This is a genomic window from Pseudoalteromonas sp. MelDa3, from assembly GCF_002863625.1.
Classification (GTDB): Bacteria; Pseudomonadota; Gammaproteobacteria; order Enterobacterales; family Alteromonadaceae; genus Pseudoalteromonas; species Pseudoalteromonas arctica.
Map to the genome: position 1 here is coordinate 1 of NZ_PJBR01000016.1, position 46828 is coordinate 46828.

A 46828-nucleotide genomic window follows, 5' to 3' on the forward strand; every position below is an offset into this window, starting at 1 on the left:
TATGCGTGTTATGCAGATGTTTTCTTTAATTTCTGCGATAGATCTTGTTTCAGAATCAATAACCCAACTACACCGAGTGTTTATAAACCCAAAGACTTTACCTTTCTCTGGTGAAAAAGAATGTTTTATAAATCGTTTATTTGACGAGGATGATAACAGTTATTTCAAATCGATAAGAGCCTCATTTGGCGCGCATCCAGTAAACTTAAATCATACAGATTGTAAAAGATTTGCTAGTTGGCCTTACGATAACCACATGGAGAATGGTGAACTTACTGTTAATTTATATAGTAATAAAGTGGGTGAGAGTGATTTAGTTATGGTTCTTAACTCTAACGAGCTGTTTTGCTTTCTTCTTAGGAGGTATGACTATCTAGATGTTTTATCTCAAGCAATAACAAAATTATTTAACGATTTTAAGCTGAATTTAACTAGGCAACCTATAGAGGCTAAATCATCCAATTTAGAACAGTTATATATTTTAAAAAACGAGTCTGAGATAAGGTTAAACAATGATTATTATAATGATGTTATTGATAATTTAATTATGGTTTACGAAGCAGAACCTTTAGAGACAAATCTAGAAATTAAAGCTACCAATTATAGAAAGTCACTAGAGCCATTAATTGATGAAATAAAAATAAACCTTCAATTAATGAATATTATAGATTTAGATAATGATGGGCTTCTTGAACCCAAGTCAGATCTCAGTCGAAAGCTAAGTTATGAGTTAGGGAAGTTTTACAGTTGGCTGCATGAGAATCGCTATGATCCATTAGCTAATTATTACTTAAAAAGATTTAATAAAGAAACAGACTACATGTATGACTTTAAGATAGAAGATCCAGTTAATACGTTATTTATTAAGACAAAAGTAATGCTACTTGATTGAGAGTTTATTGCCATAAACAAAAAAGCCCTAAGCCAAAGGGCTTAGAGCTTTCTATATACAATTAAAGTTTAGCTAAAACACTTAACTTCAAAGTATCGTTGGGTTTCGTTTCACTCAACCCAACCTACGTGTCACTCATCAATTGAGCGTAGTAGGGCGTTGATGCCTACTTTTTCACGTGTTTGCTTATCTACTTTTTTCACGATAATTGCAGCGTAAAGGCTGTGAGTACCATCTTTTGACGGTAGTGCGCCTGGTACAACTACGGCACCTGCTGGTACGCGGCCGTAGTGAATTTCACCAGTTTCTCGGTCATAAATACGGGTGCTTTGGCTGATGTAAACACCCATTGAAATAACAGCGCCTTCTTCAACTATTACACCTTCCACAATTTCAGAACGTGCGCCAATAAAGCAGTTGTCTTCAATGATGGTTGGGTTAGCTTGTAGAGGCTCTAAAACACCGCCTATGCCTACGCCACCTGATAAATGTACGTTCTTACCAATTTGTGCACACGAGCCTACAGTTGCCCATGTATCAACCATGGTGCCGTCGTCAACATATGCGCCAATGTTTACGTACGATGGCATAAGTACTACGTTTTTACCTACAAAGCTGCCTTTACGTGCTACAGCGTTAGGCACTACGCGCATACCACCTTGTTGAAATTGCTCTGGCGTGTAGTCGCTAAATTTAAGTGGTACTTTGTCATAAAACTGGTTTACACCGTCGTTCATTGGTTGGTTGTCGCGAATACGAAACGACAGTAATACTGCTTTTTTAAGCCACTGGTGTACAACCCATTCACCAGATATTTTTTCAGCAACGCGTGCTGCGCCGCTATCAAGTAAATCAAGTGCGTCAATAATGGCTTGCTTTACGTCGCTTGATACTGTGCTTGGGCTAATGCTATCGCGGTTGTCCCATGCGTTTTCGATCATCGTTTTTAAATCTGACATGTGTGTCCTCTATTCTGTTTCGGCGTTGAATTTTTTACGTAATGCCTGATGAATTTTTGCTTGCTCTTCATCAGTCAGCGCTTGGTATTCGTTATTAGATACGACAAAGAAATCCTCGGCACGTTCACCTACCGTTGTAATACGGGCAGCGTGAATGTGTAGTAAATGCGCTTGGAAAACTTCGGCTATTTTGGTTAGTAAACCTTGTATATCGACGGCTTGAATTTCTATTAAGCTACGGTCTTTGCGTGCATGTGGGCGCAACACAATTTTAGGTTTAATATTAAAATCTTTAAAGCGTTGAGAGCGGCTCTTTTTAAAGCGAATCTTTTTACGCGGATCGCTTAGTGCTTGCTCAAGCCCACGTTTAATTGATTGCGCTCGACCACTTGCAATAGGGTCGCCACTTACTTCAAGTATTACAAAGCTAAACAAGACGTAACCGTCTTTTGTGGTCAGTACTTGCGCATGTTGTATTTGCGCTTTTTTAGAGCCAATCACACTTACTAATCGGGCAAACAGTGGGCCAGAGTAGGGGCTGTATACAAATACTTGTGTGCCACCATGCATAGCTTTGTTAGATACAACAACACTTGGCTGGCTTAAGTCTGTGCTAGTTAATAAATGCTCACTTTGCCATGATATTTGTTGTTCGCTAAAGGCGGTAAAGTAGTTGGCTTTAAAGCGGCTCCAAATTAAATCAATTTTTTCCTCTTGATAACCCAGATTTATTAAGCGTTGTTTAGCTTGGTGCTTTTTGTCGCGAATTTGGTCGCGTTGGTCCATTGGGTTTTCGAGCCCTAGGCGCAAAGCGCGCTGCGTGTGTAAGTATAGCTCACGCAGTAGGGTGTTTTTCCAATCGTTCCATAAGTTGTCGTTGGTTGCACGTATGTCGGCAACGGTTAAACAATATAAGTAGTCGAGTTGGCGCTCTGTTTTAACGCGTGTAGCGAAGTCTTTTATTACAGCAGGATCGTTAATGTCTTTACGCTGTGCGGTAACCGACATAAGTAAATGGTTACTTACAAGCCATGCAACGAGCTTTGCATCCACCGATGAAAAACCATGTAATTTAGCAAATGCTATTGCGTCAACAGCGCCAAGTTCTGAGTGGTCGCCACCTCGGCCTTTAGCAATGTCGTGAAATATACCGGCTAAATAAAGTAGCTCTGGTTTGTCCATTCGAGTGACTATTTCACTACAAATAGGAAACTCGCTAATGCCTGTTTTATCAAAATATTCGTAAATGTTTTTGATTAATTTGTGAGTGTGCTCATCTACGGTGTACGCGTGAAACAAATCAAACTGCATTTGCCCAAATATATTACGCCACTGCGGTAAGTAGGCGGCAAGCATGCCGTGCTTGTGCATGAGCGTAAATGCGCGGCCCATGCCGTTAGGATGTTTAACTAAGCGTAAAAAGGCTTCGCGACAGGCTGCGTAATCTTGCAAATCGCCCAATAAACGACGGCGCACTTGGCGAATAGTACGAATAGTACTTGGGTAAATATGCGTTATTGCTGGGTTATCGGCTATGTGCTCAAACAATACAAAGAGTTGGTCGCGTCTAAAAAATACCGACGGATCTTTTACGCGTATTTGATGACCTACTTGCTCAAAGTTTCTGTCGAGTTCTATTGCTGCCACAGCACTACTTTCGGGCATTATACTTTGTTCAAAGTATGAAAGTAGCATTTGGTTAAGTTCGCGCACGCGGCTCATTATTCTAAATAAGCGTTTCATCATACGCTCAACAGAGGCTTTACCGTCGCTACCAAAACCTAAAATTTCGGCGGCTTGCGGTTGATGATCAAACAATAAGCGGTTTTCAGCTCGACCTGCAGCTAAATGCAGTGCAAAGCGAATGTTCCATAGGTTTTCTAGGCACTCAGAAAGCTCTTGAAACTCTTCGTGAGTTAAGTATCCGTGGCTTATTAACTCTTGCAGGGTTTCGGTTCTAAAATGCTTTTTTGCCACCCAAATAATGGTTTGTAAGTCGCGCAGACCACCGGGGTTTTCTTTAATGTTTGGCTCAAGATTATACGCGGTGCCGTGGCACTTTCTGTGGCGTAAGTTTTGTTCTTGAACTTTGGCAGTAAAAAATTCACCTGAGCGCCATACTGGCGTTTCAAGAATATGCATTTTGAGTTTTTCAAACTCAATGTGGTTACCAAAAATAAGGCGGCTTTCGAGCAAGCTGGTGGCAAAAGTAACGTCTTCACGTTTTTGCTCAATGGCTTGTTCTATCGTACGCACGCTGTGACCAATCTCTAAGTTGAGATCCCATAGCATGGTGACAAACTGGCCTATTTTTTCGCATATTTCTTCGCTTGGCGGTTTAGTTACAAGCAATAAAAAGTCGATGTCGGAGTAGGGATGTAGCTCACCACGTCCGTATCCGCCTACCGCTATTAATGCTAAATCAGGTTCGCGCGCTAAGTCGTAAACATGAAAAAGCTTAATGAGTAGGCGGTCAATAAACTCAGCCCGGGCATTAATTAAATTCCCAACCGGTTGTTTAGAAAATTCGTTATGTAACCATTTATAAAAATAGCTAGAACAATCGCGATAATCACTAAGTTGCTCTGCATCGCTAAGCAACTTTTTTACTTTGTTGGGTAATGCCACGTGGGCTGGCTCCTTGTTGAACCTTTCACACGGATAAGAATTTTCTTATCAAGTGTTTCGGTTTTATTAGTGTTCTATGATCCGCTCGATAGTATCATCTGATCGTAGCGTTAAAATTTCAACACCATTTTCAGTCACTAATAAAGTATGTTCCCACTGTGCAGACAAACTACGGTCGCGTGTTACTACTGTCCAATCATCTTTAAGAAGTTTGCATTGGCGTTTACCCGCATTAACCATAGGTTCAATAGTTAAACACATACCTGCTTTTAAGGCTTCGCCAGTACCGGCTTTACCGTAATGCATTATTTGTGGTTCTTCATGAAATCCTGCGCCGATACCGTGGCCGCAATATTCACGTACAATTGAGTAGTTAAAGCTCTCTGCATATTTTTGAATTGCTGAGCCAATATCACCCAAGCGCACACCTGGTTTTACCATTTTAATAGCAAGGTATAAGCTTTCTTGTGTTACTTCTGCAAGACGCTTAGCTTGAATGTTTGGTGTACCAACGTGGAACATTTTAGATGTGTCGCCGTGGTAACCATCTTTGATGACAGTTACGTCGATATTTACACTGTCGCCTTCTTTTAATGCTTTGTCATTTGGAATTCCGTGACAAATAACATGATTAACTGACGTACAAACTGATTTTGGAAAGCCATGATAATTTAACGGAGCAGGGATTGCTTGTTGCACATTAACAATATAATCATGACAAAGTGTATTTAGCTCATCGGTGGTAACACCTGGCACTACATGAGGGCCGATCATTTCAAGTACATCGGCCGCTAAGCGCCCAGCTACGCGCATTTTCTCTATTTCTTCAGGGGTCTTGATAATAGCGCTCATTGAGGCTCCAAAGTTGAGTTTTTAACATTTATCGTCGAACAAATTTTGCACGCGATGTTGAGTATTTAATTTTAATATGGTATAAAGCGCGCCGTCTTTTTACAAATAAATTCTTAAATGATTTTTTGTATTTAAGGCAAACACAATTTTATTTTAACACACACACGTATCGTCACATACACTTGGGTGCATTTGAAGTTTAATTACTTCGGTGTTGGTGCTATGGGATATGTGGAGGCCTAACCCTAAACAACTATAGAGGATCTATAAAATGGCAAACGTTTCAATGCGCGATATGCTTCAAGCTGGTGTTCACTTTGGTCACCAAGCACGTTACTGGAACCCTAAGATGAAGCCTTTCATCTTCGGCACACGTAACCGTGTACATATCATCAACCTTGAGCAAACTGTACCAATGTTCAACGACGCACTTAAGTTTTTATCAAGTGCTGCAGCAAACAAAGGTAAAGTTCTTTTCGTTGGTACTAAGCGCGCAGCAAGCGACGCAGTTAAATCAGCTGCTTTAGAAAGCGACCAGTTCTTCGTAAATCACCGTTGGTTAGGTGGTATGTTGACTAACTGGAAAACTGTACGTCAATCAATCAAGCGTCTTAAAGACCTTGAAGCACAAAGCCAAGACGGAACTTTCGAGAAATTAACTAAGAAAGAAACGTTAACGCTTAACCGCGAAATGGAAAAGCTTGAAAAGAGCCTTGGTGGTATCAAAAACATGGGCGGTCTTCCAGACGCGCTTTTCGTTATCGATGCTGACCACGAGCACATTGCTATCCGTGAAGCAAACAACCTAGGTATTCCAGTTGTTGCAATCGTAGATACTAACTCTAACCCAGACGGTGTTGATTACATCGTACCTGGTAACGATGATGCTATCCGTGCTGTAAGCCTTTACACTAGCGCTGTTGCAGCTGCTATTACTGAAGGTCGCGAGAATAACATCGTTGCTCAAGCTGAGAAAGACGATTTCGTTGAAGCTGAGTAATTAGCTGTCATCAAGTCTTCATCTTTTTAAGGTGAAGACTTGCTATTCTTGTCGAGCGGGTAACCCGCTTATCTAACCTGATTTCAGATTTGAGGATTTACTAATGGCTGTAACTACTGCCCTAGTTAAAGAATTACGCGAGCGCACAGGCGCTGGCATGATGGATTGTAAAAAAGCGTTAACTGAGACTGATGGCGACATCGAGTTAGCGATTGAAAACATGCGTAAAAGTGGCGCTGCTAAAGCTGCTAAAAAAGCAGGTAACATTGCTGCTGAAGGTACTATCATCATCAAGCAAAACGCGGGTGTTGCAGTACTAGTAGAAGTTAACTGTCAAACAGATTTCGTTGCAAAAGACGTAAGCTTCTTAGCATTTGCTAACAAAGTTGCTGACGCTGCAATTGCTGACACTATCTCTATCGAAGACTTACAAGCTAAGTTTGAAGAAGACCGTGTTGAGCTAGTGACTAAAATTGGCGAAAACATCAATGTACGTCGTTTACAGTACGTAACTGGTGAAAACCTAGTTGAGTACCGTCATGGCGATCGTATCGGTGTTGTTGTTGCGGGTGTTGCTGACGAAGAAACACTTAAGCACGTTGCAATGCACGTTGCTGCATCTAGCCCTGAATACTTAACACCTTCAGATGTACCAGCCGATGTTGTTGCTAAAGAAAAGCAAGTACAAATCGAAATCGCGATGAATGAAGGCAAGCCTGCTGAAATCGCTGAGAAGATGGTTGTTGGCCGCATGAAAAAATTCACTGGTGAGGTTTCTCTTACTGGTCAAGCTTTCATCATGGAGCCTAAGAAAACTGTTGGCGATATTCTTAAAGAGAAAAACGCAACAGTTACTAGCTTCGTACGTGTAGAAGTTGGTGAAGGTATCGAGAAGAAAGAAGAAGATTTTGCTGCTGAAGTTGCTGCTCAAATTGCTGCTGCTAAAGCTAAGTAAGATTACTATTTGTGAAGGATAATGAAATTAGATGCAATTAAAGTACTATTTGGTTTTGCTTCGCAGCTAGAAATTCTTTAAAATAACCGCGCTTTTATGTTTAACATAAGCGCGGTTATTTTTTATCCATAATTCAATAAAAGTTGGCCCCAATACTATGACTATCAATCGCAAACCTATTTTTAGACGTGTTCTTCTCAAATTAAGTGGTGAAGCTTTAATGGGAGACGAAGGCTTCGGCATCGATCCTAAAGTTTTAGACCGTATGGCACAAGAAATTAAAGAGCTAGTAGAGCTCGACGTAGAAGTGGGTTTAGTTATTGGTGGAGGTAATTTTTTACGCGGTGGATCACTTGCAGAAGCAGGTATGAATCGCGTAGTAGGCGATCACATGGGTATGCTTGCAACGGTTATGAACGGCCTTGCAATGCGTGATGCGCTACACCGTGCATTTGTAAATTGTCGTCTTATGTCGGCTATTCCGCTTAATGGTGTATGTGACGCTTATAACTGGGCTGAAGCAATTAGTTTATTGAAAACTGGTCGCGTAGTCATTTTTGCAGCGGGTACTGGTAACCCATTTTTTACTACCGATTCTGCAGCATGTTTACGCGGTATCGAAATTGAAGCGGATACAGTAATTAAAGCGACTAAGGTTGATGGCGTATACAGTGATGACCCTGTTAAAAACCCAGATGCGACGCTTTATACCCACTTAAGCTACAATGAAATCATTGAAAAAGAATTAAAAGTTATGGATTTAGCGGCATTTACTCTAGCCCGCGATCACAATATGCCATTGAGCGTATTTAACATGAATAAATCAGGCGCGCTAAAACGCGTAATTATGGGTGAAGAAGAAGGTACACTTATTTCTTCACAAGCCTCAGATGAAATAATCAAATAATTAGGATTAAACCGTGATTAACGATATTCAAAAAGACGCGCAAGCGCGCATGCAAAAAAGTGTAACTGCACTAGGTAGCCAATTATCTAAAATTCGTACTGGCCGTGCACATCCTGCAATCCTAGATGGCATTATGGTGTCGTACTACGGTGCTCCAACGCCTTTAAACCAAGTTGCTAACGTAACAATTGAAGATTCTCGTACACTTGCTATTGGTGTATTTGATAAGTCTTTAGCGCAAGCTGTTGAAAAAGCAATTATGGCGTCTGACTTAGGTTTAAACCCTATGTCGGCAGGTACTGTTATTCGCGTACCACTTCCTCCACTTACAGAAGAGCGTCGTAAAGATCTAATCAAAATTGTACGTGGCGAAGTTGAAGGCGGTCGTGTTGCTATTCGTAACATTCGTCGTGATGCTAATGGCGATGTAAAGGGTTTATTAAAAGATAAAGACATATCTGAAGATGAAGCGCGTCAATCAGATGATGCGATTCAAAAGCTTACTGATAAGTTTATTAAAGAAATGGATACTTTATTAGCTGCCAAAGAAACAGAATTGATGGAAATCTAAGCAACTAAAATTATTAGTTTTGAAACGCCGTCTAGGGTATACTAGGCGGCGTTTTTTTATGGAATACTCGATATTTATGGTTCTAGATGCTGACACAATTTCACAGCAATGTTTACCCAAACATGTTGCTATCATCATGGATGGGAACGGACGTTGGGCGCAAGCTAGAAATAGACCTCGTGTGTATGGGCATAAAAAAGGCGTAGACGCAGTTCGTCAATCTGTTCAGTTTTGTACTAAATTAGGGATACAATCGTTAACCTTATTTGCTTTTAGTAGTGAAAACTGGCGCCGCCCTGAAGACGAAGTAAACACTTTAATGGAGCTTTTCTTATTTGTTTTAACAAAGGAAGTTAAAAAGCTTCATAAAAACAATGTAAAACTGACCATTATTGGAGACTTATCACGATTTTCTGAAGGATTACGTAGCAAGGTAGACGCTGCGCATAAGCTGACTGAAAATAACACCGGGTTGCGTTTAAATGTTGCAGCTAATTACGGTGGTCGTTGGGATGTTGCCAATGCGGCAAAACAACTTGCTTTGCAAGTTGCGCAGGGCACACTAAACGCAGAAGATATTACAGAAGAGCGCTTAGCACAGCATATGAGCATGGCAGATCAGGCTGAACCTGATTTACTTATTCGCACTGGTGGCGATGTTCGTATTAGTAATTTTTTACTATGGCAAGTTGCTTATGCAGAACTTTACTTTACCGAGACACTTTGGCCAGATTTTAATGAAGCAGCATTTGCTGAGGCCATTGCGTGTTACGTTGCCAGAGAGCGACGTTTTGGTTGTACGGGCGAACAAATAAAACAATTACTCGCTCAAACCTAAATAGAATAAGGGTCACATTTTGTTAAAACAACGAATTTTAACCTCTCTAGTGCTAGCTCCATTAGCATTGGCTTTGGTTTTTTATACACCGCTTACGTTATTTAGTTACTTTGCTGGTGCAATTGTATTATTAGGCGCATGGGAATGGTCTGCATTTATGGGCCTTTGCGACAAGCTTAAACGTGCTGCCTTTGTTGTGTTTATTGGCGCTTTACTTGCCTTGCTTAATTTACATTGGCCTATTGAATCATTATGGGAAAATGGCAAGCTAGTCGGTGATGCAAATTACGTATTTACGCTTTCGTTTGCTTGGTGGATTGTTGCTAGCTATTTAATTTGGCGCTACCCAGAAATGGCTAAAGCGTGGAATGAAGGCCTAGTTATGCGCGGCATTGCGGGGCTACTCACGCTTGTACCGCTATGGCTTGCACTAAATACACTACGTAGCGCGCAATATGCTGAATCAACTCATTTTGGTTCGGTGCTTATTTTAGTGGTACTTGGTATTGTATGGAGCGCAGATGTGGGTGCTTACTTTACGGGTAAAAGTTTTGGTAAACATAAGTTAATGCCTAAAGTAAGCCCTAATAAAACAATTGAAGGGTTAGCAGGCGGTGTAGTCGCTTCTATTATTTTTGTATTAGCATTTTGTCACTTTACCGATGTTGATTTAGTTGTATGGCCTGTGTACGCGATAATGACAGCATTTATTGCGTTGTTTTCTGCGGTAGGTGATTTACTGGAAAGCATGTTTAAACGTGAAGCTGGTTTAAAAGATAGCGGTCGATGTTTACCAGGGCACGGCGGTATTTTAGATAGAATTGACAGCTTAACGGCTGCTGCTCCAATGTTTGTTATGTGCTATGCGTGGACTCTTAGTTTATGAGCCAAAAGCAATTGCTGGTTATTTTAGGCGCAACAGGCTCAATTGGTTTAAGTACACTTGATGTTGTGTCGGGCAATAAAGAGTTATTTGATGTTTTTGTTTTGGCTGCAGGACAAAATGCAAAGAAAATGGCAGAGTTGTGTATTGAACATGAACCGCTTTATGCGATTATGGCTAACCAGCAGGCCGCAGAGCAGTTATCTGCGTATTTAGCTAATACTCAGTGCCAAACTCTTGTTATGCACGGTGAGCAAGCAATGAGTGACTTATGTGCTCATCCTGATGTTGACATTGTAATGTCGGCAATTGTAGGTGCAGCTGGTTTACTACCCACATTAAGTGCTGTTGAAGCGGGTAAAAAAGTACTACTAGCTAATAAAGAATCTTTAGTTATGTCAGGTCAGTTGTTTATTGATAAAGTTAAACAACATAAAGCCACTTTGCTGCCAATAGATAGTGAGCATAATGCAATTTTTCAATGCCTACCTTCTTCGTTACAAAATGCCAAAGGCGATCAAAAACTACAGCAACATGGCGTAAGTAAAATTTTGCTTACCGGCTCTGGTGGCCCGTTTTTAACGCGTGATATAAATACGTTAAAAGATGTAACCGTAAGTGAAGCCGTTGCACACCCTAACTGGTCGATGGGTCAAAAAATATCAGTAGATTCCGCAACTATGATGAACAAAGGCTTAGAGTTTATTGAAGCTAAGTGGTTATTCAATTGTGATGCGAGTGATATTGATGTAGTTATTCATCCGCAAAGTATTATTCATTCAATGGTGCAGTACCACGATGGTTCTATTTTAGCGCAAATGGGTAACCCCGATATGCGCACGCCAATTGCCCATGCACTTGCGTATCCTGAGCGAATTAATGCGGGTGTTAAACCGTTAAACTTCTCTGACATTTGTGATTTTTCGTTTACTAAACCTGATTTTTCTCGTTATCCAAATTTACAATTAGCAATTGATGCGTGTAGTGCAGGGCAGGGCGCGACAACAACGGTTAACGCAGCAAATGAAATAGCTGTGGGCGCATTCTTAAACGGTAAAATTGGTTTTACCGATATATACAAAATAAATGCACAGACGCTAGAAGCTGCAACTTACACCAATGTGCAAAGCCTAGATGAAATTTTAGAGTGTGATAAATTAGCGCGTATTAGCGCTTCAGAATTTATAACAAAAGTGGCGCATTAATATGTTTGATTTTTTTTGGAATCTTGGCTCATTTATTTTAGCGCTTGGTATTTTAGTGGCCATACATGAATATGGCCATTTTTGGGTTGCACGAAAAATGGGCGTCAAAGTGCTGCGTTTTTCAATTGGTTTTGGTAAGCCACTGTTAAAATGGCATGACAAATATAATACCGAATACGTGATTGCCGCCATTCCATTAGGCGGATATGTAAAAATGCTTGATGAGCGAGTTGATGACGTACCAGCAAATCAACGACACTTGTCGTTTAACTCTAAATCTGTACAAGCGCGGATTGCTATTGTTGCTGCGGGACCAATGGCTAACTTTCTGTTTGCCATTTTTGCTCTTGCGGTGATGTATATGGTAGGAGTGCAATCGGTTAAGCCAGTTGTTGGCAGCATAACCGAAGGCAGTCGCGCAGAGCAGGCGGGCATTATGCCTTCTCAACATATTATAAAAATTGGTGATGATGACATAACGACATGGCAAGATGTCACGTTTGCGCTTATGTCTAACTTAGGCGAAGAAAGCGTTGAAGTTATTGTTCGTGATAAAAACCTTCAACCACGCGTTAAAACGCTTAATTTAGAGGGTTGGAAGCTTGACCAGCGAGACGTACCACCATTAAGTTCGTTAGGTATTGTGCCATTTAGACCTCAAGCAACTTTAACAATTGCCGCCGTAACTAAAGACTCAGCCGCAGAACACGCTAATTTACAAGTTAACGACACAATTCTGGCTGTAAACGGTGAAACAATAAGCAATTGGCAGCAATTAGTTAATCTTATTACGCAATCAGCTAACAAATCTTTACAATTTAGTGTAAAAAGACAAGATACTATACAAGCCATTACAGTTACCCCTAAAGGGCGCATTGATAATAACGGTATTGAGCAAGGCTTTTTAGGTGTTGCTCCTGTTGTACAGCAATGGCCTGATGGCTATGTAGAGACAAGACATTACGGCCCGCTCGATAGTATTGTGCGAGGCACAAAAGAAACGTGGCGCTTAATTACACTCAGTTTTGACATGATTGGTAATTTAATTACAGGCCAGGTTTCGGTTAAAAATTTAAGTGGCCCTGTGGGCATTGCAGTAGGCGCTGGAACTAGCGTAAGCTATGGGTTAGTGGCCTTTTTAAGCTTTTTAGCCTTAATAAGCGTTAACTTGGGTGTATTTAATTTATTACCCTTACCAGTGCTTGATGGCGGACACTTAATGTATTACATAATTGAACTTTTTCGTAAAAAGCCGGTCTCTGAAAAGACACAAGAGTTTGGTTTTAAAGTGGGTGCCTTGTTACTCATTTTTCTAACATGTTTCGCTTTGTTCAATGATGTATCGCGTTTGTAGTTACAGCGTGGCAAATTACTAATTAGAACACGATTGTAAAGCACCACTAGTAAGGTGTTATGCGGTAATACAGTTGTAAAGGATAAAGATAATAAAATGGCTATAAAAAAACATTTGGCAATAACAAGTTTATTGGGTGCAAGTTTTGCAGCCCTAGGCCAAAACTCCTTTATTGTTGAAGACCTGAAAGTTGAAGGTTTGCAGCGCGTAGCACTTGGTGCAGCGCTAACACATATTCCTATTAACGTAGGCGATAATGTTGATGACTATACGATTTCAAAAACAATAAAGTCACTTTATCGTTCTGGGCACTTTGATAACATAAAAGCACTTCGTGATGGCAACAACGTTATTTTTAAAGTAACGGAACGTCCTACCATCAGCTTTATTGAGTTTGAAGGCAATAAAGACATTAAAGACGAGCAGCTTAATGAGTCTCTTGATCAGCAAGATATTCGCCAAGGTGAACCACTTGATAAAACCGTTATCGATAGTATCGAAAAAGGCTTAGTTGAGTTTTTCCACAGCATTGGTAAATACAACGCTAAAGTAGATATCAGTATTACTAAGCTGCCACGTAACCGCGTTAAACTTAAGTTAGAGTTTGATGAAGGTGATGCTGCTTCTATCCGCCAAATTAACTTAGTGGGTAATGAACTTTTTTCTAATGAAGAGCTTCTTAAACTTGCTGAATCGCAGCAAGATTTACCTTGGTGGCAGTTTATGGGTAGCGACCGTTACCAAAAGCAAACCATTGAAGGCGATTTAGAAAAAATTCGTAGTTATTATTTAGACCGTGGTTACCTACGTTTTAATATCGACTCAACGCAAGTTTCAGTGAGCCCTGAACGTGAATCAGTTTACGTTACAGCTAACTTAACTGAAGGCGTAAAATATAAAGTTAAAGGTTTTGACTTTATTGGTGACTTGCTTGGCCGTGAAGACTTAATTAAAAGTGTTATCCCACTTAGAGCGGGTGAGCTTTATAACGGTTCTGTAGTTACTTCATCTGAAGAGTTTATTAAAAGCTACTTAGCACGTTTTGGTTACGCTAATGCTGAAGTGCGTACAATTCCAGAAATTGACGACGAAAAGCAAGAAGTACAATTAACACTATCGGTTAATCCAGGTAAGCGTGTATACGTTCGTCGTATTATTGTTGGTGGTAACCAAAATACGGCAGATGAAGTACTTCGTCGTGAAATGACACAACTTGAAGGCGCATGGTTATCTAATCAAAACCTTGAGCGTTCAAAACTGCAAATTCAACGTCTACCTTACATGGAAACTGTTGATTTTAACGTAGTGCCTGTACCCGGTGTGGATGACCAAGTAGATGTAGACTTTACTGTAAAAGAGCAATCTGCAGGTAGCTTTAATGCTGGTCTTGCTTATGGTTCTTACTTAGGTCTGCAGTTTAATATTGGTGTAACAGAGTCTAACTTTTTAGGCACAGGTAACCAAATTGGTTTAAACCTTAATACGTCTACAGGTTCTGAAAGCTTAAGCTTATCGTACACAGACCCATACTTTACGCCAGATGGTGTATCGCAAGGCAGTAGCATCTTTTACAGAAACTACGATGCAAGTAAATTCAGTCTTGTTGAATATAAATCGAAAAGTTATGGTTTAGGCACAAATATTGGTTTTCCAATTGATGCTGTAAATCGTGTTAACTTTGGCGCCCGTTGGATTAAAGAAGAGCTTTCGGATATTGCAGAGTACGAGCAAACGCGTGTACTTCGTGAAACATTCTTAGATCCAGATAACCCAGATGCAGGCTTTGACTTTACTAAGTATGAGCTGAGTGTTGGCTGGTCGCGTATCACCGTTAACCGTGGTTTATTCCCAACAGCGGGTTCGCGTCAAACTCTAAACTTAACAGCAACAACGCCTAACTCAGATCTTCAGTACTTTAAACTGAATTACGATTCGCGTTTTTACTGGCCTATATCAAATGACCACCGTTGGGTATTCTCGACGCGTGCAGCACTTGGTTATGGTAACGGTTATGGTTCTACAAACGGGTATGAGCAAACACTTCCATTCCAAGAGTACTTCCGTATAACTGAAATGGAACTACGTGGTTTTGACCGTAATACAATATTACCACGTGCTGTGTCGCGTATACCTTCGTCTATTCCGGGTACGCCAGGTGCAGACGGCACTACAACGGGTAATATTGGTGGTGCATCAGAATTTGATATTCTAGTGCCACAAGGTCGTATTGGTGGTAATGCTAAAGCAGTGGCAGGTATGGAGCTAATTGTTCCTACACCATTCTTAGATGAAGAAAATACCAGCTCTGTACGTACTAGCTTCTTTGTTGATGCTGCAAACGTATGGGATACTGAGTTTAACGTAGACCGCTATCAAAACTTAGGCGTTGATGAACGTGCTAAATTAGATGACTATTCAGACCCAATGCGTTTTAGGGTTTCAACCGGTCTTTCATTACAATGGATCTCTCCAATGGGTCCAATGCTGATCAGTTTTGCGTATCCATTGCAAAAAGAAGAAGATGACGATACGAAAACCATCAGCTTTAACATTAGTAACACTTTCTAAAGGAGTTTTTTGTGAAAAAATTATTTAAATCAACAGCTGTAGCAGTTTTAGCAACGTTAATGATGGGTACTTCTGTGAATGCATTTGCACACAAAGTAGGTATTGTTGATATGCAGGAAATCTACAAGCAAATTCCTCAAATGGCTAAAATTGAACAGTCTTTACAAACTGAGTTTGCTGAACGTCGTCAAGAGCTTGAAAAGTTACAAGGCGATATTCGTTTTGAAGCTGAAAAATTTAAACGTGAAAGTACAACTATGAGCCAAGCTCAAAAAGATACTCTGCGTGAAAAAATTCAAGGCATGCAAAAAAATCTTGCTGAACAAGGTCGCCCTTTAGAGCAAGAGATTAAAGCGCGTCAAAACCAAGAGCTTGCTAAAGTTCAAGGTGTAATCATCAAAACAATTGAAGAGATTGCTAAAGACGGCGACTTCGACGAAGTTAAAGTAAAAGACACTACTATTTACTTTAACCCTAAAGAAGTGACTGATCTTTCATCTAAAGTTGTAGCCGCTGTTAGTAAGAAATAATCACTCTATGCAAAATTATACGCTTTCGCAAATTGCGGAACTTCTAGGCGCCGAACTTCAGGGTGATGGCGCTTTAGAAATAAAAAAAATAGCGACACTTGCAAATGCCCATTCTGGGCATATTGCATTTTTAGCGAACTCAAAATATCGATCGCAACTTGAAACTACCCAAGCGAGTGCTGTAATAGTAAGCCAAGCCGATGCAGAGTACTTTTGTGGCAGCAAAATTATTGTTGCTAATCCGTATGTAAGTTACGCAAAATTAGCGCAATTTATGGATACAACACCACGCTCAGCCTCGACGGGTATTCATCCAAGTGCAACTGTTCATTCAACAGCGATTGTTAGTGATAGCGCCGCTATTGGTGCTAACGCAGTCATTGAAGCTCATGCAGTGATAGGTGACAACGCGCAAATTGGTCCGAACAGTTTTATCGGGGAACGTGTTAAAATAGGTTCTGGCACTAAGCTTTGGCCTAGTGTGACTATTTATCACGATGTTGAAATTGGTTCAGATTGTTTGTTTCAAGCAAATAGTGTTGTAGGTAGTGATGGGTTTGGCTATGCAAATGAGCGCGGGCAGTGGGTTAAAATACCTCAGCTTGGTTCAGTGATCATAGGCAACAAAGTTGAAATTGGTGCAAGTACGACAATTGATCGTGGTGCACTGGACAATACCATCATTCATAGCAATGTTATTATAGATAATCAGTGTCAAATAGCGCACAACGTTGAAGTTAATTCAGGCACCGCAATTGCGGGCTGCACTGTTCTTGCAGGAAGCGTTACCATTGGCAAGAACTGTCAAATTGGTGGCATGGTTGCAATTAATGGTCACATGTCTGTATGTGATGGTGTTATAATTACCGGCATGAGTATGGTGACAAAATCAATCACCGAACCAGGTATTTACTCATCTGGTATGCCCCATACAACAAACAAAGAATGGCGTAAATCAATAGCTCACTTGCGTAACCTTTCAGACATGAAATCTCGTCTTAAAGCGCTTGAAGCATTGGCTAAGTCATAACGTTGAACACTAATAAGGATGCTATTTTGGCAAACGAATTAAATAGCCTTGATATTCAAGAAATTTTAAGTTTATTACCGCACCGTTACCCGATGCTATTAATTGATCGTGTTATTGATTTTACACCTGGCAAGTCTTTACATGCTATTAAAAATGTTTCTATAAATGAACCGGTTTTTACTGGGCACTTTCCAAATCAGCCAATTTTTCCTGGTGTGCTAATATTAGAATCAATGGCGCAAGCAACGGGTTTATTAGGTTTTAAAACAGTAGAAAACCGTAGCGAAAACGAATTGTATTTGTTTGCTGCTGTTGATAACGCACGTTTTAAACAACCTGTAATTCCTGGTGATACAATGCATCTTCATGTTGAGTTTTTAAAAGAACGTCGCAACATTTGGAAGTTTGCTGCAGAAGCTAGAGTCGACGGCAAAATAGTGTGTAGTGCCGAAATTATGTGTGCGAGAAGAGAGTTTTAATAGTGATCCATTCTACAGCAATAATCGAACCTGGCGCTAAACTAGGCAACAATGTCTCAGTTGGTCCGTATAGTTATATTGGCAATGATGTTGTTATCGGTGATAACTGTATTATTGAGTCTCACGTTGTTGTTAAAGGGCCGTCAACTATTGGCTCTGGCAATCATATTTTTCAGTTCGCGTCTGTGGGTGAAGCCTGCCAAGACAAAAAATACAACAACGAGCCAACCACTTTAATCATGGGTGATAACAACGTTATCCGTGAATGTGCCACTATTCACCGTGGTACGATTCAAGACCAAGGTGTTACTAAAATTGGTAGTAATAATTTGTTTATGGCTTATACACACGTTGCACATGACGCGGTAATTGGCGATAACGTAATTTTTGCTAACAACGCAAGTGTGGCCGGCCATGTACATGTAGGCGATTGGGTTATCCTTGGTGGTAATTCGGGTGTTCATCAGTTTTGTAAAATTGGTGCCCATGCCTTTATTGGTATGTATTCAGGTGTTAACAAAGATGTACCACCATTTGTTACTACCATTGGTATGCCTGCAGGTCCTGCAGCTATCAATAAAGAAGGCATGAAGCGTCGTGGTTTCGAAAGTGATGAAATTATGGCTGTACGCCGTGCATACAAAGCATTTTATCGTAAAAGCCTAGGTGCTGAAGAAGCTATTGAGTCGCTTAGTGAAGATGCCGCAAAGTATCCTGCTGTGAAATTGATGGTCGACTTTGTTAAAAACTCAGAGCGCGGCATCGTAAGATAATTCGCGGGTTTGCTTTAAGCATTAAAAAAACCACCCTAGATGATAAATCGAAGGTGGTTTTTTATTGCCCTGCTTTAAGCTAATTCAGTTAATACTCAGGGTAATTGAGTTAATATGCGGGTAATTTATATAATAAAAGCCGTCCTATGCGTTTACCTAAGTTAGTAGTCACTCTTTTTATTACTTCAGTTTTAGCCGCTTGTAGTAGCCAGCCTATTGTTAAATCATCTGCTGGAGAAATCACTCAAGTTGGGAAAGCATCTTTTTATGCTGATAAATACCACGGAAGAACAACCGCCAACGGAGAGCGCTTTAGCCAACAAGCCGCCACGGCAGCCCATTTAGAATTCGATTTTGGTACTACGGTGGTTGTTACCAATCTAGCTAATAACAAATCAGTCACGGTAAGAATCAACGATAGAGGCCCGTATGTGCGAGGTCGTATTATTGATTTATCAAAAAGTATGTTTAAAAAGATAGCCGACCCAAAAGTCGGCGTTATCGACGTGTCTATAAAGGTTTTAAAACCGGGTAGTTAGCGCAACATAAGCAGGATAAGCCCCACTGAGTTCTTTATGAGAGCCTTGTGCGACTACTTTACCGCCTTCCAACCATACAACATTATCCATTTGAGCAAGTAGAGCGGGATCGTGCGTAATTGTGAGCACGCTCGCGTTATTCATAACATGCATTATTGCTTGCATTACCCCTTGCTTAGACTGATTATCAAGACCTTCTGTTGGTTCATCAAGAACTAAAATAGCCGGGTTTTTAAGTAATGCTTGTGCAATAGCTATACGTCTAGACTGACCTTGCGACACATTACGCCCGCCAGTGCCTAATCGTGTTTTTAAACCTTCTTTTAGCTCATTAAACCACGGGCTTAATTGCGCTAACGAGAGCGCTTCAATCATTTGCTCTTTAGTTGCATTTGGCGCGGCATAACGTAAATTTTCACTCAGTGTGCCATCAAAAATATGGTGTTGCTGGGCTAATATATTTATCACACTTGCGCGTATATCATTATTTAACGAATGTAAGTTAACAACGCTATTTTGATTATTTAGCGTTATGCTGCCTTGTTGTAAAGGCCATAAACCAGTCAGTAAATTTACAAGCGTTGTTTTACCGCTGCCGCTTCTACCTACAATCGCTACTTTTTGCTGGGGCATTAACTCAAAACTGATATTAGTAAGCGCTGTTTGCTCACCATATTGGTAGCTAATATTGTTAAGTGCTAACGTGTGGTTTTGCGCGCTAAAGCTTTTATCAACGTCTACATGTGCATCTTTAGCTTGTGAGTTAGCGGCTTTATCTTCAAGTGTAAACAACCGCTCTGCTGCTTTTAATACACTAGGAAGCTCTATAAACGCATTGGGTAGTAGCAATACGCTTTCAAAGCTTGCCAGTACAAATAAACTTAACATAGCAAGTTCTACATTTACCATACTGTTGGTGTAAACCAGTGGGACAATGGTTACTATGCTAGCAAGCATCGCTAATTGAACAACCAACAAGCTTAACCCATCTGAGTTTGCTAGTGCTTTGTGGCGAATAAATAATTGCTGATTGTACTGCTCGCTTAATTCGTCGCACTTATTAAGTTGCTGCGAACGGGCTTGATAAATACTAAGCTCTCTAAGGCCTGTGAGTGTATCTGAAAGCTCAGAGCGAAGTTGTGCACTAAGTTGTGTTTCTTTATGGCTGTTTTTAGTGAGCTTTGCGCTGAGTAGGGCAGGTATAACCACACCTATAAGTATAATGCCAGTAAAGCAAATAAGGGCGACGTTGCCATTATAGGCCGACATAAACAGCATGATGATTGGCACACTTAAAAGAGCGACCAGCATAGGAAGCAAAACGTTTAAATAAAACTTGTCGAGTGCGTCTACATCGTTTTGTAATCGGTTAACTAGATCAGCGCTGCGGCTCATTGCTAAATCAACATTGTTAAGCTTACTTAACGTTGCAAAGACATTGGTACGTATTTCACTTAGTAATAAAAACGTGGCGTTATGAGTAACTAGGCGTTCGCCATAGCGCGATGCAGTTCGTACAATTGCTAAAAAACGAATCGTGCCTGCTGGAGTAAAGTAGTTCATTTGCACGCCCGCAAGACCTGCAGCTGCCATTGATGCTAAAAACCAGCCAGAAATAGCCAACAAGCCCACATTAGCTAATACCGTAATCGTTGCTAAAAATGTACCCAATAGCATCGCTTTATAATGAGGAGCACAAAGCTTTAATAAGCGAATAAAATTATGCATGCGCAACCCCTTGTTTGGCCGTTTTTAATAAATCAGCAAATGCACCATTTTGCGCTGCAAGTGTTTCAAAGTGACCTTGCTCAGCTATTTTCCCATCGTGCATAACAATGATATTGCTGGCATGTTTAACGGTATTTAGTCGATGAGCAATGACTAATACTAAGTTATTTTTAGCATATTCATTAATAGCATCTTGAATAAGCTGCTCTGTTTGGCTATCAAGGTGCGCTGTAGGCTCATCAAGCACTAAAACTGGTGCTTGTTTTATGAATGCACGTGCGAGTGCGATACGTTGCTTTTGCCCGCCAGAAAGTCCTTCCCCTTGCTCACCTATCAGTGTGTTAAAACCATCGGGTAGGGTATTTATAAATTCAAGCACACCAGCTTGCTTTGCTGCATGTTCAAGCTCTTGCTGTGTGGCAGTTGGTTTGGCCAATTTAATGTTGGCAGCAATGGTGTCGTAAAACAGCGTCGCTTTTTGTGGTATCCATGCAATGTTATTTTGCAGGTAAGTAATATCGGTTGTGCTTAAACTCTGATCATTAATAGATAGGTGGTTTATCACCTCAGGGTGAAACCCTAATAAGCAATCAAACAACGTACTTTTACCTGAGCCACTACTGCCCACAACTGCAATTAAGCCTTTATTTGGCAGTGTTAAATTTATATTTTTAATCCCTTCGTTACTATCTGGGTATATAAAATTAAGGTCGGTAATACTTATGGAGTTAATTGTATTTAAAGTTAAATTTTTTTCAGGCGTGCTTGTAGTCGCTGACGCATTTTCGTCACTTGGCAGTGGTGCATTTAAAATCGCAACCATATCGGCAGCGGCACTAATGCCTTGTAAGCGTGCATGGTAATGGCTACCTAGCTGGCGCAGTGGTAAATAAAATTCAGGCGCTAAAAGTAGCACCACAAAGCCAGTAGCAAAATCAAGAGTGCCAAAAAACAGTCTAAAACCAATAATTACTGCGACTAATGCCACGCTAATGGTGGCTAAAAACTCAAGTGCAAATGATGATAAAAACGCGATCTTTAAAACATCGAGTGTAGCGTGTCTAAAATCATCTGAAATTTTAGCTATTTGTTTAAGCTCGGTACGTGTTGCATTAAATAGCTTGAGTTGAGTTAAACCTTGTACGCGGTCAAAAAAGTAATTGCCCAGTACAGCAAGTTGCTTCCAGCGTTTTTGGTTTAAAGCTTCGGCTTTTGAGCCTACCAAAATCATGAAAAAAGGAATGAGCGGGGCGGTTAATAAAAATATCAACCCAGCTTTATAATCTGTCGGAAAAATAACAACCAATATTGCCAGCGGAATAAGCGCGCTGTAAGCAGCACCGGGTAGGTATTTAGCATAATAGTCGTGGAGTGCTTCTACGCCATTATGTAGGGTATTTAATGTAGCGCCTTGGCCGTGTTGTTCTATATAGCTTGGGCCAAGTAAGCTGAGCTTATTTAGAAGTGTTTGGCGCATAGCCGATTTTATTTTAAGTGCAGCATATGCACTCAAGCGTTCGCTTAATGCTAAAAACACCGCGCGCAATAAAATAATGCCTGCTAAGGGCCATAATAAATGAGTAACTTGGGCTAAATTATTACCTTCAAACATAACGTTGTGAATAGTTTGCGCAAGTAAATAAGCACCTGCAATCATCAGTAATGCGTTAAAAGTACCCAGTGCAATGCTTAACTTTAACCACACTGCAGCGGGTTTACTTTGACGCTTTAAAAAAGCGCGCAGTGATTGCTGCTGCGCGCGATCTGGTCGGGGGTTAGTCGTCATCTTTTGTGTTGTTAGCATCGTTTAATAAATCGTGCATGGCTTGTTCATCATCAGCAATGCTGTTTTTATTTTGATGAAATTCGTACCACATTACATTTATTACACCTAAGGTACAGGCCAAAAGTACACCTAAAATCCAAGCGAAATACCACATAGTTTAGTCTCCTTAGTAGCTACCGTGAGTGTTGTTTTCAATTTCTTCAACCGTTACTCTGCGCCACATTTTTACATAACACCAGGTGGTGTAAGTTAAAATAAGTGGGACAAAAATACACACTGCAACAAACATTACATTGAGCGTTTTATGGCTCGATACCGCATCCCAAATTGTTAAGCTAATATTTGGATTGTTGCTTGATGGCATAATAAATGGGAACAGTGAAACACCGGCCGTCATAATCACGCCAATTAACATTAAGCTTGTTGAAATAAGTCCAAGTGCTGGTTTGTTCAATTTAGAAAAAAATAGCGCACTTAGTGCCATTGCAAACGCTAAAATAGGAAAGGTCATAGTCCATGGGCGTTCACTGTAATTGCTAAGCCACGCGCCTTGGGCTGTTGTTACTACTTTAGCTAATGGATCTGCATGGCTTTGTGTATCAGGCATAGATACAATTTGGTAACCCGTTAAATTAGCAACCCAAAAACCAGCGCCTGCAAACAGTATAATAAACACAATCAGTGAATAACGACCATATTGCCCTGAGCGATCTGCTACTGCATCAGCTGTACGAAGCTGTAACCACATCCCCGCATGAGCAATTAGCATAGTGATACTCACTAAACCAGCAAGCAAACCAAACGGGTTAAGTAAACCAAAAAATGAACCTTGGTAGCTAACACGCATTAAGTTATCAATATTAAATGGTACGCCTAAAAATAAGTTACCAAAAGCAACACCAAAAACTAATGCTGGAATTGCGCTGCCTGCAAGCAAGCCCCAATCCCAGTTATTACGCCAGCGTTTTGAGTCTACTTTACTGCGGTAATCAAACCCTAGTGGTCTAAAAAATAGAGCAAAGAGTACTAGCATCATGGCAAAGTAAAAGCCCGAAAATGCAGCTGCATAAACCATAGGCCACGCTGCAAATAACGCGCCGCCTGCGGTAATAAACCATACTTGGTTACCATCCCAGTGTGGACCAATGGTATTAATTACCGTACGGCGCTCTGAATCTGTTTTACCAACTAGGCGAAGCAACATAGCAACGCCCATATCCATGCCATCGGTAATAGCAAAGCCAATAAGCAGCACACCAATGATCAACCACCAAAGCATTTTTAATGTTTCATAATCAAAAATCATGATTGCTCTCCTTCAGTTTGATCAGTTTTATTTGGCAATTCAAAATGATATTTACCAGTATGTAGCGAGCTTGGTCCTTGCTTAACAAAGCGGATCATCAACCAACCTTCAACAATGGCTAAACCAGTATAGAAAACAATAAATCCAGTTAAGCTAATTAAAATATCGTTTACTGTTAGTGACGACGTGGCTAAAAAGGTCGGCAGTATTTCAGATATAGCCCAAGGTTGACGTCCATACTCAGCAACTATCCAGCCAAATTCAATCGCTATCCAAGGTAGTGGAATGCTCAATACGGCAGCCCATAACAACCAGCGCTTTTGCTCAATAACGCGATGTGCGTTGTAGTAAAATGCCAATATAAATACACCCAACATGGCTACACCACAGGCAACCATAATCCTAAATGACCAAAACATAGGGCCTACTTTAGGGAAAGAGTCTTTAACGGCTTTTTGAATGTGCTCTTCGGTAGCATCTACAACATCAGGTGTGTAGCGCTTAAGTAGTAAGCCATAACCTAAATCATCTTTTAGGGTATTAAACTTAGCAACATTTTCTGGCGTATCTTCACCGTTTCTGAGTTTTGTAAGGTATTCATAAGCAATCATACCGTTGCGAATACGTACTTCGTGTTGTTTTTCTAGGTCGTTAATACCCGTTACTTGCTCATCAAGTGAACGCGTAGCAATTAACCCAAGTGCGTAAGGTATTTTAACCGCAGCATGTGTTACTTGCTCTTCTGAATCAGGAAAACCAAATGCGGTAAACGCAGCCGGAGCCTCTTCTGTGTGCCATTCAGCTTCAATCGTGGCAAGTTTTACTTTTTGAACTTCGCCTACTTCGTAACCTGATTCGTCACCGAGTAAAATTACACATAGAATTGATGCTAAACCAAAGCCCGATGCGACCGAAAAAGAACGTTTAGCAAACGCTAAATCACGGCCTTTTAATATGTACCAACTACTTATGCCCAGTACAAACATAGATGCAGCTACATAACCTGCCGACACGGTATGAATAAACTTAACTTGTGCTACAGGGTTAAATACAAGCTCTGCAAAGCTGGTCATTTCCATACGCATGGTTTGATAGTTAAATTCAGCACCTACCGGGTTTTGCATCCAACCGTTGGCAATTAAAATCCACAATGCCGACATATTAGTACCAATTGCCATTAAAAAGGTTGCACCTAAGTGCTGGCGTTTAGAGAGTCTGTCCCAACCTAAAAAGAACATGCCTACAAAGGTCGATTCTAAAAAGAATGCCATTAAACCTTCAATAGCCAGGGGAGCCCCAAAAACATCACCTACGTAATGGGAGTAATAAGACCAGTTAGTACCAAACTCAAATTCCATGGTAAGGCCTGTTGCCACACCAATTGCAAAGTTAATACCAAACAATTTTCCCCAAAACTTAGTCATATCACGATAAATTTCGCGACCGGTCATAACATAAACCGATTCCATAATAACTAAAATCCAGGTCATACCTATCGTTAACGGTACGAATAAGAAATGAAAGAGAGCGGTAACAGCAAACTGTAATCGCGATAGATCCACAAAGGTTTCATCTATCATTATTGGCTCCTTGAGAGTGACGGATTAACAGGGCAACATTTAATTGGCAAAGTTAAGGTTTAATGAACTTTCAGTAATTACTGAAAGTTTGTAATAGTATTTACTTTTGTGCAATTTTTGTCAACATACATATTAGTAAAACTTAATATATATTTCCTATGCTACATCAGTATTAAAAACAAACAACATAAAGCCTTAACTTACGTGATAAAAAACCAGTTATTTAAAGCGTTTAACCAAACAGTAAAACACGGTAAACTAACAAGCATGAACGCCTGGTTTACTTGTGAAATAAAATCAAATGAATAAAGATAAAAAACAACTACGAATTGGTATTGTGGCAGGTGAACTGTCGGGCGATATTTTAGGTGAAGGTTTAATTAAAGCCCTTAAAAAACATTTTCCGGACGCTATTTTTGAAGGAATAGCAGGACCTAAAATGCAAGCGCAGGGCTGTAAAACACTTTACGACATGGATGAGCTTTCGGTAATGGGGCTTGTTGAGGTGCTAGGGCGTTTGCCGCGTTTGCTTAAAATACGTAAACAACTCGTGCAGCATTTTGTAGATAACCCACCTGATGTATTTATTGGTATAGATGCACCCGATTTTAACTTACGTGTAGAAAAACCACTTAAAGATGCGGGCATTAAAACAGTACAGTATGTAAGTCCATCTGTTTGGGCGTGGCGCGAAAAGCGAATTCATACAATAAGTGCAGCCACTAACTTAGTGCTTGCGTTACTGCCATTTGAAAAAGAATTTTACGACAAACACCAAGTGCCATGTACATTTGTGGGACACACATTAGCTGATGATATAGCGCTTGAGCACGACGATAGTAAAGCACGTGCAGAACTCGGCTTAAGCCTTGATGACAAAGTACTGGCGTTACTTCCTGGTAGCCGAGGCTCAGAAGTTGGTTTACTAAGCGAAACTTACATTAAAACAGCCGCAGAGCTGCAAGCTAAAAACCCCAATCTTAAAGTTGTGGTGCCATTGGTTAACGAAAAACGCAAAGCGCAGTTTACTGATATATTAAACGCTACCGCGCCAAACCTTAATGTTAACCTGCTTGATGGACAATCAAAATTAGCAATGCAAGCTGCTGATGCCATTTTATTAGCGTCGGGCACTGCAACACTTGAAGGTATGCTTTATAAAAAGCCAATGGTAGTGGGCTATAAAATAAAGCCTTTGAGCTATTGGATATTTAAAACTTTATTTACGTTTAATATTAAGTATTTTTCGTTGCCTAACTTATTAGCAGACGAAGAGTTAGTGCCTGAGTTTTTACAAAGTGAGTGTAATGTGGCTAATTTAACAAATGCGCTTACTCCTATGCTCAACACTGATAACAAAGAGCTAAAAGCACGCTTTTTAGCTATTCACGAAAAAATTAGATTAAATGCCAGCGAACAAGCAGCGAATGCTGTGGCGGAGTTAATAAATGCAAATTGATAGACCCAATGTATCCTTAATTGCCGGTGTAGACGAAGTAGGGCGCGGTCCACTTGTGGGTGATGTAGTTACTGCCGCCGTCATTTTAGACCCCACTAAACCGATTGCTGGCTTAGCGGACTCTAAAAAATTAACGGATAAAAAACGCCAAGCGCTTGCGATTGAAATAAAAGAAAAAGCATTGTGCTATGCGTATGGCCGCTGCAATCCAACAGAAATTGATGAATTAAATATTCTGCACGCGACTATGCTTGCCATGACTCGCGCAGTAGAGGCATTAAGCACACAACCTGAATTTGTATTTATAGATGGTAATCGTTTGCCAAAACTCACTATGCCAGCGCAAGCTATTGTTAAAGGCGATAGCTTAGTAGCTGAAATTTCAGCCGCGTCTATTTTAGCTAAAGTAGCCCGCGATGACGAAATGATTGAACTTGATAAACGCCACCCAGAATACGGCTTTGCAGGGCATAAAGGGTATCCAACTAAAGCACATTTTGCAGCGCTTGAGCAGTACGGCGCGATTGACGAGCATCGTAAAAGCTTTAAACCTGTGCAGCGTGTTTTAGCGCAAGCCAATGGTGAGGGTTAAGCATGGCTGCTCCTGATTTTGTTCATTTAAGGGTTCATTCAGATTTTTCGATGGTTGACGGCCTCGCTAAAACAAAGCCAATAGTTGCTAAAGCGCAAGAGCTGCAAATGCCCGCTATTGCGATTACCGATCAAATGAACTTTTGTGGCTTAGTGCGTTTTTACGGCGCAACACATAACGCCGGTATTAAGCCTATTGTGGGTGCTGACTTTTGGGTTCGTAGCCCAGAATTTCCTGACGAGCCAAGCCGCTTAACCATATTAGCCAAAGACAACGACGGCTATAAAAATATTACCTTATTAATATCTAAAGCGTATCAACGTGGGCATGTGTTTCATCGCCCAGTGATTGACCGAGAATGGCTGGTGGAGCATAAAACGGGCTTAATTATTCTCTCGGGCGCTAAAGATGGTGACTTAGGTAAAGCGTTACTAAAAAATAATCCAAGTGTTATTGAATCGGTAGTTAGCTTTTATAAGCAGCATTTCAGCGATAACTACTACCTTGAGCTTGTGCGCACTAACCGACCGCTTGAAGAAGACTACTTACACATGGCGGTAGAGCTTGCTACCAAAGAGCAGTTACCTGTTGTAGCGACCAACGAAGTAGTGTTTTTAAAGCCTGAAAACTTTGAAGCGCACGAAATTCGCGTTGCTATTTTTGACGGCTACACGCTTGACGATAAACGCAGACCTAAACGGTTCTCTGAAGAACAATACCTAAAAACATCAGAGCAAATGGCTGAGCTGTTTAGCGACATTCCAGAAGCCCTACAAAACACAGTAGAAATAGCTAAACGTTGTAATGTAACGGTTCAGCTAGGGACTTACTTTTTACCTGATTACCCAACTGGCTCACTTAAGATTGATGAGTTTTTAGTTAAAGTATCAGAAGACGGTCTTGAAGAGCGATTACAGTTTTTATTCCCCGACGAAGAAGAGCGAAAAGTAAAACGTGTTGAATACGATGAGCGACTTGATATAGAGCTTGGCGTAATTAACCAAATGGGATTCCCAGGTTACTTCTTAATCGTAATGGAGTTTATTCAGTGGAGTAAAGATAACAATATTCCGGTTGGGCCTGGTCGTGGTTCAGGTGCAGGTTCATTAGTTGCGTACGCCCTTAAAATTACCGATTTGGACCCACTTGAATTCGACTTGCTTTTTGAGCGATTTTTGAATCCAGAACGTGTATCAATGCCCGATTTCGACGTCGATTTCTGTATGGATAGACGAGACGAAGTAATTGATCACGTGTCGGCTTTGTATGGGCGAAATGCCGTATCGCAAATTATTACCTTTGGTACCATGGCTGCAAAAGCGGTAATACGCGATGTAGGGCGAGTGCTTGGGCACCCTTACGGGTTTGTTGATCGTATTTCAAAAATGATTCCAGGCGATCCTGGGATGACACTTGCTAAAGCGTTTGATATAGAACCGCGCTTGCAAGAAGCCTACGATGGCGATAACGAAGTAAAAGATTTAATCGACATGTGTCGCATCCTAGAAGGGTGTACACGTAACGCCGGCAAACATGCGGGTGGCGTAGTAATATCGCCAACCACTATTACCGACTTTGCTGCACTTTATTGCGATGACGAAGGTAAGTTTCCGGTCACACAGTTTGATAAAAACGACGTAGAAACTGCAGGCTTAGTTAAGTTCGATTTCTTGGGTTTACGTACACTGACTATATTGCAGTGGGCGGTCGAAATGACCAACGTGCGCATGGAGCGCCAAGGTAAAGACCTCGTTGATATAAATACCATCCCACTGGATGATAAAAAAAGTATTGAATTGCTACTTCGCGCCGAAACGACCGCTGTATTCCAGCTAGAGTCGCGCGGTATGAAAGACTTAGTACGCCGACTTAAGCCCGACTGCTTTGAAGATATGATTGCACTCGTGGCCTTGTTCCGACCAGGTCCGCTGCAATCAGGCATGGTAGATAACTTTATCGACCGAAAACTGGGCCGCGAAGAAATCTCATACCCAGATGCGCAGTATCAGCACGAAAGCTTAAAACCAATACTTGATCCAACGTACGGCATTATCTTGTATCAAGAACAAGTAATGCAAATTGCGCAAGTACTAGCAGGTTACACGCTAGGTGGCGCCGACATGCTGCGTCGTGCAATGGGTAAGAAAAAACCCGAAGAAATGGCAAAGCAGCGTTCAACGTTTGAAGATGGCGCAAGAAATAACGGCATTGACGGCGAACTCGCAATAAAAATCTTCGACTTGGTAGAAAAGTTCGCAGGTTACGGTTTTAATAAATCTCACTCGGCGGCGTATGCACTTGTTTCGTATCAAACGCTGTGGATGAAAACGCATCATCCTGCAGAGTTTATGGCTGCGGTAATGTCGGCTGATATGGATAACACCGACAAAATCGTTATTTTGGTGGATGAATGTGAAAACATGAAGCTCACCTTATTGCCGCCAGATGTGAATGCAGGTGAGTTTAAGTTTACAGTAAACTTGCAAGGCGAGATTGTTTACGGCATTGGCGCGATAAAAGGCGTAGGTGAAGCACCGGTTGATGCAATATTAGAAGCGCGTGCAAAAGGGGGCCCATTTAAAGATTTATTTGATTTTTGTGCCCGAGTTGATTTAAAACGCTTAAATAAACGCGTGACCGAAAAATTAATTTATTCAGGTGCACTCGATAATTTAGGGCCAGAAAAAACCCAAGCTGGCCGTGCTACATTACTAGCTAGTTTAAAAAGTGCAATGCGGGCAGCCGACCAACACAACAAAGCTGAGCTATTAGGGCAAAGTGATTTGTTTGGTTTATTAGCCACTGAGCCTGATGAAGTAGAACAAGCCTTTATTAAAGCCACAGGCCTAACTGATAACGAATGGTTAGATGGTGAAAAAGAAACCCTAGGCCTTTATTTAACTGGGCATCCGATAAATCAGTACCGCCGTGAGCTTAGGCATTATACCAGCGGGAAAATAGTTGATTTACAGCCAACGAACCGCGATGTATTTGCAACAGCCGCAGGTTTGGTGATTGCTTCTAGGGTATTAATTAACAAAAAAGGAAATCGTTGGGCCTTAGTAACTTTAGATGACAAGAGTGCACGGATTGATGTACGCTTGTATTCAGACGAGTTTGAAAAGTACCAAGATATGCTCCAAGTTAACAATATCTTGGTAATATCTGGACAGGTCAGCTTTGATAACTTCTCCGGTGGTATTACAATGACCGCCAGAGAAATAAACACCATTGCTCAAGCGCGTGAAAAGCGTATTAAAGCGATTAAAATGACGCTGAACATGGTGCAAGTCGAGGCAGGTTTCTTCGATAAATTACAAAAAGTACTCGAACCCTATAAAATGGGAACGTGTCCGATCAAGGTTTATTACCAACGTCCAGATGCGTTGGCGCAATTAACTCTTGGGATCGAATGGTGTGTTACGCCAAGTGACGACTTAATTCATAAGTTATCACTAATGGCTGCGCAAGATGTAGAACTAGAATTTAACTGATTAGGTAGTTTAGAGCATGAGCCTCAATTATCTTGATTTTGAGCTTCCAATTGCAGAATTAGAAGCAAAAATTGAAGAATTACAAAATATAAGCCGCGCTGGCGAATTAGACCTTGAGTTAGAAGAGGAAGTCAGCAAATTAAAAGAAAAAAGTGCCAAACAAAAACAGGAGATTTTTTCTAATTTAGGCGCTTGGCAAGTATCACAGTTAGCACGTCATCCGTTGCGTCCTTACACTCGAGATTATATCGAGCGCATTTTCACGGAATTTGACGAGTTTGCTGGCGATCGTACTTTTGCTAACGATCCGGCTATTTTAGGAGGCGTTGCGCGTTTAGATGGCGAACCAGTAATGGTTATTGGCCAACAAAAAGGCCGTGACACTGCTGAAAAAATTAAACGCAACTTTGGTATGCCAAAGCCAGAAGGTTACCGTAAAGCATTACGCTTAATGGAAATGGCTGAGCGTTTTAAAATGCCAATCATGACCTTTATCGACACGCCGGGTGCATACCCAGGTGTTGGCGCTGAAGAACGTGGTCAATCTGAAGCAATCGCGCGTAACTTAAAAGTAATGGCGACACTTAAAGTGCCGACAATATGTACGGTTATTGGCGAAGGCGGTTCAGGTGGTGCATTAGCGATTGGTGTGGGCGACAGAGTTAACATGTTGCAATACAGCACTTACTCTGTAATTTCGCCTGAAGGTTGTGCGTCTATTCTTTGGAAAAGCGCCGACAAAGCACCACTTGCAGCAGAAGCAATGGGTGTAACCGCAGAGCGAGTTAAAGAACTAGATTTAATCAGTAACTTAATTGATGAACCTCTAGGTGGCGCGCACCGCAATTACGATGCTATGGCACGTAACTTAAAAGTTCGCCTTAAACGTGACTTAGCAGACCTACAAGCGCTTACGCTTGAAGAAATGCTTGATCAACGTTATAAACGTTTAATGTCGTTTGGTTATTGCTAAACACATTAAATGTTAAAAAAAAGCCGCTTATGCGGCTTTTTTGCTTTAAAATGTTCAGAGTTTTTATATAAAAGTGCGCCCATATGCATACATCAGCAATTTATCAGCAATTAAAAAAATCATTAAATAGCTATATTGAGCAAGGCAACACCACTTTTACAGTGGCGCTTTCTGGTGGCGTTGATTCTGTGGTGCTGTTGCATTTAATGCGCACTTTAAAAGAAGATAATCCTGCAATTAATGTATCGGCTATTTATGTTCACCATGGTTTGAGCCAGTATGCTGATGACTGGCAACACTTTTGCAAAAACGTATGCATTGAGCTTAATGTGCCTTTTGAAGCTGCGAAAGTTGTTATTGAACAGCAGTCGCGCACAAGTCTTGAAGCCCAAGCACGCGACGCCCGTTATAAAGCACTTGATGAACTAAGCCCACAAGGCAGCATTATTTTACTGGGCCAACACTTAAACGACCAAGTAGAAACGTTTTTACTGCGCTTAAAGCGTGGCTCAGGTTTAAAAGGGCTAGGTTCTATGTATAAAGAGCGCTTGCTGCAAAGTGGGCGTATATGTTTTAGACCATTGTTAAATGTAGCTCGCAGCGATATAGAAGCGTTTGCAACGCAGTTTAGTGTTAGCCACATAACCGATGACTCTAATACAGATGAAAGTTTTGATCGTAACTTTTTACGCTCAAAAATAGTACCCGTGTTAGCTGAGCGCTTTAATGGGTTTGAACAATGCACTGCACGAAGTATTGAGCTACTACAGCAGCAACAAACATTACTTGATGAATATACTCAGCTTGATTTAAATAAGTGTATTAACGAGCATCAAGCACTTTGCATTGGCCAGATAAGCGAATACAGCGCAGCGCGCATTGCAAATATAGTACGTGCGTGGCTTGCACTATTTACACAAGTGATGCCATCGCAAAAGCAGCTCGAGCAAATTATTAATCAAGCAATGTGCGCAAAAAACGATGCACAAATGCGTATTGATTTGCTCGATGGGCAAATACGTCGTCATCAAGGTTATTTGTATTTTGTAACACCAAGTGAAGTATTAACAGATATTGAGCTGAATCATCCAGAGCTAAAACTTGCAGACGGGCGCTTATTAATTAAAAGCACCGGTTGCGGAGTAAGACCTCCACACGCTAATGAGCAAGTAATTGTTCGCTTTGATTGCAATAGCGCACGCATTAAACCACTTAAAAAGCCTGGTAGTAATACAGTTAAGCATTGGTTTAAAGATGCAAAAATAGCGCCCTGGCTTCGCGCCAGTGTGCCGCTTATTTTTTATAATGATGAATTAGTTCAAGTGGTTGGTTATTTTATAAGTGCTAAGCATATTGATGAAAATGGTATTTTTTGGGAGTGTAAATAAATGAGTAAACAGCCGCATGTTGGTTTGTCGTTAGTAACAAAAGCGCCAGTGGGTATGCTAATAACGGCCGTTATAGCTATTATTGCTAATATTTTACTTGAGCTAAATATAGTTACGCTAGGTTATGCAGTTGCGGGTGGAATTGTATCTGCAGTGCTTTTATTAGCTTACTGGTTAGGTAAAGGTGGATTGTTTTTTATTTTAGGCGTGAGCCTGCCACTGCTTTTAGTATTATTTACACCGCTTGCTACTATTACCGCATTACTTAATTTAATTAGCGGATTCTTTTTTGGTTTTTGTGCTGCTTTGTTTATTTATAGATTGGTAAGTGCAAAGCCTAGCGGGGGAAGCTAGGCTTTTTATTTAATGCAGTTAAAAAAACTAATATGCTTTTGCGCAGTTTCTACCAGATGCTTTTGCTTTGTATAAGCCTTTATCGGCGCGAGCAAATATTTCAGTTTCGCTGTCTTGGCTGTTAGCTAAAGTAAAACCAATACTGGTTGTTACTTTATACTTAGACATTAGAGGCGATTTTCTTACTAAGCACATTATCCGCTCAGCAATCACTTTATTCGTTGTAAACTCAGGGTCTTCAATAAGTAAAGCAAACTCATCACCACCAAATCTAAATACCGAATCAGTGCCGCGTATGCTGCTACACAGTACTTTTGAAAACTCTTTAAGTGTATCGTCACCAATTTTATGGCCAAAGTTGTCGTTAACTTGTTTAAAATTATCTAAATCAAGCAGCATTAAACTAAATGGACGCTGGTAACGACGGCAGTTTTCAAGTTTTTGCAGTAAAAAGTCATTAAACTGACTACGGTTATTTAAGCCGGTTAACGCATCTTTTGTGGCAAGCTTTAATACTCGGCTATACATCATTGCATTACGAAGTGGATAAACCAGCGCAGTATGCAAAGTATGTAGCTTTTTCTCAATGGCTTGACCAAGTGGGAATTTACTAAAATAAATTAGCTGCCCTAAATGTTCTTTACCAATCGCCAAATCAAAAATATAGGGTGTACTATTTGTATCACTCTGTGATGTTTGTGTAGTTCCCAGTGTTGACTGAAACTGTAAACCAGAGAAATTTAACAATTGTTTTGTAAATTTTGCGTATATAGCTAAAACATCCTCAATCACTAAGCTAGTTTGTAGCTCTGTAACGAGTTTATGTGTTTCTGTTATTTCATTTGTTGGCGAATGTTCAGCCGAAAACGGCAAAAAATCACCGCGACCAGACACACGCTGCGTCAAAATATGGACGTTTTCCATTAAATTCTCCCCCGAGGGTGTTACTTTGCAATTACTAAGCGATTTTTGTGCCATATTTTAAAACTGGCTGAAAAACAGAAGGTTGCTATATTTAAAGTAAGTCCCTTGGTTTAATTGACGCGTGAGGCCGAATTTGCAGAGTATTAACGTTCAAATTTTTGGCTTGCTAGTGGCAGCAGTTCTTTTTGTGTGGTTTTTTAAACGCATTGGCTTGCCGCCTATTTTGGCGTACCTAGCAACGGGGGTTTTAGCCGGTAGTCATGGTATTGGTTGGTTAGCGCAATCTCATGAAATAGAGTTTGTAGCAGAGCTTGGGATTGTGTTTTTGTTATTTAGTTTGGGGTTAGAATTTTCTATCTCGCGGCTAATGGCAATGCGAAGCCTAGTATTTGGGCTGGGCTCGTTACAAGTAGGTATAACCAGCTTACTCTTCATTATTATTTTATATTGTTTAGACTTTTCCCTACTCACCAGTTTTACCATTGGTACAATTATGGCGCTTTCTTCTACGGCTGTAGTGGTTAAGCTATTAAAGGAAACGGGTGAGCTTAATCAGCGCCGTGGGCAATTGGCCGTTGGTGTACTGCTTTTTCAAGATATTGCTGTTGTTCCTCTATTAATAATACTTCCTTTATTTGCATCAAGCGACTCTCAAAGTATTGGCTGGGCTTTAGCGTTTGCCCTAAGTAAGGGCGCATTTGTATGCGTGCTTCTTTGGGCAATTGGTAAATGGGTATTGCCCATTGTGTTTAAAGAAATAGCGCAAGTACGAACCGATGAGTTGTTTGTGCTTACCACTATATTAGTCGCCTTATTTGCGGGCTTTTTAACGTATATGTTTGGCTTGTCTATGGCATTGGGCGCTTTTTTAGCGGGAATGATGTTAGGTGAGAGCCATTACAGGCATCAGTTAGAGGCCGATATACGTCCATTTCGCGATATTTTAATGGGACTGTTTTTTGTAACTGTGGGTATGCAGTTGGATATTTTATTTGTACTGGCGCATATAGTAATAATTATTGGCGCATTGCTTGGGTTACTCGTATTAAAAATTACAGTAGTAGCACTTAGTGCGCGGCTAATGCATGAGCGAAACCAAGATTCACTCGCCTGTGGCATTATGCTGTGGCAAATGGGGGAGTTTGGTTTTGTACTTATCGCACTTGCTGGCCAGCATCAGCTACTAAACTCAGAGCAAGCTTCATTTTTAATTGCCCTTGGTGTGTTATCAATGGCATTTACACCATTTTTGATTGATAAAACGCCATTTATTTTGAAGCGTTTGGGTATACTCGATCGCCCTAGTTTAGCGCTGGAGAGTGAGCCACAAAGTAGTACACTTTATAGTGACCATGTTGTTATTTGTGGTTTTTCGCGTGTTGGGCAAACTATAGCGCGTTTTTTAAAGCCCGAAGCAATAGACTACGTTGCCATTGAAAGTAACCCAATTTTAGTACAAGAAGGCAAAGCGGCAGGTGAGCCTGTTATATTTGGCTATGTTAAACAAAAAGATATTTTAAAGTGCGCAGGAGTAGAGCGAGCTCGCTTGGTTATTATTACTTTTACAGAGCTTGATCACGCACAAGTTGTTATTGATACCATAAAACAAATAGCGCCCAACGTTAAAATACTTATTCGTACTCGTGACGATAGCCAGTTAGATTATTTAAAAGGGCTAGGCGTAACCGAAGTAGTGCCTGAGTCGTTAGAGGCGAGCTTAATGCTCGTGTCGCATGTGTTGTCTATGTCGGGCGTACCGATGACGCGTATTGTGCGTAGAGTAAGTAAAGAACGTCGTAATCGTTATCCGTTAATGCAAAGCTTTTACGCAGGGTATTTTAAAGATAGCGAAGATGCCTCAAGTGAACGATTAGAATACTTACATGTTGTAGCGCTACCTCAGCAAGCTTATGCCGTGGGTAAAACAATTGAAGATCTTAATTTAGAAAAGCGGCGAGTACTCGTAAAAGCACTGCGCAGAGAAGGAGCCGAAATAGATACGCCATCAGCGCAAACAACATTATTGGCTAATGACGTTTTAGTATTACAAGGTAAACCAAGGCGTGTTGAGCGGGTAGAGCACTATCTGCTCGACGGAATCGAATAGTGACTTAGATTAATCTAACTCTGAAAGATTAATCTAACTCTAAGAATTCACGCATCTTAGGCAGCTGCGCCATACCGTCTTCATAGCCAATTTGCATTAAATGCTGGGTGTAGCGTTTTTCAAACAATAGGTAACTGGTTAAGCTCGATTGCGAATGCTTTTTTACACCTATGGTACGTAGCAATACTTTAATGGCCCATGGCATATCGTCGTAATACTGCGCTGCAATTGCGTTAAAGTTTTGCGAAGGGTTAATGACAAAGGTATCTATTTGTTTAAGTTCTTGATGTTTGTCGCGAGCGGGTAATAGCCCTAATGTTCGGTTAACACGAGCCAAGCGCTCTAAATCCGATTGCATAGTGTCGGTAAATACACTGTCGAGTAAATGCCCTGCAACAGCGGATAGACCCGGATAATGTGGCGAGTAACCCGGAGGGTGTAATTCTTTGGGTTGGTCGACCCCAATAATAAATATTTTTTCAGCGCCTAAATGAATCGACGGACTCAGCGGAGAAAGTTGATGTATAGAGCCATCCCCAAAGTAATGGTTATAAATATTTACACTTGGAAACACCATAGGGATGGCACTCGATGCCATTAAGTGCTCAACATTAATACGAGTTGCACGGCCTTCGCGTTTAGCACGCTGCCATGATGTTTGCGTATTAGATTGAAAAAATGCAACAGAGTCGCCCGTTGTATAACTTGAGGCCGTAATAGACAGCGCATCTAAATAATTACGATGTAAATTGCGCTCAATGCGGTGTAAATCTAAAATTTCGTTTAATAAACCACGCAGAGGGCGGTTGTTTAGCAAGCTCGCTGGTGGATGGTTAATATGCTCTGACTGAAAGCTCGTTAAAATATTACGCGCAATATGACCAAATACGCTTAAAAAATCACTTTTATAGACCATAGAGGTTGAAAAGTTTTTCCAAACTGATTCAAGCTTTCGTACAGCCAAATGCGCACAGGAGGCGTAACATGCTAACGCAGCTGAGTTAATAGCCCCAGCAGAGGTGCCATTTATTACTCTAAATGGCAATGGAGCGGTACGAGGCATACTATGAGCTAGCGCTTTAAGGACACCCACTTGATAAGCAGCACGTGCGCCACCACCTGTGAGTAATAAGGCAATTTTAGGTTTTTGTGGATCAACTTGCTTGATTTTCATATTGGTGGTTAAACTGTTCTACGTCTTTACTTTATTTATTAACTGTAAGTCTTTAAGCTAGAAGAATCAAAGGATAACTGCCCTAATACTTATTACATTGTTTAATCACCCAATTTAGTACGTAACTTACTTTGCTATAATTGCCATATTATAAAATGTAATAGTATTTGTGTAAGAATGAATTTAATCCACTTAGCGTACTCTAAGTGATATCGCATTTTAATTTTTATGGAGTTCGTATGTCAGATAAACCAGAAGCATCAGATGTTCAAAAACGTCCACCTAATAACAATATTCTTTTCGCCGTTATTATTTTAATAGTCGTAGCATGTGCGGCCGCCTTCGTATTGCTAACACCCAGTGACGAGCAAGCAACACGCACTGAGGTAGAGCCCACAGTTAAAGAACAACCTATGATGGAGCTTAAACCCGAGAACGACCCCGTGGTAGATGCGCCGTCTGTAAATCCAGAAAAGCCAGCAGAGCTTGAAGTACCAGCACAAAGTCCAAGTGAGCCAGTGCCAGAAGTAGAGCCACTACCAACGCTTAACGAAAGTGATGCAGTTGTTGTTGCTAAAATGGACGAGTACCTAAGCGACTCAGTAATGAGCTTAATGGTGACCGACGATGTTATTCGTCGTGGTGTGGTATATGTAGATAACTTAGCAAAAGGAAAAATAGCTAAAAAACACATGCCTGTTGTACAGCCAGAAGAAAAATTTAGCGTGAATGAAGGTGATATCCTAACGATTAACCCTAACAGCTACGAGCGTTATACACCGTATGTGAAAATATTTACCAGTATGAGTGCAGCGCAAGCCGTTCGCATGTACGAAGAGTACCAGCCACTTATTAATAATGCATACAGTGAAATTGGTTACGGCGATGACGAGTTTAATCAAACGCTAACCGATGCAATCGATTTATTACTTGATACGCCAGAGCCTGAAGGTGACTTGCCGTTACTTCGTGATTCAGTAACGTATCAGTATGCGTTTTCGGAGTGGGAGCAATTACCAGATGCACAAAAACAGCTTTTACGTATGGGTCCAGAAAACATGAAAAAAGTAAAAGCAGCATTACGTAATATAAAAGCGCAGTTAGAGAACAATTAATACGCACTAAAATAGCTAAATACGCCGCGATTGTATATGAAGTATGCAATCGCACTTTCTTTTTAGATTATCCCTTGAATAACAGAGCAAAAGTAGAGATAATCCCTCCCGCGCCAACCAAGGCCCTCAATGGTAGTCTTATTGGTCCTCTCGCAACACTAGCAGGCGAACCTGGTCAGGCCCGGAAGGGAGCAGCCACAGTTTGTGACGTGTGTGCCGAGATGTGGCTGGTAAGACTGCCACCCAAATTCCTCATTTGGGTGTTTGAACTAATAAACTTAATTCCTCAAAAATAATTCCTCTAATTAAACAATACTATTTATTTATAGATTACTTTATAAATTACTTTATAGATTGTTATGTCATTTTTGTTAAAAATATTACTAATAACTACGTGATAGTATTAATTAAAAGTAAATTAACCTCCCTTTTAAACATGTTGCTCATCCTCGATTCGTAAATACGACTTAAGTCTAGATTGTGTAGTACGAAGTTAGGATTAGAATAATGTCAAATTTAGAGAGGAGCTCAGTATGCACTTGGAACGTATTCGCAATAGTAACCTGCATGACAAGGTGATGCCGGCAGAACAAGCAAGCCAATTTATTAAAGATGGAATGACTGTAGGGATGAGTGGTTTCACTCGCGCCGGAGAAGCTAAAGCAGTACCCAGAGCATTAATTGAGCAAGTCAAAAAAAATCCAATCAAAATAAATTTAATGACGGGTGCGTCATTAGGTAATGATCTCGACAAGCTATTAACAGAAGCGGGCATTTTAGCGCGTCGTATGCCTTTTCAAGTAGATAGCACTTTACGTAAAGCGATTAATAACGGTGAAGTAATGTTTATTGATCAGCATTTATCTGAAACAGTTGAGCATTTACGTAACCATCAACTAACCATGCCTGATGTGGCTGTTATTGAAGCCGTTGCCATTACCGAAGAAGGGCATATTGTGCCGACTACATCGGTTGGTAATTCAGCGAGTTTTGCTATTTTTGCCAAAGAAGTAATCGTTGAAATTAATATGCTGCATAACCCGAATCTTGAAGGTTTGCATGATATATACATCCCTTCGTATCGTCCTACTCGCCAACCAATGCCGTTAGTTAAAGTAGATGATAGAATTGGTAGTACTGCAATTCCTATCGATCCTGCAAAAATTGTTGGTATTGTTTTTACTAACCAAAGCGACTCGTTTTCTACCGTTACCGACCCTGATGAAGATACCGCATCTATTGCGCGCCATTTAGTTAACTTTTTTAAAGACGAAGTGGCTCAAAATAAATTGCCAGCTAATTTAGGCCCGCTACAAGCAGGCATTGGTAACATTGCTAATGCAGTGATGATGGGACTACTCGACTCTGACTTTAAAGACCTAACAATGTACTCTGAAGTACTGCAAGATTCGACGTTTGACCTAATTGACGCAGGTAAGCTTAGTTTTGCATCGGGCAGCTCAATTGTTTTGTCTGAGCGTTGTAATGCGCAAGTATTTAATAATTTAGAACAATACAAAGACAAGCTAGTATTACGCCCTCAAGAAATTTCGAACCATCCTGAAATAGTGCGCCGTTTAGGAATTATTGCAATAAACACTGCGCTTGAGTTTGATATGTATGGCAATGTAAATTCAACACATGTTTGTGGCACACGGATGATGAATGGTATTGGTGGCTCTGGTGATTTTGCTCGTAATGCTCATTTAGCAATATTTGTGACTAAATCGATTGCTAAAAATGGCGCTATTTCAAGCGTAGTGCCTATGGCCAGTCATGTTGATCATAACGAACACGATGTTGATATTTTAGTAACCGAGCAAGGCTTAGCTGATTTACGCGGTTTAGCGCCGCGTGAGCGAGCGATACAAGTCATTAAGCATTGTGTGCACCCAGATTACCGTGACGATATGTTAGATTACTACAATCGCGCTTGTGAGCGTGGCGGGCATACCCCTCATTTACTTGAAGAAGCATTTAGTTGGCATATTCGCCTTGAACAACAAGGCAGCATGAAAAAAGTATCTGCAGCAGATGCTCCAGTGCAACTGTCAGCATAAGCATTTTAGTTTATTAATATTGAATTAGTTAGTTTTATACTTACTTTTGAACCGCACTAGTGTCAGCTCAATCAGCTTTGATTAGTGCGGTTTAATAAAAACTTTAAGTCCAAAATAATTTTATACCTACTCTTTGCATACCTTTTCCAGCCACCTTTTATTATTTTATTTACTTAGGTTTAAGTGCTATTACCGTTATTAAGTGTGTAATGTGTTTATTAAAAAATAGAGATGCTTAAATGGCTTTTGACAGAGGGTTAGAAGAGCGACTCTATGAGTTGTTTAATGCGCGCCACGATTTAGTAGTAAAGAAAATCTTTGGTGGTTTATGTTTTATAATTTCGGAGTATATGTGCTGCGTAATAATAGGCAACAAGCTGATGGTGCGAGTAGGGCCTGAAAACTACAGCGATTGTTTAGCTAAACCTCATGTAACTGAAATGGACTTTACCGGAAAGCCAGTTAAGGGCTTGGTTTATATTTTGCCTGAAGGTTTTGAGTCTGATTCTGATTTAACATATTGGGTAAATACGTGCGTTAACTTTGTAGAGTCTTTACCGCCCAAACCTTTTAAAAAACGACCCGCACTTAAGTAAATTAGCGAAGTATCACCTTAATTAAAATACGCATTGCAATCAAATTACTGGCGCTATGAGCATGAATACTACATAATTGAGCGACTGCTCACTTATGCGCTTTTTACTTAAGTATGATTCATACTATTTCAAAAGACGCTTTGAACACTAGTTTGTAAAGCTGTTTATTAGCACAGCTTTAAATTTTTTAGTAAATAAAAGAGAGAATGTAATGATTAAAGTAAGCGTATTATACCCAAATAATGAAAGTGCTACTTTCGATATGGACTACTACTGTAAAACACATTTACCACTAGTTGCAGAGTTAGTTGGTAAAGCGCTTATATCAAGTAGTGCAGATGCAGGTTTAGCTGGTGGCGCACCGGGCGAAGCGCCAACTTATATTGCTATGGGGCATTTAGTGTTTGAATCGGTAGAATCTTTTCAGCAAGCCTTTGCACCTCATCAAGAAGTAATAGCGGCTGATTTAGTTAATTTTACTAACGTGTCTCCAGTAATTCAAATTAGCAATATTGCTGGGTAAATTACACGCTAAAACTAATTTAAGAATTACTTAATAACCCCTACTGTATTTAATACAGTAGGGGTTTTATTTTAACTGCAATAAAAGGGCTAGCGCTCTGTTTTAAGTAAAATTAGTTCTAATATTTAGATGTATTAAACCCGCTCCTGTGTTGATTATGAAAATGATAAGAGTTATCATTTAGCTTGTTGGCTATCTACACTTCTCCCAGGAATTATCATGTTTAACCCTAATTATTTGGCATTAAGTATTGCTGCGTCTTTATCTGCTTTTTCTAATATGGCATTTGCAGAGCAAAATAACGATATTGAAAAAATAGAAGTAACTGGCCGTGCCCAGCAATTTTACCTAGAAACCGAAAGTAAAATTGGTACTAAAACTAATTTAGATCTTATTAAGCTTCCGCAATCGGCTCAGGTGTTAACAGAGCAACTTATAATTGACCAAGCAGCTCGTGACATTACCGATTTGTACCGATCTATTGCGGGAGTGAGCGAATATAGCTACTCAGGCGTAACTTTTCGTGGTTTTAGAGATGACGCAAATGTATTTTACGATGGTGTGCGCGGCGACCCGTACTCAGGCTTTGGTGTACCGCAGTTATTTAATGTTGAACGTGTTGAAGTATTAAAAGGCCCAGCCTCAGCTTTATATGGCGGTGGCGAACCTGGTGGAATGATTAATTACGTAACCAAAAAACCAAGCTACCTAGAAAAGCGCGAATTAAAGCTCACCTTAGGTAACTACAACACGCGTGGCGCATCACTCGATATGACCGGTGGTTTAAGCGATACGATGGCTTATAGATTGGGTGGTTTTTATGAGGAGCAAGACAGCTTTCGTAACAACGCCGATTCAGCTAATACGGAGCTAACAGGCGGATTGTTATTTGATTTAAGTGATTCAACAACGCTTACAACAAGTGTTGATTACATAAAACAAGACTTAGGTGGCAATCGCTTACGTGGAGTACCGGTAGATGATAGCGGCAACTTTCTGGTAGATCCTTCGTATAACGCGAACGAATCATTTGACTATCAAGATATGGAAGCTTTGGTGCTTCAAGCTGAGTTAAATCATAGTTTTTCTGATGATTTCTCTGTTAGCACTACTGTGCGATACCTTGATAATGAGCGCGACCAAGCGTATCACGAGTCGCAAAATTGGGTTGACGTAAATGGTGATGGCGTTGCTAATATAGATGATGAAACCATAAGACGAGAATACCGCAAACAGTTTCGAGCAAACGAAGAAATAAGCTTAACAACTGATTTTGTATATAACGTTAAGCAAGGTAATTTAGAGCATCAATTTTTATTTGGTGGCGATTACCATGTGGCAGAAACGCAGTACGATTACTTGCGTGCCCGATATGAGGCTGATGGTGTAGCAAACTTAAATATTTATACACTTAATTACGGTGAAACAGACCCTAGCACCTATAACTTAACCGATTTAGATCGTGATGGTGTAGATACCGATCGCTTTGGTGTATACGCTCAAGATGTTATAAGTATTGGCGAACAATGGACCGTAATTGCAGGCTTACGCTACGATTACTTTAAAGAATTAAATAAGGAAACAGGCTTTAGCTATTCTGATAACGGTGTTACACCTCGCGTTGCAGTAACGTACCAGCCAATAGAAAACACCTCTGTTTACATAAACTACTCTGAAAGCTTTAATCCTACATCGTCGGGCGATCAGGAAGATGTGGTAGGCGAGGGCAACTTAGACCCAGAAACAGGTAAGCAAACCGAGCTGGGTATGAAAAACCGATGGTTTGATGGCAAAATAATGAGTACATTTGCTGTTTATCAAATTAATAAAGAAAACGTGGTAATGAGCAACCCTGACGATACGGGCGCGGGTGATGGCATTGCCGCACTATTAAATATAGGTGAAGTAGAAAGCCGTGGATTTGAAACAACCTTAGTAGGCGATTTATCCGAGCACTGGACAATAACGGCTAACTACGCATACAACGATACGCAAGTAGTAGACGGCGTAACGGGTGATACGCTTTCAGATACATTTGGTGATGGCTCGCGCTTTGCTAATGCGCCGCGCCATCAGGCGGGTTTATGGTCACGCTTTGGGCTCGATTCGATTAATTCCTCTATTGCGTTTGGCGCTAATTATGTGAGTGAGCAAGTAAGCTCCGATGGTCAAAAAGTAAAACCGTTTACCGTATTTGATATGAGCTGGACGAGTCGCTTTGATGACGTATTACTAAGTGTAAATATTAACAACCTGTTTGATAAGGAATATGCTGTAAGTGGGTTTAGTGAGCGGAACGGTCACTTTCCTGGCAGCCCTCGCGAAATTATTGGGCAAATAACCTACAAGTTTTAATATTTATTAGCGCGAGAGTTACTCGCGCTTTGTTTTAAGTATCGCCTTGCACCTTTTTATCACTATTAAATTTAGCAGCTTCTTGAGTAGTGTTAATAGCCGTAATAGGGAAGGGGATTACAATACCTTCTTTTTTATAGCGTTTATGTAGCGCTTTTATAAAAGCAGATTTAACCCAAAAGCGATTAAAGTATTCTTTAGCTCTAAGCATTACCGTAAAGTTAATGCTTGATCTATCAAAGGTATGAAAAACCACAAAGGTATTGTAATCATCAACGCCCCATTCGTGTGAAATAAGTATTTCGCGAGCCACTTCAAGTGTTACTTGCTCAACAAACTCTAAATCTGAATCGTAATGCACGCTTATATCAACAGGCACGCTTAGCTCTTTTTCAGGGTAAAAGTAATTAATAATACGCGATTTAGATAATTGGCTATTAGGTATAATAATCATATTATTTGGTAGCATTTTAACCCATGTAGATCGCCAGCCTATATGATCAACAAAGCCTTGTTCCTTAGATTCAAGCTCAATAAAATCACCCACCCTTATAGGTTTATCTATTACTAGCTGCACGCCAGAAAAAAAGTTTTCGAGGGTAGGTTGCAAAGCAAGGGCAACAGCCAGTGACGTAATACCTAATGAGGCAATAATGGGCGTAATAGAAATACCTAACGTACCCATTAATACCAGCAAACCCACTGACGATAATGTAACGCGTATCACGCCTTTAATTATGCTTTTTGAATTAAAAACCACGGCAGATTGTTTACCATAGTAATTAATAGTGCCAATAATAAAACGGTCTAAAAACATAATAAGTGCAAGCAGCGCTAATACAATATTAATGCTATTAAAAGGGATCTGTTGAGAAATAGAGGTACTTATAATGAAGGTGTCGTGCTCTAAAATGGTGAGTAGCACAATAATTGTGCACAGTGTTAGCGGCTTAGATATTGACTCTATTAGTAAAGTATCGAATATAAATGTGGTTTTTGAAGTCCATTTTTTTAGCCAATACATTAAAAAAAAGCGAATTAAAAACAGTAGTATAGCTATAAGTAAGAGAGATGAAATCGCGCTTAACCAAGGTGTGCTGTTAGAAAATTCCAGCGCTTTATTTAGCATAACTTAAACCTGTTCAATATAGTTTTATATATATTGCAGCAAGTTATGTACCTTTGTTTGAAAAAAGTAGCTGCCGAGTTTTAGTCGGCAGCCAATATTATACTTTTTTGGCTAACCACATACCGCCTAAGACGGCTGCAAAAAATAACAAAAATTCCATTTTAAGAGACACCAATTGAACCAAGCCAGGGCCTGGGCAAATGCCACTTAAACCCCAGCCTAAACCAAAAAATACTGAGCCGATAATTAAGCGCGCATCAATATTTTTTAAATTACTTAAATTAAATGATCCTGAAATAAGTGGTTTCTCTTTTTTTGCAACCCATAACCATGTAAGCATCATTATTAGCATGGCAACAGCCATCACTATAATTAAGCTTCCATCCCATTGGTTTCCATAGGTAAGAAAGTTAATCACTTTAGCGGGGTTTGTCATCCCGCTAATAATAAGCCCTAAGCCAAATATAAAGCCTATAACAACCATCATAATTGCTTTCATTATTTATCCTACAAGGTTTGCTGTAATGAAGGCGACAAGCATAAATGTGCATGTTGCAACCCAAGAGCGAGCAGAAAAGCGCGACATGCCGCACACACCATGGCCACTTGTACACCCATTAGCTAACGTTGTACCAGCGCCAACTAAAAGCCCTGCAACAACAATAAGCCATGGCGGTAATTGCAATTCGCCTTCTAATAAAGAAGGCGCAAATACCCTTACAGCGACTCCTGCCAACAATAACCCTAAAATAAAGTATAACTGCCAACGAGAGTCTGAATTTGCTTTAGCGAATACAGACTTAACAATGCCTGATATGCCCGCAATTTTTCCGTATAAAACCAGTAATAACGTACACGCTATACCTATTAATGCACCGCCTATTGCAGCCGATACTGGGGTGAATTCTGTTATCATTTTTAAATTTCCCAAACAATAGAAACGCCTAAACCGGTTTGTTTCATTTCGATTGATAATTGTTGATTAGGCGCTAAGTAGTTAGCACCCGTTACTTTTTTTGCTGGCGAATAAAAAGCCATAGCGTTTAATTGTACCTTGTTGGTAAAAGAATGGCTAAAGCCAGTAGTAAAATGCCACTCTTGAACACCCGGCGCTAAAATATTTAATATAACTTGAGAAGAAGGAATCGGTTGCTCGGTGTAAGACACCCCAAAACGAATTTTTTGTTGCGATGTACGCTGCCATTGATAGCCAAGCTTATAA

40 protein-coding genes, 1 other RNA gene and 1 pseudogene are annotated in these 46828 nt (G+C 40.4%); 28 read left to right on the forward strand and 14 right to left on the reverse strand.

Features of this window, described 5'->3' with window-relative positions; genetic code table 11:
* Positions 1-892: hypothetical protein (locus CXF89_RS05450; RefSeq protein ID WP_121954024.1), on the forward strand; the 892-nt coding region annotated here is incomplete at its 5' end.
* Positions 893-1023: 131 nt separating this feature from the next.
* On the opposite strand, the gene dapD is transcribed toward CXF89_RS05450, so the two are convergent.
* From dapD to map, 3 genes are all read right to left on the reverse strand, one after another.
* Entirely contained in the window at positions 1024-1851 is an 828-nt protein-coding gene (gene dapD, locus CXF89_RS05455; protein WP_002958324.1) for a 2,3,4,5-tetrahydropyridine-2,6-dicarboxylate N-succinyltransferase, read from the reverse strand.
* 9 nt (positions 1852-1860) lie between these two features.
* On the reverse strand, positions 1861-4479 hold the full coding sequence (gene glnD / locus CXF89_RS05460; protein ID WP_121954025.1) for a [protein-PII] uridylyltransferase: 2619 nt from the start codon (positions 4477-4479) through the stop codon (positions 1861-1863).
* A gap of 66 nt (positions 4480-4545) precedes the next feature.
* The gene (gene map / locus CXF89_RS05465) at positions 4546-5331 is read right to left on the reverse strand and encodes a type I methionyl aminopeptidase (RefSeq protein ID WP_007580976.1); all 786 of its coding nucleotides are present in this window, start codon (positions 5329-5331) and stop codon (positions 4546-4548) included.
* Positions 5332-5602: 271 nt separating this feature from the next.
* Between map and rpsB the strand changes: the two genes are divergently transcribed.
* The 14 genes from rpsB (at position 5603) to CXF89_RS05535 (ending at position 18963) form a co-directional block, all read left to right on the forward strand.
* Positions 5603-6331 carry a 30S ribosomal protein S2 gene (gene rpsB / locus CXF89_RS05470; RefSeq protein WP_007580978.1) on the forward strand — a complete coding sequence of 243 codons (729 nt, stop codon included), beginning with the start codon at positions 5603-5605 and terminating at the stop codon, positions 6329-6331.
* A 103-nt stretch (positions 6332-6434) separates the two neighbouring features.
* Positions 6435-7286, forward strand: a complete 852-nt coding sequence (gene tsf, locus CXF89_RS05475) for a translation elongation factor Ts (protein WP_007580981.1) — start codon at positions 6435-6437, stop codon at positions 7284-7286.
* 157 nt (positions 7287-7443) lie between these two features.
* Complete coding sequence (gene pyrH, locus CXF89_RS05480) at positions 7444-8193, forward strand: UMP kinase (protein ID WP_007580982.1); 750 nt, start codon at positions 7444-7446, stop codon at positions 8191-8193.
* A 49-nt stretch (positions 8194-8242) separates the two neighbouring features.
* Positions 8243-8764 (forward strand): ribosome recycling factor, encoded by a 522-nt coding sequence (gene frr / locus CXF89_RS05485; RefSeq protein WP_206008562.1) that lies wholly within the window; start codon positions 8243-8245, stop codon positions 8762-8764.
* 58 nt (positions 8765-8822) lie between these two features.
* Entirely contained in the window at positions 8823-9602 is a 780-nt protein-coding gene (locus tag CXF89_RS05490) for an isoprenyl transferase (RefSeq protein WP_007580985.1), read from the forward strand.
* A gap of 19 nt (positions 9603-9621) precedes the next feature.
* Complete coding sequence (locus CXF89_RS05495; RefSeq protein WP_007580986.1) at positions 9622-10488, forward strand: phosphatidate cytidylyltransferase; 867 nt, start codon at positions 9622-9624, stop codon at positions 10486-10488.
* Positions 10485-11690: a 1-deoxy-D-xylulose-5-phosphate reductoisomerase gene (gene ispC / locus CXF89_RS05500; protein WP_121954026.1), complete on the forward strand. Its 1206-nt coding sequence runs from the start codon at positions 10485-10487 to the stop codon at positions 11688-11690. The genes CXF89_RS05495 and ispC overlap by 4 nt, the downstream gene beginning before the upstream one ends.
* A 1-nt stretch (position 11691) precedes the next feature.
* Positions 11692-13044: a sigma E protease regulator RseP gene (gene rseP / locus CXF89_RS05505; protein WP_121954027.1), complete on the forward strand. Its 1353-nt coding sequence runs from the start codon at positions 11692-11694 to the stop codon at positions 13042-13044.
* A 96-nt stretch (positions 13045-13140) separates the two neighbouring features.
* Positions 13141-15612 carry an outer membrane protein assembly factor BamA gene (gene bamA, locus CXF89_RS05510; protein WP_121954042.1) on the forward strand — a complete coding sequence of 824 codons (2472 nt, stop codon included), beginning with the start codon at positions 13141-13143 and terminating at the stop codon, positions 15610-15612.
* Between the two features lie 11 nt (positions 15613-15623).
* Positions 15624-16142 carry an OmpH/Skp family outer membrane protein gene (locus tag CXF89_RS05515; RefSeq protein WP_007580993.1) on the forward strand — a complete coding sequence of 173 codons (519 nt, stop codon included), beginning with the start codon at positions 15624-15626 and terminating at the stop codon, positions 16140-16142.
* Positions 16143-16149: 7 nt separating this feature from the next.
* On the forward strand, positions 16150-17172 hold the full coding sequence (gene lpxD / locus CXF89_RS05520) for a UDP-3-O-(3-hydroxymyristoyl)glucosamine N-acyltransferase (protein ID WP_121954028.1): 1023 nt from the start codon (positions 16150-16152) through the stop codon (positions 17170-17172).
* A 26-nt stretch (positions 17173-17198) separates the two neighbouring features.
* A complete protein-coding gene (gene fabZ / locus CXF89_RS05525) occupies positions 17199-17651 on the forward strand; it encodes a 3-hydroxyacyl-ACP dehydratase FabZ (protein ID WP_121954029.1) in 453 nt (150 codons plus the stop codon).
* Positions 17652-17653: 2 nt separating this feature from the next.
* Positions 17654-18424 (forward strand): acyl-ACP--UDP-N-acetylglucosamine O-acyltransferase, encoded by a 771-nt coding sequence (lpxA, locus tag CXF89_RS05530; protein WP_007580998.1) that lies wholly within the window; start codon positions 17654-17656, stop codon positions 18422-18424.
* 146 nt (positions 18425-18570) lie between these two features.
* Entirely contained in the window at positions 18571-18963 is a 393-nt protein-coding gene (locus CXF89_RS05535; RefSeq protein ID WP_121954030.1) for a septal ring lytic transglycosylase RlpA family protein, read from the forward strand.
* Here CXF89_RS05535 and cydC read toward each other — a convergent pair.
* From cydC to CXF89_RS05560, 5 genes are read right to left on the reverse strand one after another with little or no spacing between them, the layout of a single operon-like run.
* A complete protein-coding gene (cydC, locus tag CXF89_RS05540) occupies positions 18946-20691 on the reverse strand; it encodes a thiol reductant ABC exporter subunit CydC (RefSeq protein ID WP_121954031.1) in 1746 nt (581 codons plus the stop codon). The two genes, CXF89_RS05535 and cydC, sit on opposite strands and share 18 nt — an antisense overlap.
* Complete coding sequence (gene cydD, locus CXF89_RS05545) at positions 20684-22477, reverse strand: thiol reductant ABC exporter subunit CydD (RefSeq protein WP_121954032.1); 1794 nt, start codon at positions 22475-22477, stop codon at positions 20684-20686. Before cydD ends, cydC begins: the two co-directional genes overlap by 8 nt.
* Positions 22467-22631 carry a cytochrome bd-I oxidase subunit CydX gene (cydX, locus tag CXF89_RS05550; RefSeq protein ID WP_002958303.1) on the reverse strand — a complete coding sequence of 55 codons (165 nt, stop codon included), beginning with the start codon at positions 22629-22631 and terminating at the stop codon, positions 22467-22469. The genes cydD and cydX overlap by 11 nt, the downstream gene beginning before the upstream one ends.
* Positions 22632-22643: 12 nt before the next feature.
* Entirely contained in the window at positions 22644-23783 is a 1140-nt protein-coding gene (cydB, locus tag CXF89_RS05555) for a cytochrome d ubiquinol oxidase subunit II (RefSeq protein WP_007581007.1), read from the reverse strand.
* Complete coding sequence (locus CXF89_RS05560; RefSeq protein WP_010553739.1) at positions 23780-25363, reverse strand: cytochrome ubiquinol oxidase subunit I; 1584 nt, start codon at positions 25361-25363, stop codon at positions 23780-23782. The genes cydB and CXF89_RS05560 overlap by 4 nt, the downstream gene beginning before the upstream one ends.
* A 301-nt stretch (positions 25364-25664) precedes the next feature.
* On the opposite strand from CXF89_RS05560, the gene lpxB reads away from it, so the two are divergent.
* From lpxB to CXF89_RS05590, 6 genes are all read left to right on the forward strand, one after another.
* Entirely contained in the window at positions 25665-26822 is a 1158-nt protein-coding gene (lpxB, locus tag CXF89_RS05565) for a lipid-A-disaccharide synthase (protein ID WP_101164360.1), read from the forward strand.
* Positions 26812-27414 (forward strand): ribonuclease HII, encoded by a 603-nt coding sequence (rnhB, locus tag CXF89_RS05570; protein ID WP_010553737.1) that lies wholly within the window; start codon positions 26812-26814, stop codon positions 27412-27414. Before lpxB ends, rnhB begins: the two co-directional genes overlap by 11 nt.
* 2 nt (positions 27415-27416) lie before the next feature.
* Positions 27417-30908 (forward strand): DNA polymerase III subunit alpha, encoded by a 3492-nt coding sequence (dnaE, locus tag CXF89_RS05575; protein WP_010553736.1) that lies wholly within the window; start codon positions 27417-27419, stop codon positions 30906-30908.
* A 16-nt stretch (positions 30909-30924) separates the two neighbouring features.
* Entirely contained in the window at positions 30925-31881 is a 957-nt protein-coding gene (accA, locus tag CXF89_RS05580) for an acetyl-CoA carboxylase carboxyl transferase subunit alpha (protein ID WP_007581016.1), read from the forward strand.
* A gap of 83 nt (positions 31882-31964) precedes the next feature.
* Complete coding sequence (gene tilS, locus CXF89_RS05585) at positions 31965-33269, forward strand: tRNA lysidine(34) synthetase TilS (protein ID WP_121954033.1); 1305 nt, start codon at positions 31965-31967, stop codon at positions 33267-33269.
* Complete coding sequence (locus CXF89_RS05590) at positions 33270-33623, forward strand: hypothetical protein (protein ID WP_121954034.1); 354 nt, start codon at positions 33270-33272, stop codon at positions 33621-33623.
* Positions 33624-33650: 27 nt separating this feature from the next.
* On the opposite strand, the gene CXF89_RS05595 is transcribed toward CXF89_RS05590, so the two are convergent.
* Positions 33651-34547: a GGDEF domain-containing protein gene (locus CXF89_RS05595; RefSeq protein ID WP_024590733.1), complete on the reverse strand. Its 897-nt coding sequence runs from the start codon at positions 34545-34547 to the stop codon at positions 33651-33653.
* A 133-nt stretch (positions 34548-34680) separates the two neighbouring features.
* On the opposite strand from CXF89_RS05595, the gene CXF89_RS05600 reads away from it, so the two are divergent.
* On the forward strand, positions 34681-36654 hold the full coding sequence (locus tag CXF89_RS05600) for a monovalent cation:proton antiporter family protein (RefSeq protein WP_121954035.1): 1974 nt from the start codon (positions 34681-34683) through the stop codon (positions 36652-36654).
* 28 nt (positions 36655-36682) lie between these two features.
* Here the strand turns inward: CXF89_RS05600 and CXF89_RS05605 are convergent, their stop codons facing one another.
* On the reverse strand, positions 36683-37828 hold the full coding sequence (locus CXF89_RS05605) for a patatin-like phospholipase family protein (RefSeq protein ID WP_007584072.1): 1146 nt from the start codon (positions 37826-37828) through the stop codon (positions 36683-36685).
* Between the two features lie 239 nt (positions 37829-38067).
* On the opposite strand from CXF89_RS05605, the gene CXF89_RS05610 reads away from it, so the two are divergent.
* The 6 genes from CXF89_RS05610 to CXF89_RS05635 all read left to right on the forward strand — a co-directional run bounded on the left by CXF89_RS05610 (position 38068) and on the right by CXF89_RS05635 (position 44477).
* Positions 38068-38943, forward strand: a complete 876-nt coding sequence (locus CXF89_RS05610; protein ID WP_121954036.1) for a DUF3014 domain-containing protein — start codon at positions 38068-38070, stop codon at positions 38941-38943.
* A gap of 139 nt (positions 38944-39082) precedes the next feature.
* An RNA gene (gene ffs / locus CXF89_RS05615) (signal recognition particle sRNA small type) lies at positions 39083-39179 on the forward strand.
* 297 nt (positions 39180-39476) lie between these two features.
* Positions 39477-41003, forward strand: a complete 1527-nt coding sequence (locus CXF89_RS05620) for an acetyl-CoA hydrolase/transferase family protein (protein ID WP_121954037.1) — start codon at positions 39477-39479, stop codon at positions 41001-41003.
* A 239-nt stretch (positions 41004-41242) separates the two neighbouring features.
* Positions 41243-41599 carry a TfoX/Sxy family protein gene (locus CXF89_RS05625; protein WP_121954038.1) on the forward strand — a complete coding sequence of 119 codons (357 nt, stop codon included), beginning with the start codon at positions 41243-41245 and terminating at the stop codon, positions 41597-41599.
* A gap of 211 nt (positions 41600-41810) precedes the next feature.
* Entirely contained in the window at positions 41811-42122 is a 312-nt protein-coding gene (locus tag CXF89_RS05630) for an EthD family reductase (protein ID WP_002958288.1), read from the forward strand.
* 219 nt (positions 42123-42341) lie between these two features.
* Entirely contained in the window at positions 42342-44477 is a 2136-nt protein-coding gene (locus CXF89_RS05635) for a TonB-dependent siderophore receptor (RefSeq protein ID WP_121954039.1), read from the forward strand.
* Positions 44478-44511: 34 nt separating this feature from the next.
* On the opposite strand, the gene CXF89_RS05640 is transcribed toward CXF89_RS05635, so the two are convergent.
* From CXF89_RS05640 to CXF89_RS05655, 4 genes and pseudogenes are all read right to left on the reverse strand, one after another.
* Positions 44512-45606 (reverse strand): mechanosensitive ion channel family protein, encoded by a 1095-nt coding sequence (locus tag CXF89_RS05640; protein WP_121954040.1) that lies wholly within the window; start codon positions 45604-45606, stop codon positions 44512-44514.
* Between the two features lie 97 nt (positions 45607-45703).
* Positions 45704-46105 (reverse strand): DUF6691 family protein, encoded by a 402-nt coding sequence (locus CXF89_RS05645; protein ID WP_121954041.1) that lies wholly within the window; start codon positions 46103-46105, stop codon positions 45704-45706.
* 3 nt (positions 46106-46108) lie between these two features.
* Positions 46109-46522, reverse strand: coding sequence for a YeeE/YedE family protein (locus tag CXF89_RS05650; protein ID WP_007584056.1), 414 nt, complete (start codon positions 46520-46522; stop codon positions 46109-46111).
* A 2-nt stretch (positions 46523-46524) separates the two neighbouring features.
* Positions 46525-46828, reverse strand: a pseudogene (locus CXF89_RS05655) (long-chain fatty acid transporter); the annotation flags it as partial.

What these genes read in the sequence shown, in the direction of transcription:
- dapD (WP_002958324.1), bottom strand. Translation starts at nt 1,851, where the DNA reads ATGTCAGATTTAAAAACGATGATCGAAAACGCATGGGACAACCGCGAT.
- map (WP_007580976.1), bottom strand. Translation starts at nt 5,331, where the DNA reads ATGAGCGCTATTATCAAGACCCCTGAAGAAATAGAGAAAATGCGCGTA.
- rpsB (WP_007580978.1), top strand. Translation starts at nt 5,603, where the DNA reads ATGGCAAACGTTTCAATGCGCGATATGCTTCAAGCTGGTGTTCACTTT.
- tsf (WP_007580981.1), top strand. Translation starts at nt 6,435, where the DNA reads ATGGCTGTAACTACTGCCCTAGTTAAAGAATTACGCGAGCGCACAGGC.
- pyrH (WP_007580982.1), top strand. Translation starts at nt 7,444, where the DNA reads ATGACTATCAATCGCAAACCTATTTTTAGACGTGTTCTTCTCAAATTA.
- frr (WP_206008562.1), top strand. Translation starts at nt 8,243, where the DNA reads ATGCAAAAAAGTGTAACTGCACTAGGTAGCCAATTATCTAAAATTCGT.
- CXF89_RS05490 (WP_007580985.1), top strand. Translation starts at nt 8,823, where the DNA reads ATGGAATACTCGATATTTATGGTTCTAGATGCTGACACAATTTCACAG.
- ispC (WP_121954026.1), top strand. Translation starts at nt 10,485, where the DNA reads ATGAGCCAAAAGCAATTGCTGGTTATTTTAGGCGCAACAGGCTCAATT.
- rseP (WP_121954027.1), top strand. Translation starts at nt 11,692, where the DNA reads ATGTTTGATTTTTTTTGGAATCTTGGCTCATTTATTTTAGCGCTTGGT.
- bamA (WP_121954042.1), top strand. Translation starts at nt 13,141, where the DNA reads ATGGCTATAAAAAAACATTTGGCAATAACAAGTTTATTGGGTGCAAGT.
- lpxD (WP_121954028.1), top strand. Translation starts at nt 16,150, where the DNA reads ATGCAAAATTATACGCTTTCGCAAATTGCGGAACTTCTAGGCGCCGAA.
- CXF89_RS05535 (WP_121954030.1), top strand. Translation starts at nt 18,571, where the DNA reads ATGCGTTTACCTAAGTTAGTAGTCACTCTTTTTATTACTTCAGTTTTA.
- cydC (WP_121954031.1), bottom strand. Translation starts at nt 20,691, where the DNA reads ATGCATAATTTTATTCGCTTATTAAAGCTTTGTGCTCCTCATTATAAA.
- cydD (WP_121954032.1), bottom strand. Translation starts at nt 22,477, where the DNA reads ATGACGACTAACCCCCGACCAGATCGCGCGCAGCAGCAATCACTGCGC.
- cydX (WP_002958303.1), bottom strand. Translation starts at nt 22,631, where the DNA reads ATGTGGTATTTCGCTTGGATTTTAGGTGTACTTTTGGCCTGTACCTTA.
- cydB (WP_007581007.1), bottom strand. Translation starts at nt 23,783, where the DNA reads ATGATTTTTGATTATGAAACATTAAAAATGCTTTGGTGGTTGATCATT.
- CXF89_RS05560 (WP_010553739.1), bottom strand. Translation starts at nt 25,363, where the DNA reads ATGATAGATGAAACCTTTGTGGATCTATCGCGATTACAGTTTGCTGTT.
- lpxB (WP_101164360.1), top strand. Translation starts at nt 25,665, where the DNA reads ATGAATAAAGATAAAAAACAACTACGAATTGGTATTGTGGCAGGTGAA.
- rnhB (WP_010553737.1), top strand. Translation starts at nt 26,812, where the DNA reads ATGCAAATTGATAGACCCAATGTATCCTTAATTGCCGGTGTAGACGAA.
- dnaE (WP_010553736.1), top strand. Translation starts at nt 27,417, where the DNA reads ATGGCTGCTCCTGATTTTGTTCATTTAAGGGTTCATTCAGATTTTTCG.
- accA (WP_007581016.1), top strand. Translation starts at nt 30,925, where the DNA reads ATGAGCCTCAATTATCTTGATTTTGAGCTTCCAATTGCAGAATTAGAA.
- tilS (WP_121954033.1), top strand. Translation starts at nt 31,965, where the DNA reads ATGCATACATCAGCAATTTATCAGCAATTAAAAAAATCATTAAATAGC.
- CXF89_RS05590 (WP_121954034.1), top strand. Translation starts at nt 33,270, where the DNA reads ATGAGTAAACAGCCGCATGTTGGTTTGTCGTTAGTAACAAAAGCGCCA.
- CXF89_RS05595 (WP_024590733.1), bottom strand. Translation starts at nt 34,547, where the DNA reads ATGGAAAACGTCCATATTTTGACGCAGCGTGTGTCTGGTCGCGGTGAT.
- CXF89_RS05605 (WP_007584072.1), bottom strand. Translation starts at nt 37,828, where the DNA reads ATGAAAATCAAGCAAGTTGATCCACAAAAACCTAAAATTGCCTTATTA.
- CXF89_RS05610 (WP_121954036.1), top strand. Translation starts at nt 38,068, where the DNA reads ATGTCAGATAAACCAGAAGCATCAGATGTTCAAAAACGTCCACCTAAT.
- CXF89_RS05620 (WP_121954037.1), top strand. Translation starts at nt 39,477, where the DNA reads ATGCACTTGGAACGTATTCGCAATAGTAACCTGCATGACAAGGTGATG.
- CXF89_RS05625 (WP_121954038.1), top strand. Translation starts at nt 41,243, where the DNA reads ATGGCTTTTGACAGAGGGTTAGAAGAGCGACTCTATGAGTTGTTTAAT.
- CXF89_RS05630 (WP_002958288.1), top strand. Translation starts at nt 41,811, where the DNA reads ATGATTAAAGTAAGCGTATTATACCCAAATAATGAAAGTGCTACTTTC.
- CXF89_RS05635 (WP_121954039.1), top strand. Translation starts at nt 42,342, where the DNA reads ATGTTTAACCCTAATTATTTGGCATTAAGTATTGCTGCGTCTTTATCT.
- CXF89_RS05640 (WP_121954040.1), bottom strand. Translation starts at nt 45,606, where the DNA reads ATGCTAAATAAAGCGCTGGAATTTTCTAACAGCACACCTTGGTTAAGC.
- CXF89_RS05645 (WP_121954041.1), bottom strand. Translation starts at nt 46,105, where the DNA reads ATGAAAGCAATTATGATGGTTGTTATAGGCTTTATATTTGGCTTAGGG.
- CXF89_RS05650 (WP_007584056.1), bottom strand. Translation starts at nt 46,522, where the DNA reads ATGATAACAGAATTCACCCCAGTATCGGCTGCAATAGGCGGTGCATTA.